The sequence below is a fragment of the Acinetobacter sp. PW68 genome (genome assembly GCF_020982655.1).
Taxonomy (GTDB): Bacteria; Pseudomonadota; Gammaproteobacteria; order Pseudomonadales; family Moraxellaceae; genus Acinetobacter; species Acinetobacter towneri_A.
This window is the reverse complement of sequence record NZ_JAHZSX010000003.1, coordinates 1-53,772: the sequence shown is the minus strand read 5'-3', so window position 1 is coordinate 53,772 and position 53,772 is coordinate 1. Positions and strand designations below refer to the sequence as shown.

At 37.7% G+C, this 53,772-nt stretch carries 44 protein-coding genes and 19 pseudogenes; 23 read left to right on the top strand and 40 right to left on the bottom strand.

What is annotated here, in order from left to right; all coding sequences use genetic code 11:
• Positions 1–567 (top strand): annotated as a pseudogene (locus K1T76_RS14440) (IS1-like element ISAba3 family transposase); the annotation flags it as partial.
• A gap of 161 nt (positions 568–728) precedes the next feature.
• Here K1T76_RS14440 and tet(39) read toward each other — a convergent pair.
• A complete protein-coding gene (gene tet(39) / locus K1T76_RS14435; protein ID WP_004856455.1) occupies positions 729–1,916 on the bottom strand; it encodes a tetracycline efflux MFS transporter Tet(39) in 1,188 nt (395 codons plus the stop codon).
• A gap of 65 nt (positions 1,917–1,981) precedes the next feature.
• Here tet(39) and K1T76_RS15005 point away from each other — a divergent pair, with 65 nt between their 5' ends.
• From K1T76_RS15005 to K1T76_RS14420, 4 genes are all read left to right on the top strand, one after another.
• On the top strand, positions 1,982–2,389 hold the full coding sequence (locus tag K1T76_RS15005; protein ID WP_268259954.1) for a TetR family transcriptional regulator: 408 nt from the start codon (positions 1,982–1,984) through the stop codon (positions 2,387–2,389).
• Between the two features lie 16 nt (positions 2,390–2,405).
• Positions 2,406–2,624: a TetR/AcrR family transcriptional regulator C-terminal domain-containing protein gene (locus K1T76_RS15000; RefSeq protein ID WP_042753958.1), complete on the top strand. Its 219-nt coding sequence runs from the start codon at positions 2,406–2,408 to the stop codon at positions 2,622–2,624.
• A 291-nt stretch (positions 2,625–2,915) separates the two neighbouring features.
• Positions 2,916–3,203, top strand: a complete 288-nt coding sequence (locus K1T76_RS14425) for a BrnT family toxin (RefSeq protein ID WP_017393771.1) — start codon at positions 2,916–2,918, stop codon at positions 3,201–3,203.
• Positions 3,190–3,504, top strand: a complete 315-nt coding sequence (locus K1T76_RS14420; RefSeq protein ID WP_019838431.1) for a BrnA antitoxin family protein — start codon at positions 3,190–3,192, stop codon at positions 3,502–3,504. Before K1T76_RS14425 ends, K1T76_RS14420 begins: the two co-directional genes overlap by 14 nt.
• Before the next feature lie 92 nt (positions 3,505–3,596).
• On the opposite strand, the gene K1T76_RS14415 is transcribed toward K1T76_RS14420, so the two are convergent.
• Entirely contained in the window at positions 3,597–3,932 is a 336-nt protein-coding gene (locus tag K1T76_RS14415; RefSeq protein ID WP_094069402.1) for a hypothetical protein, read from the bottom strand.
• A gap of 160 nt (positions 3,933–4,092) precedes the next feature.
• Here K1T76_RS14415 and K1T76_RS14410 point away from each other — a divergent pair, with 160 nt between their 5' ends.
• Positions 4,093–4,971, top strand: a complete 879-nt coding sequence (locus K1T76_RS14410) for an S-4TM family putative pore-forming effector (protein WP_005006303.1) — start codon at positions 4,093–4,095, stop codon at positions 4,969–4,971.
• 20 nt (positions 4,972–4,991) lie between these two features.
• The gene (locus tag K1T76_RS14405; protein WP_019838338.1) at positions 4,992–6,002 is read left to right on the top strand and encodes a hypothetical protein; all 1,011 of its coding nucleotides are present in this window, start codon (positions 4,992–4,994) and stop codon (positions 6,000–6,002) included.
• Positions 6,003–6,058: 56 nt separating this feature from the next.
• On the opposite strand, the pseudogene K1T76_RS14400 reads toward K1T76_RS14405, so the two are convergent.
• The 4 genes and pseudogenes from K1T76_RS14400 to K1T76_RS14385 form a co-directional block, all read right to left on the bottom strand.
• Positions 6,059–7,257 (bottom strand): annotated as a pseudogene (locus K1T76_RS14400) (ISL3 family transposase).
• Positions 7,250–8,514: pseudogene (gene cml / locus K1T76_RS14395) on the bottom strand (CmlA/FloR family chloramphenicol efflux MFS transporter). The pseudogenes K1T76_RS14400 and cml overlap by 8 nt, the downstream one beginning before the upstream one ends.
• 682 nt (positions 8,515–9,196) lie before the next feature.
• Positions 9,197–9,643: a ribbon-helix-helix domain-containing protein gene (locus tag K1T76_RS14390; protein WP_171191668.1), complete on the bottom strand. Its 447-nt coding sequence runs from the start codon at positions 9,641–9,643 to the stop codon at positions 9,197–9,199.
• A gap of 173 nt (positions 9,644–9,816) precedes the next feature.
• On the bottom strand, positions 9,817–10,419 hold the full coding sequence (locus K1T76_RS14385; RefSeq protein WP_019838175.1) for a GNAT family N-acetyltransferase: 603 nt from the start codon (positions 10,417–10,419) through the stop codon (positions 9,817–9,819).
• A gap of 236 nt (positions 10,420–10,655) precedes the next feature.
• Here K1T76_RS14385 and K1T76_RS14380 point away from each other — a divergent pair.
• Positions 10,656–11,266, top strand: a pseudogene (locus K1T76_RS14380) (recombinase family protein).
• Between the two features lie 188 nt (positions 11,267–11,454).
• Here K1T76_RS14380 and K1T76_RS14375 read toward each other — a convergent pair.
• The 5 genes and pseudogenes from K1T76_RS14375 to K1T76_RS14360 all read right to left on the bottom strand — a co-directional run.
• Positions 11,455–12,337: pseudogene (locus K1T76_RS14375) on the bottom strand (Mph(E) family macrolide 2'-phosphotransferase).
• Between the two features lie 2 nt (positions 12,338–12,339).
• A pseudogene (gene msr(E) / locus K1T76_RS14370) lies at positions 12,340–13,865 on the bottom strand (ABC-F type ribosomal protection protein Msr(E)).
• A gap of 614 nt (positions 13,866–14,479) precedes the next feature.
• A pseudogene (locus tag K1T76_RS14365) lies at positions 14,480–15,041 on the bottom strand (recombinase family protein); the annotation flags it as partial.
• 371 nt (positions 15,042–15,412) lie between these two features.
• On the bottom strand, positions 15,413–15,592 hold the full coding sequence (locus K1T76_RS15175) for a hypothetical protein (RefSeq protein WP_070155382.1): 180 nt from the start codon (positions 15,590–15,592) through the stop codon (positions 15,413–15,415).
• 124 nt (positions 15,593–15,716) lie between these two features.
• Positions 15,717–15,824: pseudogene (locus tag K1T76_RS14360) on the bottom strand (IS3 family transposase); the annotation flags it as partial.
• Positions 15,825–15,988: 164 nt separating this feature from the next.
• On the opposite strand from K1T76_RS14360, the gene K1T76_RS14355 reads away from it, so the two are divergent.
• Positions 15,989–16,237, top strand: coding sequence for a type II toxin-antitoxin system Phd/YefM family antitoxin (locus tag K1T76_RS14355; RefSeq protein ID WP_000192612.1), 249 nt, complete (start codon positions 15,989–15,991; stop codon positions 16,235–16,237).
• Positions 16,227–16,513 (top strand): annotated as a pseudogene (locus K1T76_RS14350) (type II toxin-antitoxin system RelE family toxin). The gene K1T76_RS14355 and the pseudogene K1T76_RS14350 overlap by 11 nt, the downstream one beginning before the upstream one ends.
• A 164-nt stretch (positions 16,514–16,677) precedes the next feature.
• On the opposite strand, the gene K1T76_RS14345 reads toward K1T76_RS14350, so the two are convergent.
• The 8 genes from K1T76_RS14345 to K1T76_RS14310 all read right to left on the bottom strand — a co-directional run bounded on the left by K1T76_RS14345 (position 16,678) and on the right by K1T76_RS14310 (position 26,407).
• Complete coding sequence (locus K1T76_RS14345; RefSeq protein ID WP_230245719.1) at positions 16,678–17,982, bottom strand: Y-family DNA polymerase; 1,305 nt, start codon at positions 17,980–17,982, stop codon at positions 16,678–16,680.
• 15 nt (positions 17,983–17,997) lie between these two features.
• A complete protein-coding gene (locus K1T76_RS14340; protein WP_070155386.1) occupies positions 17,998–18,576 on the bottom strand; it encodes a LexA family protein in 579 nt (192 codons plus the stop codon).
• Positions 18,577–20,130: 1,554 nt separating this feature from the next.
• A complete protein-coding gene (gene nadS / locus K1T76_RS14335) occupies positions 20,131–20,403 on the bottom strand; it encodes a NadS family protein (protein ID WP_000369782.1) in 273 nt (90 codons plus the stop codon).
• Positions 20,396–20,716: a type II toxin-antitoxin system RelE/ParE family toxin gene (locus K1T76_RS14330; RefSeq protein WP_004977497.1), complete on the bottom strand. Its 321-nt coding sequence runs from the start codon at positions 20,714–20,716 to the stop codon at positions 20,396–20,398. Before K1T76_RS14330 ends, nadS begins: the two co-directional genes overlap by 8 nt.
• 158 nt (positions 20,717–20,874) lie before the next feature.
• Positions 20,875–23,406: a relaxase/mobilization nuclease domain-containing protein gene (locus K1T76_RS14325; protein ID WP_230245718.1), complete on the bottom strand. Its 2,532-nt coding sequence runs from the start codon at positions 23,404–23,406 to the stop codon at positions 20,875–20,877.
• A complete protein-coding gene (mobC, locus tag K1T76_RS14320) occupies positions 23,390–23,932 on the bottom strand; it encodes a plasmid mobilization relaxosome protein MobC (protein WP_004977505.1) in 543 nt (180 codons plus the stop codon). Before mobC ends, K1T76_RS14325 begins: the two co-directional genes overlap by 17 nt.
• A gap of 841 nt (positions 23,933–24,773) precedes the next feature.
• On the bottom strand, positions 24,774–25,520 hold the full coding sequence (locus tag K1T76_RS14315; protein ID WP_230245717.1) for an ATP-binding protein: 747 nt from the start codon (positions 25,518–25,520) through the stop codon (positions 24,774–24,776).
• Positions 25,517–26,407: a YdaU family protein gene (locus tag K1T76_RS14310; RefSeq protein WP_104853311.1), complete on the bottom strand. Its 891-nt coding sequence runs from the start codon at positions 26,405–26,407 to the stop codon at positions 25,517–25,519. Before K1T76_RS14310 ends, K1T76_RS14315 begins: the two co-directional genes overlap by 4 nt.
• A gap of 360 nt (positions 26,408–26,767) precedes the next feature.
• Here K1T76_RS14310 and K1T76_RS14305 point away from each other — a divergent pair.
• Positions 26,768–27,130 (top strand): annotated as a pseudogene (locus K1T76_RS14305) (type I restriction enzyme endonuclease domain-containing protein); the annotation flags it as partial.
• A gap of 115 nt (positions 27,131–27,245) precedes the next feature.
• Here K1T76_RS14305 and K1T76_RS14300 read toward each other — a convergent pair.
• Both K1T76_RS14300 and K1T76_RS14295 read right to left on the bottom strand, forming a co-directional pair.
• Positions 27,246–27,545: a hypothetical protein gene (locus K1T76_RS14300; RefSeq protein ID WP_104853313.1), complete on the bottom strand. Its 300-nt coding sequence runs from the start codon at positions 27,543–27,545 to the stop codon at positions 27,246–27,248.
• A gap of 2 nt (positions 27,546–27,547) precedes the next feature.
• The gene (locus K1T76_RS14295) at positions 27,548–28,186 is read right to left on the bottom strand and encodes an AAA family ATPase (RefSeq protein WP_104853314.1); all 639 of its coding nucleotides are present in this window, start codon (positions 28,184–28,186) and stop codon (positions 27,548–27,550) included.
• Positions 28,187–28,579: 393 nt separating this feature from the next.
• Between K1T76_RS14295 and repM the strand changes: the two are divergent.
• Positions 28,580–29,528, top strand: a pseudogene (gene repM, locus K1T76_RS14290) (replication initiation protein RepM).
• Between the two features lie 328 nt (positions 29,529–29,856).
• Here the strand turns inward: repM and K1T76_RS14285 are convergent.
• Both K1T76_RS14285 and K1T76_RS14280 read right to left on the bottom strand, forming a co-directional pair.
• Positions 29,857–30,054 (bottom strand): annotated as a pseudogene (locus K1T76_RS14285) (transposase); the annotation flags it as partial.
• A 1,062-nt stretch (positions 30,055–31,116) separates the two neighbouring features.
• Complete coding sequence (locus tag K1T76_RS14280; protein ID WP_004967812.1) at positions 31,117–31,440, bottom strand: hypothetical protein; 324 nt, start codon at positions 31,438–31,440, stop codon at positions 31,117–31,119.
• Positions 31,441–31,749: 309 nt separating this feature from the next.
• Here K1T76_RS14280 and K1T76_RS14275 point away from each other — a divergent pair, with 309 nt between their 5' ends.
• On the top strand, positions 31,750–32,073 hold the full coding sequence (locus K1T76_RS14275) for a helix-turn-helix domain-containing protein (RefSeq protein ID WP_026438500.1): 324 nt from the start codon (positions 31,750–31,752) through the stop codon (positions 32,071–32,073).
• 85 nt (positions 32,074–32,158) lie between these two features.
• Here K1T76_RS14275 and K1T76_RS14270 read toward each other — a convergent pair whose 3' ends face one another.
• The 5 genes and pseudogenes from K1T76_RS14270 to K1T76_RS14255 form a co-directional block, all read right to left on the bottom strand.
• On the bottom strand, positions 32,159–35,044 hold the full coding sequence (locus K1T76_RS14270; RefSeq protein WP_230245715.1) for a type I restriction endonuclease subunit R: 2,886 nt from the start codon (positions 35,042–35,044) through the stop codon (positions 32,159–32,161).
• Between the two features lie 129 nt (positions 35,045–35,173).
• Positions 35,174–35,869, bottom strand: a pseudogene (locus K1T76_RS15170) (restriction endonuclease subunit S); the annotation flags it as partial.
• A pseudogene (locus K1T76_RS15165) lies at positions 35,858–36,337 on the bottom strand (restriction endonuclease subunit S); the annotation flags it as partial. The pseudogenes K1T76_RS15170 and K1T76_RS15165, both read right to left, overlap by 12 nt.
• Positions 36,337–37,911: a type I restriction-modification system subunit M gene (locus K1T76_RS14260; RefSeq protein ID WP_230245713.1), complete on the bottom strand. Its 1,575-nt coding sequence runs from the start codon at positions 37,909–37,911 to the stop codon at positions 36,337–36,339. The pseudogene K1T76_RS15165 and the gene K1T76_RS14260, both read right to left, overlap by 1 nt.
• A gap of 112 nt (positions 37,912–38,023) precedes the next feature.
• Positions 38,024–38,992 (bottom strand): ADP-ribosylglycohydrolase family protein, encoded by a 969-nt coding sequence (locus tag K1T76_RS14255; RefSeq protein WP_268259953.1) that lies wholly within the window; start codon positions 38,990–38,992, stop codon positions 38,024–38,026.
• Between the two features lie 115 nt (positions 38,993–39,107).
• On the opposite strand from K1T76_RS14255, the gene K1T76_RS14250 reads away from it, so the two are divergent.
• Both K1T76_RS14250 and K1T76_RS14245 read left to right on the top strand, forming a co-directional pair.
• The gene (locus tag K1T76_RS14250; protein ID WP_230245712.1) at positions 39,108–39,578 is read left to right on the top strand and encodes an ADP-ribosyltransferase domain-containing protein; all 471 of its coding nucleotides are present in this window, start codon (positions 39,108–39,110) and stop codon (positions 39,576–39,578) included.
• Between the two features lie 12 nt (positions 39,579–39,590).
• Entirely contained in the window at positions 39,591–39,761 is a 171-nt protein-coding gene (locus tag K1T76_RS14245) for a hypothetical protein (RefSeq protein ID WP_161788380.1), read from the top strand.
• A gap of 605 nt (positions 39,762–40,366) precedes the next feature.
• Here K1T76_RS14245 and K1T76_RS14240 read toward each other — a convergent pair.
• The 6 genes from K1T76_RS14240 to K1T76_RS14215 form a co-directional block, all read right to left on the bottom strand.
• The gene (locus tag K1T76_RS14240) at positions 40,367–40,702 is read right to left on the bottom strand and encodes a DUF6527 family protein (RefSeq protein WP_034584436.1); all 336 of its coding nucleotides are present in this window, start codon (positions 40,700–40,702) and stop codon (positions 40,367–40,369) included.
• Entirely contained in the window at positions 40,699–42,069 is a 1,371-nt protein-coding gene (locus K1T76_RS14235) for a ThiF family adenylyltransferase (RefSeq protein ID WP_230245711.1), read from the bottom strand. The genes K1T76_RS14240 and K1T76_RS14235 overlap by 4 nt, the downstream gene beginning before the upstream one ends.
• Positions 42,066–43,127, bottom strand: a complete 1,062-nt coding sequence (locus K1T76_RS14230; RefSeq protein WP_230245710.1) for an E2/UBC family protein — start codon at positions 43,125–43,127, stop codon at positions 42,066–42,068. Before K1T76_RS14230 ends, K1T76_RS14235 begins: the two co-directional genes overlap by 4 nt.
• A 247-nt stretch (positions 43,128–43,374) precedes the next feature.
• A complete protein-coding gene (locus K1T76_RS14225; RefSeq protein WP_230245709.1) occupies positions 43,375–43,785 on the bottom strand; it encodes a DNA-binding protein in 411 nt (136 codons plus the stop codon).
• A 42-nt stretch (positions 43,786–43,827) separates the two neighbouring features.
• Complete coding sequence (locus tag K1T76_RS14220; protein ID WP_230245708.1) at positions 43,828–44,058, bottom strand: hypothetical protein; 231 nt, start codon at positions 44,056–44,058, stop codon at positions 43,828–43,830.
• A 97-nt stretch (positions 44,059–44,155) separates the two neighbouring features.
• Positions 44,156–45,010, bottom strand: a complete 855-nt coding sequence (locus K1T76_RS14215; RefSeq protein WP_230245707.1) for an ATP-binding protein — start codon at positions 45,008–45,010, stop codon at positions 44,156–44,158.
• Positions 45,011–45,321: 311 nt separating this feature from the next.
• Here K1T76_RS14215 and K1T76_RS14210 point away from each other — a divergent pair.
• A pseudogene (locus tag K1T76_RS14210) lies at positions 45,322–45,876 on the top strand (recombinase family protein); the annotation flags it as partial.
• Between the two features lie 313 nt (positions 45,877–46,189).
• On the opposite strand, the gene K1T76_RS14205 reads toward K1T76_RS14210, so the two are convergent.
• The gene (locus tag K1T76_RS14205) at positions 46,190–46,426 is read right to left on the bottom strand and encodes a hypothetical protein (protein ID WP_230245706.1); all 237 of its coding nucleotides are present in this window, start codon (positions 46,424–46,426) and stop codon (positions 46,190–46,192) included.
• A 182-nt stretch (positions 46,427–46,608) separates the two neighbouring features.
• Here K1T76_RS14205 and K1T76_RS14200 point away from each other — a divergent pair, with 182 nt between their 5' ends.
• Entirely contained in the window at positions 46,609–46,905 is a 297-nt protein-coding gene (locus K1T76_RS14200) for a type II toxin-antitoxin system RelE/ParE family toxin (protein WP_005175534.1), read from the top strand.
• A gap of 1 nt (position 46,906) precedes the next feature.
• Positions 46,907–47,197, top strand: coding sequence for an addiction module antidote protein (locus K1T76_RS14195; RefSeq protein ID WP_004969304.1), 291 nt, complete (start codon positions 46,907–46,909; stop codon positions 47,195–47,197).
• Between the two features lie 76 nt (positions 47,198–47,273).
• Here the strand turns inward: K1T76_RS14195 and K1T76_RS14190 are convergent, their stop codons facing one another.
• Positions 47,274–47,597 carry a hypothetical protein gene (locus K1T76_RS14190; RefSeq protein ID WP_004676058.1) on the bottom strand — a complete coding sequence of 108 codons (324 nt, stop codon included), beginning with the start codon at positions 47,595–47,597 and terminating at the stop codon, positions 47,274–47,276.
• 519 nt (positions 47,598–48,116) lie between these two features.
• Here K1T76_RS14190 and K1T76_RS14185 point away from each other — a divergent pair.
• From K1T76_RS14185 to K1T76_RS14175, 3 genes and pseudogenes are all read left to right on the top strand, one after another.
• Positions 48,117–48,443 carry a hypothetical protein gene (locus tag K1T76_RS14185; protein ID WP_004676063.1) on the top strand — a complete coding sequence of 109 codons (327 nt, stop codon included), beginning with the start codon at positions 48,117–48,119 and terminating at the stop codon, positions 48,441–48,443.
• A 169-nt stretch (positions 48,444–48,612) separates the two neighbouring features.
• Positions 48,613–48,859, top strand: a pseudogene (locus K1T76_RS14180) (type II toxin-antitoxin system RelB/DinJ family antitoxin).
• Positions 48,849–49,142 carry a type II toxin-antitoxin system RelE family toxin gene (locus K1T76_RS14175; protein ID WP_004733298.1) on the top strand — a complete coding sequence of 98 codons (294 nt, stop codon included), beginning with the start codon at positions 48,849–48,851 and terminating at the stop codon, positions 49,140–49,142. The pseudogene K1T76_RS14180 and the gene K1T76_RS14175 overlap by 11 nt, the downstream one beginning before the upstream one ends.
• A 227-nt stretch (positions 49,143–49,369) precedes the next feature.
• On the opposite strand, the pseudogene tnpC reads toward K1T76_RS14175, so the two are convergent.
• The 4 genes and pseudogenes from tnpC to K1T76_RS14150 all read right to left on the bottom strand — a co-directional run.
• A pseudogene (tnpC, locus tag K1T76_RS14165) lies at positions 49,370–50,993 on the bottom strand (IS66 family transposase).
• 74 nt (positions 50,994–51,067) lie between these two features.
• Positions 51,068–51,403: an IS66 family insertion sequence element accessory protein TnpB gene (gene tnpB, locus K1T76_RS14160; RefSeq protein ID WP_000618090.1), complete on the bottom strand. Its 336-nt coding sequence runs from the start codon at positions 51,401–51,403 to the stop codon at positions 51,068–51,070.
• On the bottom strand, positions 51,400–51,828 hold the full coding sequence (gene tnpA, locus K1T76_RS14155; RefSeq protein WP_230245705.1) for an IS66-like element accessory protein TnpA: 429 nt from the start codon (positions 51,826–51,828) through the stop codon (positions 51,400–51,402). Before tnpA ends, tnpB begins: the two co-directional genes overlap by 4 nt.
• Positions 51,829–52,250: 422 nt before the next feature.
• A pseudogene (locus tag K1T76_RS14150) lies at positions 52,251–52,619 on the bottom strand (IS1-like element ISAba3 family transposase); the annotation flags it as partial.
• Between the two features lie 81 nt (positions 52,620–52,700).
• Here K1T76_RS14150 and blaOXA point away from each other — a divergent pair.
• Together blaOXA and K1T76_RS14140 are read left to right on the top strand one after the other, a co-directional pair.
• Positions 52,701–53,542, top strand: a pseudogene (blaOXA, locus tag K1T76_RS14145) (OXA-58 family carbapenem-hydrolyzing class D beta-lactamase).
• A 90-nt stretch (positions 53,543–53,632) separates the two neighbouring features.
• On the top strand, positions 53,633–53,772 hold a 140-nt coding region (locus tag K1T76_RS14140), incomplete at its 3' end, for a transposase-like zinc-binding domain-containing protein (RefSeq protein ID WP_326845745.1).

Below are 53,772 nucleotides of genomic sequence, written 5' to 3'. Positions count from 1 at the left end.
TCTAGGATGTAAGTCAGGTATTACTCGTAAAATATTACAGTTGATGGTCAGAGGCAGCGGTATACGAGATATTGCTGAAGTTGAGCGCATCAGTATCGGTAAAGTTTTACGTACTTTAACTGAATCAACCTATGAAATTCAGCCTCAGCAAAGTCATTATGAATCTCTCGAAGTAGATGAGTTCTGGAATTTTGTTGGAAATAAAAAGAATAAACAATGGCTTATTTACGCCTATCATCGAGAAACAGGTGAAATTGTTGCTTATGTTTGGGGTAAACGAGATTTAGCTACAGTCTAACAATTGAAGACAAAGCTTAAACAATTAGATATTCACTACACCCGAATTGCAAGTGATCATTGGGACAGTTTCATCACTGCTTTTAAAAATGGTAAGCAAAGTATTGGTAAATTTTTTACTGTAGGTATTGAAGGCAATAATTGCAAAATAAGGCATAGAATTAGGCGTAGCTTCAGAAGAAGCTGTAATTTTTCAAAAAAGCTTGAAAACCATTTTAAAGCTTTTGATTTAGCCTTCTTTTCTTTTACATCAATAATGGCTTCATTTAAAGGCAGCATACTTTTTGAAGCACCACCAAAATTTTATGTTAAGTAGAGACTAAAAATGCCCTTGATTAAGGGCTTACAAGGGCATTTTGTATAAGGTGTATTATGTTAATTTTAGATAAACTATAGAATCCATTAGTTTTTAAACCAATAAATTAAATATTTTATGGAACTCCAGAATATTTATTCAGGCGATACTTAAGCAATAAGGGTAGGGTGATTACATAAAGTATTGCAGCTAATGCCCATACCATTCCAGGAGCTGATGCCTGAGTCATAAAATAGAGGCTAGTAACTAATACAGGACCAATTATAGCCCCCAGACTATTAAAACTGCTTAATAGCCCTTGTAATTCACCTTGTCTTTCATCACTAATACCTCTGGACATCATTGCTTGCAAAGCAGGAACGGCTACTCCACCAAGGGCAAACAATGGTAACAACGCAAAAGGCACCCATTCTTCAACAGCAATAGATAAAAGAAGTAAACCAATTGCATCGCAAGCTATTCCACATAACAACGTATTTTTCTCTCCAAACCTCTTTACCATAGGGGCGATAGCAAAAGCCTGTGCAATAGAATGGCATATTCCATAACTAGCAAGGGAAACACCTGCAATAAATATACTCCAGCCATAACGATCCTGCCCATAGATAACCCATAAAGTTGCGGGGACTTGTGAAACCAATGTGATAATTAAAAAGATACCAAGCAATGGAGCCATATTAGGTTGAGTGATCAAATAGGATAATTTCTTTAATATTGATTGCTCCTGAACCTTCTCAGTCATTTTATTGCTGTGTTTTGATTCTTTTAATAAGACTGCTGTCATTATTAAATTAATCCCATTCATAAAAGCAGCAGCAAAGAACGGTGCATGTAAGTTCCATTCACCCAAAACTCCACCTATTACCGGACCCGCTATAAACCCAATACCAAAGACAGCTCCAAGGAGACCAAACCTTTTTGCACGCTCATGGGCTGGAGTAATATCTGAAACATAAGCTGTTGCAACAGCCATGTTGGCACCTGTAATTCCCGCAAAAATACGACCAATATATAGCCACAATAGAGAAGGAGCAGCAGCCATTAGGAGATAATCAGCCGTTGCACCAGCAATTGAAATAATTAATACAGGTCGACGTCCAAATCGGTCACTCAACGCTCCAAGGATAGGTGCAAAAATGAACTGCATCAGAGCATACACAGCTAATAAAGCACCATAGTGAACACCGCCTGCTTCAGCTCCAGCCAATGACCGTAATAATTCAGGCAAGATCGGCATAATTAAACCAATCCCAACAGCATCCAGAAATATAGTGATTAAAATCACGCTCAATGATTTCTTCACAAATGCCTTCTCTAGCAATGATAGAATTAATATTCTCTCACACACTCCCTATCAGTGATAGATTTATGAGTAAAAAAGATATTGCACCTCAACGTCTGACACGTGAAATAGTCCTGCGTACCGCATTGGATATGTTGAATGAAGAAGGCATAGATTCAATAACCACACGCAAGCTAGCTCAACGATTGGGTATTAAATCTCCAACTCTATATTGGCATTTCAAGAATAAATCCTTGTTAATGGAAGCAATGGCGGAAACCATTATAAATGAACACCATTTAGTTTCTTTACCCATCGATGGGATGACATGGCAAGATTGGTTGCTCGCTAATTCTGTAAGCTTTCGTCGAGCACTACTAGCTTACCGTGATGGTGCTCGTCTACATGCAAGAACTAGCCCCAGTCAAGGACATTTCAACACGATTGATAATTTAAGTTGCGCTGTTATCTCATGCTGGGTTTTCTCCTGTTGAAGCAGTTGCATTACTTATGACATTAGGAAGGTTTATTGTTGGGTGGGTCCTTGAGGAGCAGCAAGAAGAAATAAGATCAGACCCACCATTCGAAGCCGATCCAACTATATATCCACTCATGCTCCAAGGAGTGAATACCTTACAAAATATGAATGCGGATGACATTTTTGAAAATGGGATTCGTATGGTGATTATCGGTGCTGAAAGACAACTTGATATTAAAATGCAAACTTAACTCTATACTGCTTTAAGCAACTGTTCTATTTAGTAATAAAGCTTTTATCCTTAATTATTTAACATAATGGTGGTTATACGCAATACACTTGTATATTAATTTAAATATCAACCACTTAATAAAACAAGAAAAATCCAAAAATGCCCAAAAAGCCGATTTTGAAACAAGTCGGCTTTTTTATGTGCGATTCTGTAATATTTTGCCAATAAATTTGACTAAAAATTACGCTTCTCAACTTGAGTGATACAATTTTATGATACATTATTGTATATACAAATTTGAATGTTTTTTATGAAACAGTATTTCGAATGGGATGAGGCAAAGAATCGAAAGAATCAGAAAAAACACGATGTCTCTTTCGAAACGGCAAGCCTTGTTTTTGAAGATCCATTAAGGATCTCAATTCAGGACAGACATACCGATGGTGAAGAACGTTGGCAGACCATTGGGAAAGTAAAAGGCGTACTAATGCTGTTAGTAGCTCACACCATCTTTGATGAAGATGACTGTGAAATCATACGAATCATTAGTGCAAGACAAGTCACCAAGGCGGAGCGAGATAGATATGAGCATGGTTAAATACTCACGCAAAGAACTGAATGAAAAATTCAGCGACAAGCAAGATGCTGAAATTCAACGCTTGCTTGCTAAGGGAACGATTCCTGACGATCAGCTAGATCTCTCAGATATGCCTGAAATTACCGACTGGAGTAATGCTGTACGCCACAATCAATTCTATCGTCCAGTAAAGCAACAAACTTCAATTCGGTTAGATGCTGATGTGCTTGCTTGGTTCAAAGCACAGGGAAAAGGTTATCAAACACGAATGAATGAAATTTTACGGGATGCCATGCTAAAAGAATTAAAAAATCATCAATAAAAAAGGGAGCCTAAGCTTCCTTTTTTGACTTCGCATAACGTGTATTATGTTAGTTTGAGGTAAATTAAATTATTCAGCTCTAATTACTAATTCTATTTTTCTTTATTACGATTGTATCTACTAGTAGGACATAGAATACTATTTTCTTTAGTGTGAACAACATTAATTAGCTTAGCTAGTTCGTCTGCTTTTTTTTCAAAAGTTTCTTTCCTTTCGAATTTTTGTCTTAATGTTAATGGAAATAGTCCCATTTTTATTAACCGTATTTCATTCTCTAAAGACCCCCAACTTGAGGAAACACTCCACGGATCATTAATATCAATAAATATTTTTTTTCCTTCAATATCATCAATTGCATACAGTTCATGACCATATTTTTCTGAATACTCTTCCTGTAGACGATCAAAGTACTGTTTATCACTATTCATTTCTTATTCCGCAATGCTAAGAATTTCATAAGTAACTAAAGATTACACCAGTAGTTTGAGTTATATAAAGAGAATCATTTTAGGATCTTGTTAATTATTTAAAACTTCATACTCGTTATTCTGTATAATATTATTAAAAATTAGAAACTTAGAGGTTAACTTGATTTCAAAGAAGCAAAATGATCTAGCCAATTTAGAATTACAAGCAGCTGTAAATACTTTATACAGTGACAGTAAATTTCTAATGACAATAAATTTTATCATTAGTGTATGTATGCCATTTACTCTTGGATTAATTGGTATTGTTAAGGATTATTCTATATTCATTTACTTAGCTATTTTTTGTAGCCTCAGTAGTATAGCTTTATCATGTTGGATAAAAAATATAAGAAGCTCAGCAGTACAGATGCAAGAACTATATGATCGCTCTATCTTTAACTTAAAGTGGAACAAACTTTATTTAGGAGAAAAACCCAACAACCGTCAAGTAACGTTATTATCTGAAAAATATAAGAAAAAGTATGGAGATTTTTCAGAATTTTTAAATTGGTATACATCCCCCGCAGCTACTTATCAATACCCTATGGCAATTATCCTATGCCAAAGCCAAAATTTATCTTGGGACATTCCCAACAGAGAAAGATATTACAAGACCGTATTAGCTTTTATTGTTTTACTGATTTTCGTATTTTTTGCGGTAAGTATCTATTATTTTGAAAATATTTCATTATTTATCAAAACACTAAGTGCCTCTATACCTATAGTAATATTTCTATTCTTTCTAGTCCTAGAACATAAAGAAACTGTTAAAGAAGGAAATCGTTTGAATAGTGAAATAGAAGATGCCTTAAACCAACTATCAAATAATAGTGCTACTGATCAAGATGTTATATCTCTTGCTGAAGAGGTACAAAATGCGGTTTATTCATATCGTAAATCTGCTAGACCTATTCCAAATAAATTACATAAATACTTTAAAAATCAAAATGAAACCTTATCTATAAGGAATATTCAAAGATACATAGACAACTATCTTTAATTAACTTTATTGAGATTTATATGGCAACAACAGTTATAAGTGCTTTTAATGACTTCCAGAAAAATATTGTAAATTTAGATTCAGCTACATCATCAACGGCTCGAAATAGTCGAAATTGGTTATTAGATCAAATTTCAAACTTTCCAGAAAATAATGATAACTTTCCTAACTTATATCCAGAAATCGATATCGGCTTTGGTTCTTTTGCTCGAAAGACTAAAACTAGACCATTAGATGATATTGATCTAATGGTTGGTATCAAAGCCGATGGATGTACATATTATGAAAGATCTTGGGACGATATTGAGTTGAAATTTCCAGAAAACTACTCTGGAAAGTTAAAAAAATATGCGAAAACTCTTGATAGTTCAGGCTTAAGTTCAACACGTATTACCAATGCATTTAAATCAGAATTAAGTAAGGTCAGTCAATATTCATCAGCTGAAATCAAAAGGGATGGAGAAGCAGCAACTCTGAAGTTGAAAAGCTATACATGGAATTTCGATATTGTTCCTTGCTTTTTGACATCACCAGATAGCGATGGAAACTCTTATTATTTAATCCCAAATAGATCTGGAAGTTGGAAAAAAACGAATCCTAAGACTGATAGAGATAGATTATCAGCCGTCAATCAAAATCAATCTGGTAATGTTTTAAATGTAATTCGCATATTGAAGTACTGGAAACAAGAAAAAAGAGTGAACATCGGATCTTATTTATTAGAAGCTATGATCCTGTACTACTATGAAAGTAAACCGAATAATACATGTTCAGAGTATGTTGATTTGGAATTAGAGAACGTTTTTAACTACTTAGCGAATAGTATTATCAATACTGTGGCTGATCCTAAAAATATTCAAAGTAACATCAATGATATAGACTATTATAGTAGATACTCATTGAGCGAGAAATTTAAAACATTCGCCCAACTTTCAAGAGATGCTAGACAACTTGAAAATGAAGGAAAAGATAAAGAATCAATAAATACTTGGAAAAAAGTTTTTGGGTATAACTTCCCTGACTACGGTTAGGATTAATAACATGTGAACTAAAAAATCCTGACAGTGCGTTAGGATTTTTTTTAAGTTCATCGCACTTTGCCGGGAAATGCAGCACGGATCTTGAGGAAGAAGTAGTCCGTGTCGCGGTATCCATAGGCCATCCGCTTAATGACTTTGATCCGGTTGTTCATGCCCTCCAGCACGCTGGTGTTCAGCCGGTGGAGGGCACTGGAAACGATACCCTCCATATATGGCTCCAGCTTCTTGGCAAATCGTACCAAAGCATCAATTCCGCTACCGAGGCTATGCCGGCCATTCCCGCCAGGCGCTTCTGGTAGTCGTCTCGCTTTCCGCAAACCATAGCGTCTTAAGTTGGTCCTTGAGCACGTACACCGTAGTCAAGAACGCATTGGCGGTAAGGAGTTCGTCCAGCTTGACCGCCTGCTCGGGCTCAAGGTTGTCAGCATTGCGTAACAGTATCCAACGGCTGCTTTTGATCACCTTGCGGGCGACCTTGTCATCTCGCAGTTGATTGTACTGATCAACTCGCACTCTATCCATCACTTCGCGGTATACTTAGCCACCACATGGAACAGGTCGTAGACCACCACCGCGTTGGGGCACTGGTACACTTCAAGATCGAAGGCTGAGTTCATGTCCATACCACTGCCTCGATCTGGTTCCGGGCATCGCCTAACCACTCGAAGAACAGTAGGATCGCCTCACGCGAGCGGGCCTCGCCAATCCACACCACTTGCTGGGTGTCGGCACAGGCGACCACCGTGGCGTAGCGATGACCCTTGTGCAAGGCGAATTCGTCCATCATCAGGCGGCGCAATCGACTTCGATCTGGCTCGTGCAAATCACGTTTGAGCCGCTCCATGTCAATAGTCTTGACTGTATGCCAATGCAAGCCCAAAAGATTGGCAACATGACTGACGGGCAGCATCTGTACTAATTTCTCAATCCAGTTGCGCAATGATTGCGTAATACGGGAGCGCGGTGGTAGCCAATCGATCCGCTCTCTGGTTGGACCGCATTGTGGACAACGCAGCCGCCGCACAGGTACATCCAACTCGACGCGATACTGCATAATTGGTGACTCGCGAACTCGGCGCCAATTGATGTCATGTACCAGGAAACAAGGGCAATCGCATCGGCTACAAATTGGCGTATGCTCCTCGTCGTGTGTAAGACGGATCAGCAAAGTCTGTTCATCTAGAAGCCCATGAGACGCTGGCGAAAAGCCCTTCCAGAACAGGCTCCAAACATCAGCGCTAGTCATGATCATGGACCGATTGCGCGCTATCGGTGCCTTGTAGCGCCAAGGCATCATGTTCTTCTTGGCTGAGATGGCGTCTGTTGGGATTGATGCAGGACAGACAAAGCACTGCTGTTGCGAGGATGAGGCAATAAGCGATGATCGGTAGGTGGTACCAGTCGATAAAAGCGTAATAATGAGTGTCCCGATAATCCCTAACAGTAGTCCACCCAAACAGAAGTAGACTGCTGTAGCGGTCCCAGCGATATGATCGAAACCTCGAAGAGCGGCATTGGGTGCCACCGATACCGCAGTGGCGATACCAACACCCACGAGCCACATCGGGGCGATGAAGCCAAGCACCGAGACCGGTGCCAATGTCTCGCCAACAGCGAGCAACAGCGCTCCCGCCATCAGACACCCCATTCCCACTCGTAAGGTCTTCAGGCTTCCCCACCGGGGAATCAGTCGTCCCATGATTCGCGCTGTAGCCATCATAGCGATGTGCCACTGTAGCAAATAGCAAGCTGAAGCTAAGTTGCGATAACCCTTGCCTCCCCATCATTAGCCAGGGGGCGGTCGAGAAAAAGACGAAAAAGCTGCCCATCCCCGCGCTGTAACAGAGCGTGTACAGCCAGAAGTTCAGGTGTTTCACAGGAGTCAATAGCTGCGACCACTGTAGGTCTGCCGTCCGGTGCCGCCGAGTCTCTGGTAGAGTCGCCAGGCTGCGATAACAGCGCCTATCATTGCCATCCCTAGCAAGCCGAAGATTGCGCGCCATCCGAGCCACGCGTCGACCAGCGCTCCTAGCAGTGGGCACTTATCGCAGGAACCATCGCAAGCATAGAGCCGAGCAAGCCATAGATGACGTTGCTTTCCTCACGCCCCGAATAGATGTCGCGTACCGTCGCGAAAGTGGAAACGAGACATGCCGAAGCGCCGCGAAATGGAAGAACGCGGAAGCTCAGAAAAGTTCTGGCGATGAAACTACGGTGAGGTAGAATGAAGCCGCAATATAGGCAATCCCGCCACCAAGTAAAACGGGGCGGCGACCCAGCCGATCCGACAGTGGTAGAAGAGAAGCTGTCCGGCTCCAAGCAAAACCAGGTATGCCGTCAACGTCAGCTGGATCGTCCCTGCACCGGACCCAAGTGCATCCGCCATGAAAGGCACCACGGGCAGGTACATATCCATGCCCAGTGACGCCAGCAAATCGAATGGTGATAACAGCAATAGCGTGGCGGGAAGAGAATACCGCCAAGAAAAATCTTTTGAGCGCACGAAGCCATCTCCTTAAGTTAAGAATTTGGCGGCGCTCTTGCAGAGCAACTAGGTTCTTGAGAACGCCGCAACAACCGAAAACGAAGGTTGCTGCGGCTTACTTGTCTGCTTTCTTGGTAGCGCTCATGTGCGGGTTATCTCATGGATGAGTCCATATCGTAACAATCTTCACGCTAAAGTGCAAAGAACCTTTTTTATTTGTATTTAACATAAAATCTCTTATGCGAAATGGGTTTGTAACTCCAAAATATAAATATCAAAAACTTAACAAACTAAGATGAATGCAAAAATGCAAAAAAAGCCGATTTTGAAACAAGTTGGCTTTTTTATGAGCAGTTTTTATAGTTTTTGCCAATAATTTCGTTTAAAAAGTAGTCGATTTTGCGATTTTCCCTGATAACTCAATACCTGAACTTCGCAAATTATTCGCAATTTCTGCGGATAAACCTTGGGGTAAGTTTTGAGCAATGTTGTAAGCTCAGGCTGACATGAATTAGGGAGCATTGCGTCTATGTCACCGCAGGGATTTTTCATATGATGGGGACATAGAGAACAGGATGTTCCAACACATAAAACAATAATGATAAGTGCAACACCAGGACGTGAGGTACGACAGGAGTTATACCTAAACACCCAATACGAAAAAGCCCGACAGGATGTCGGGCTTTTTTATATTTAGTATTTAAAGAAAGCCTTTTTCCTTTAAATAGGATACTGCTGCAAGAATATATGATGAATTGAATGTTACATCTGTATAAGTTGATGGGGAATGACTCCCAGTTTCCCTAAAAATTTTATAAAAATTATCAACTTCATCGAAACTTATCGGTCGAATATTATCTTTATTGTTATGAACAAATAATTTTCCATCTTCACTAAATATGCAAAATTTTGACTTTCTTGACTCAGTCTCTAAATTAACAGGTGTAGAAAAATTTCTAACTAAAATTTCATATAAATTAATGTTCATATCATTTATCTCATTGTTTTGATGGTTATATTTTTTTTCTAACGTATCCAGACTCAATAAAATTGCTTCTCTAGCTAAAAATGATTTAGTTCGCTGAGTTTTTTCTGCTACTTCATCTAATCGCTTTTCTAATTCTACTGGTAATCTGAGCATTAGCATTTCAATAACCTTTATCTAATTGTATATCAATTAGAGTACATCATTAGGATTGACTTTGCAATTCCTGTTTTTTAGATAGTTATTCAATAAAAACTCCTATTTAGGAGTCTTTCATATAAGAGATTTTATGTTAAATCATAATCCTCATGTATTATTGTAATAAAATCTTGTAGTTAATAATTATCTAATAAATCAATTAGATGTGCTTTTATGTTAGTCCATTCACTTTTAATAATACTGTACATTACGGTATCTCGAGTTGTACCATCTTTACGTAAAGCATGCCCTCTAATTATCCCATCCTTTTTTGCACCCAATCTTTCAATTGCTCGCTGACTTTTAATATTAAAAATATCAGTGCGAAGTCCAACCGTCTCAGTGTTTAACTGTTCAAAAGCAAATTGTAGTAATAGCAACTTACATGTCGTATTAACATGCGTACGCTGCACTGATTTTGCATACCAGGTATAACCTATTTCTAAGCGTTTCACGTTCAAAAGAACATCATGATAACTAGTTGTACCTAGAATTTTCCCAGAGCTTTCTTCGATGACAACAAATGGATAACGTGTACCTTCCTGTTTTTGTATTAGAGCTGTTTCAATATAGTGATGAACCTCAGAATAATGCGGTGTTGATGTAACTCTTAATTTCCACAGTTGACCATCTTTACATGCTTCCATAAGCCCACTTTCATGTTCAAAAGATAAGGGAATTAAACGGATATTATTTTTATTCAAAAAAACATGATCAAATAATTTTAATTCTTTCAGCATACTTTCCCTTTACTATCTTTGAGCTGGATACAAGTGATTCTATTAATTTAATAATTTCTAAAATTAACATAATACACGTTATACGAATTCCCAAGGCATGGCTTTTAGTCATGCTTTTTTTATCAAAAGAGTATACCTGAATGATAGCGAGCCAAATCGCATACAATATCTATCATTAGACTTAATGCAATAATTAAATGATAGTATTATCATTAATCTAATAGAATTAAGATTAAATGATAGAAATGAATACACGTATTTATCTACGAGCTTCAACTAAAGATCAAGATGCAGAAAGGGCTTTGCAGATTCTTCAGGATCTAAACCAAAACTTGAATTTGGGTGAAACCATTGTGTACGTGGAAAACTATAGTGGTACGAAGTTAGACCGACCTGAATTGAATAAGCTACTGTCAGAAGCAAATCAAGGTGACACATTGTTAGTTGAAAGTATTGACCGCTTATCACGCCTAACCCAACGAGATTTTCAAGAGCTGAAGCGCAGGATCCAGGAGAAGGGACTTCGTTTAGTCGTAGCAGATCTTCCTACTACCTACCAAATGATTCAAACCAGTGACAGCATTACTCATTCAATCTTGGAACTCATCAACAATATGTTGATTGATCTTCTGGCAACAATGGCCCGCCTAGACAATGAGAAACGTATAGAACGTATTAAGCAGGTATGGCACGTTCGGGTTACAAACCAACAGGCAAGAAGGCAAATGAGGCTAAACATAAACGAATAAAAGAATTGCTAGTAGTTGGCAATATGACTAAGGAAGAAATTGCCAAAGCAGTGAATTGTGGAGTTGCAACTGTCTATCGAGTTGCTAAAGTTATCTAAAAGAGGCTTATCTCAACGCGCCCCAATGGGGCACCGCTGCATTCAGGTTACTTCACATAAGAAATTTTATGTTAAATGATTGTTAGAAATGCCCCTTGATCGAGGCATTTTCTATAAAGAATACTAAAAACTAATTAAAGCCAACCAAGTTTCAAAACAAGGCAGTTCTCAGCAATCATATTTTTAAATTATATAACTCCCAACTGAGCTTTTGCTCCAACGATAAGGCTTTCATTTTGAGTTTCTAAGGCAAATAAACCATACATCAAAGGAGAGTAGCTGCTCTTTCTAAAGTCTGTTCATATAGTTTATTCCAAACTTTACCCCTAGTTTTTCATACTCGATGATTAGAGTTTTGAGGCTTTCTTCTCCAAACAAAGTTACATGCCCAGCAAAATCAATCGCTGGGTCATCTATATGGGCTGTTGACCAATCAATAACGCCTGAAACAGCTCCATCCTTTGAAGCTAGTACATGCCCAGCATATAAATCGCCATGTATAAATTGGGTGAAATCTGCCCATAGAACATCATTATCCAACCATTTTCTGTAGCGGGTTTCCAATTGCTCACTTATACCAATTTCAGATTTTACTAACTGCAAATTGTTTGCTATTTCAGGTCTTAAATCTGAAGGTTTCATAATTTTCAAATCATTTTCCCGAACTTCTTTTTCAGGAATACTATGGATTTCAAATAAGGTTTTTGCCAAAGATGTTATGTATTTCGGGCTATCTTTGTCCATATTCCAAATTATTTCATAGGTTTCAGCATCCAAATTTAAAACAGGATTATCTTTAAGTATGGGATAAGCCACTAATTCTGTAGATGAAATTCTCCAATCAGGAACCTCTACAGAAAGATGTTTTTTTACCAATTCTAAAATGCGTTTTTCTTTCTTGATTTGTTCCCTCATGCCATCACGACGAGGAATACGCAGCAACCATTGTTGCCCCTTTGTATCAAGAGCAAAAACGACCTTAAAATCAATGCCCATTTCATTGAAATTCATTTTGTCCGTAAGCAACAAGCCGTGTGCTTCAGCAAGTGATTGAATATCTTGAATTGTCATTTTTAATTTCCTTTAAAGAGTTCAATAATTAATGTTCGGATTAGATTGGCTATCATTAACAATCTCTCAAAAGTCTTGATGATTTTGTGGTCTTTGATCTCGTAGATAATGTCAGCAATATTATCGACCAATTGCTTGTCATGAGATACGAAGATAATAGTTCCTGCATAGGACTTCATCATTGTTTCTAATGCGGCAATACTTTTTAGGTCAAGATAGTTTCCTGGTTCATCCATAAGCAAAATATTATATTTTCCTAAAAGCATTTTGGATAAAAGCAGTTTGATGATTTCACCTCCCGATAAGTCGGATAAGTTTTTTGAATATCATTCGCTCCGATCCCCATTGAAGCCAATACTGCACGAATTTCCGCAACTGTGTACTCGCACTCTTCCTGCATAAAGGAGAGCACAGATTTATGCGTGTTAAATTTATATCCTGTTTGTGTAAAGTAGCCAATTTCAGCTTTTGGAGATATGGTTAATCCATCAGCACGTTCTGATATCATTTTTAACAAGGACGTTTTCCCTGTTCCATTCGATCCAGTTATAGCGACTTTAGCGCCAAGCGGTATTATAAAGTTAGCGTCATCAAAGATAGTACGGCTACCAAATTTTAAGCTCAGACCATCTGCCGTAATCGGGAACTTATTGTGCAGTTCTAGGGCTGAACTTTGACGAAAACGAATAGAACGCAAATGCTCTGGTGCTTGAATATCTTCTAATGCAGCCAAACGCTTTTCCATACTCTTAGCTGCCTGATACAGTTTTCTTTGCTTGGTGCCAGTCATTTTTGCATGCCCAAGTCGTCCAGCACTTTCGGTAGAGTTTTTGGATTTTTCTCCTTTTTTCTTATTGTCTAATCGATTAGCTTGCTGGCGTTTTTCTTGCACAGCAGATTCTAATCGCTCCCGTTCCTTCATCATCAGCTCATATTCTACGGCTTGGTGTTGTCGCTCTTCTTCTTTTTGACGCAAGTAATCCGAGTAACCACCCCAATATTCCGTAATTTTACCGTCTTTTAACTCCCATATCTTGTCTACAACCATATCAAGAAAATATCGGTCATGACTGATAACAAGTAATGCTCCATCAAATGCTTTAAGTTGACCAATAAGTAGATCTATTCCATTGAGATCAAGGTGGCTGGTTGGTTCATCCGCTAGAATGCCATGTACTTGTTGGGAAAATGCGGCAGCAATTTTTGCACGAGTTTCCTCTCCGCCACTCATTGTGTCGTTTTGTACATTGGAAACACCAAGGCGAGATAACATTGCCCGGTCTTCGACCGTTTCTATTTCGATTCCGCCCAGTTGGCTGATATGTGCAAAATCACCAAAACGCTGTAATGTCGCTTCGGCTAAAACAATTTCGCCATTAAGTACTTTGAGTAAACTACTCTTTCCTGCTCCGTTATCACCCACAAGACCAATACGGTCATAAGAGTGAATTTCCAATTCATCAATATCCAAAACATCACGCCCAGCATAATCCAAGCGTATGTTTCTCGCTTTAATAATTAAACTCATTTTTATTTACTCCTGTTTAGCTCTTGAAATTTTTTATGCAGCAAACAGGATTTAGGTGAAAACAAAAGCTAGCATCACAGTGTCCTCCCAAAAAAAAGCTATTCATCCACAGGGTGGACAAATAGCTAGTCAATTAAGTTATAACTGGAAACTATGCACTAAAAGCATACTTATAAATTAAGCATACTTTTACTTTATATATCCGCATATATTCTTAAAGACACAACAAAAGCCCACCATTATAAAATAGTGTCACTATGCAAATAGTTGTGTCTTAACGAATGCGGATAGAATGCATAAACTTACCTAAAAAATAAAATTCAGTTTTATGATAACTTTACTGTTAAAAGAAGTCTAGACAACCTTGTTTTATGCTTGGATATAAGGCTTATTTTAAAATAATAGTAGTGAAGATTTTCTAAAATTAACATAATACACCTTATACGTAATGTGTTATAATTCCACTTAGAAATCAATGCTGTAGTTTCTAGTTGATAGCCCACCTTCCCCAAGGTGGGCTTTTTTTGTGATTTTTCACGTTCCACGCTTAAAATTCGAACAGTGTTTCATGATTTTTATAAGTTAAACTAAATTTAGTTGCTAATCCCAATAAGCTATTCACTAACTTGTAAATATCGGTATACCGCCTGACGACTAATCCCAAAAGCTTTCCCTAATGCCTAGAATGATTTTCGATGGATACTTCCCCTCCTTCCATGCTTGTCGTAAAGCTTCAGCTTGGTCAGGCTTTAGTTTATGCACCCGACCTTTGTACTTCCCCTGAGCAGAGGCGAGTTTTATTCCTTCCTTTTGCCGCTCTAAAATGATCTCACGTTCGAACTGTGCAAAAGCACCCATCATTTGAAGCATCAAATTATCCATCGGGGTGGATTCGGCTGTAAAAGTAATATTTTCTTTTACAAACTGGATGGCGATCCCTCGTTTGACCAGTTTATCTACTTCAGTGACCAAATCTTTTAGGCTTCGCGCAAAACGATCCATTGAATGTACAATCACCCTGTCCCCTTCCCGGACATAGTTCAACATTTCCTGAAATTTAGGTCGGTCAGTATTTTTACCTGAAGCACGGTCAACAAAAATCCGGTCGACCTCAATTCCTTCAAGTTGACGTCCAGTGTTTTGCTCGACAGAACTTACCCGGACATACCCTACTTTTTACTTTTTCACTTTTTCACGCCCCAATTGGATAAAAATGAACAATTTCGTAAATTATAATTCTTTAACACTAAAGTTACATGTTACTTATGATTAAAAATCATTTAAATGATACATAATTTCATGAACTTTCAGATTGTAACTTTAGGGTGTACTCTAAATTCACATAAAATTTCTTATAAGAATTTCTTTGTAAGTTTCGAGTAAAGTTCTATAAAATCACCTAAATTTTTAATTCATGATTCAAGTTATTGAATATATTTAATTTTAGTTCATTAAATTTTTTTTGATTTTTTGCATAAAAAACTGTAAATTATTAATTAATCACAGCATATATTCTTAATATTGTTGTGAGTCACCGCGAATGCGGTTTATAGATGAAAGAAAGCCTGGGCTTTTTCACTTGCCATGTGAGTCACCGCGAATGCGGTTTGTAGAATACCCATGCCCAACACAATGCTTGCAGCAGTGTGAGTCACCGCGAATGCGGTTTTTGAGTTATCGTATAGGCGATTTTTAGATCCTTTCAAGCCACTGAAAGTTATACTCATTTGTAAGTTATCGCATATGCGATTTTCAGAAAGCCCATTTTAAAAATGGGCTTTTTTGATGGTGAGTTATCGCATGATTTTGAAATTAGTTATTTAAGATTCTCTATAAACATGTCACCTTTCGCTCCAACTCATCAACTGATTTAAATTCCTCACCATAGCAACACTCTGATTTTAGTATTCCAAAGAAGCTCTCCATTGCAGCATTATCTAGGCAGTTGCCTTTAGCCGAATCAACTACACATTCAAAGATTTATTGCTCTTTTAGTATTCATTTATGTTTCTTGTAAGAGTTTTTAAAAGTACATTTAATCATGCTTTTAAGTGTGCTATTGTTCCTGCATTACTTGTAGTAATTCACCCAGACGCCAAACACTATTCTATAGAGACTTAACCATGACTCAATTAATCCATGCGCGAATGACTGCAAGTATTACTGAACTCAAAAAGAGTCCGATGGATACAGTGCTCGCAGGAAAAGGTGAACCTGTAGCAATCCTCAATCGTAATACACCAGCGTTTTACTGTGTTCCTGCTGATCTATATGAAACGATGATGGAGCAACTAGAAGACCTAGAACTGAATAAGATTGCAGATGCTCGTGCGAATCAGAAACGCATTCGAGTAAATATTGATGACCTATAAGTTAGACTTTTAGAAGAAGCATTAGCAGAATGGAATAAGCTAAATCCAAGTATTAAGCAGCCATTGAAGAAGCAGTTGATCAAGGTTTTGTAGAATCCTCGCATTCCCAAAAACAAGTTGTCAGGACATCCTAACCGCTACAAGATTAAACTTCGTAGTATTGGTTATCGTCTGGTTTATGAAGTCGTTGATGATGAGGTAGTTGTCATCGTGATTGCTGTAGGCAGACGTGAAATCAATGCCGTCTATGATGATGCCAACTCTCGTCATTCATAAATGATGTAATGCCTATAAGCAGATAGTTTCTATGAAAACACTCATGTTTATGGGCATTTTTGATGTAGATAATCTTCGATTAGGTAGTAGTAAATTACAACTATTTTGAAATCAATAAACAACTATTATGAAACCAAAACGAAATCAATTTATAGGCAGGACATTTACTTCACACAAAGCAGTTGATCCCATTTAAAGTAGTTCTGTGTTAGCCGATTTCGTGACATATTCCATGTTCTGTTCGGCATTAAACTTGCGCCCAAGGCAATCTTGGTTTTGCCATACTTAAGATGAATCGCTTCAAGGGAATCCATCAAAGCATCACTGACTTCGATGTGCTTCATGTCGGTAAACATGTCATATACATGGCTTGCCTTTGGTTCGAGACACGTCAGAATCACGCCACATTTCTTGAATGCTATATCCTTTGCATACAGGCCATCAATCATCGCTGTAGCGAGTTTAGATAGCAGCAATAAGTTGTCGGTAGGTTCTGGTAAAGCCAAGGATAAAGACTTGTTGTAGAAGGGCTTTGAGCTATCAAATGGGTTTGATTGTACGAAACCAATCAGACAACCACACAACAGATTATCATCTCTCAGTCTGCTAACCGCATCCATGACATATAGCGACATAGCCTCCTTGAGATCATCAATATGGTAGATGCGTTGACCAAAAGAGCGACTCGCAATAATTTGCTTCTTGGCTGGTGGCGTATGTTCCAGTTCAATGCAAGCAATTCCATGGAGTTCCAATAAGGTTCTGTGCATCACTACAGAAAATTGGTCCCTGATCATCAGAGGGGAAGCCAAGACAAAATCCATAACTGAATGAATCCCCAAGCTGTTGAGCTTCTTGGAATGCTTTCGGCCTACGCCCCAGATTTCACCAACATCTATGGCTTGATGCAGAGTTTCAGCAGAGCATGGATCCATTGAAACCAAGTTGCAAACACCATTGAAGTAAGCGTTCTTCTTGGCAATATGGTTCGCTAGTTTCGCTTCAGTCTTTGAGCGTCCAATGCCAATACATACAGGTAAACCAAGCCAAGAAAACACACGCTGACGAATCTGATGGGCATATTCAGTCAAGTCGTAATTCCCTGAATGAGCTGTCAGATCCAGAAAGCACTCATCAATTGAGTAAATCTCCTGCTCTTTGGGAGATACGAAATCGGACAGTATTTTCATGAATCTGCGAGACATCTCTGCATACAGTGCATAGTTGCTCGATAGCACCTGCACCTGATGCTGCTCTACGATGTCCTTGATCTGAAAGAGAGGAACACCCATCTTAATGCCCAAGTCCTTGGCTTCCTGAGATCGAGCTACAGCACAGCCATCATTGTTGGATAGCACAATGACAGGCTTGTTGTTAAGGCTAGGGTTGAAGACACGTTCACAACTGACATAGCAATTATTGATGTCTACAAGTGCATAGATCTTCTGGTGAGCTACTTGCATGAGCATGAAACCAATCAAGTATTAACGCTTTCTGAATGGCTTGATGACAAAAGTCACTACACCCCAAATTAGCATTTCCTGCCCATCTTGCAGATGAATGTCGGAATACTCAGGGTTCTCTGCTTTAAGCCAACGATTATCATCACCTTCGATCATGAGGCGTTTTACAGTGAACTCGTTGTCTATTAGTGCAATTACGATGTCTTCATGCTTGGCTTCAATGCTGCGGTCTACAATCAGTTCATCATCAATCTCAATACCTGCATCCCTCATCGAAAGCGATGCGACCTTCACAATGAAGGTTGCAGCCTCGTTTTTGATGAGGTGTTCATTCATATCCAAGGTTTTGTCTATGTAATCCTGAGCAGGAGAAGGGAAGCCAGCCGCAACCTTTTCTGAAGCCAAGGGAATGTGCATCGAGATAGACGGATCTACAAGTGTAATTGAGGCTATATCATTGAACCTGGCTTCCTTGGATTTAACCAGGTAATTCTTGATCTCGATGACACGAGATTCCGGTACACGAATTACCTTTGTAGGTTCATCATAATTTGCCTTACGACCAGCACCTTCCCGAAATCCCCCATGATTACTCTTCATCTGATGCCCCCCATTATTTGATTAAGTTACAAAATCAAATATATTATTGGATGTATTACAGATTCAAGACTATTTCGATAAGTGGTGAGACGTTAATGACAGCTTTTTTAATATATCTATTTCTTCAGTGACCTTTTATCATTCACGGATTCAAATAACTACTGCTCAATTTCTATAAAAGTGTACAGAGTAATAATATTTGATGCTCTCAATCTGCACTAGTCCCCCCACCATGCTTCGCTTTTGGCTCATCATGGGTGGTGAGCTAGAGCAGATTTTCGGTAATATTCACCCTACCTTCGCTAATTTTAAAGTTAGCTCAGGTATTTGAATATCACCCTTTAAAAACATCACAGTATGGAGCCGCTGTCGCTTTCAAATCGGTACAAAGTGAGATGCGCCCAGATCACTTCGCAAGAGAGTATTTATAGGGCTGAATCCCTATCCCGCACACGCCTTTCTCTCTACACATGCCCGAACTTGTGGAGGTTATCCCTGCCGATCATTCTACGGTTACATGTGCTATTCCCGGCGTCCCCTCAATAGTGCAATACATCAGATTTGAGGGCGGTTATAAACCTTTAGTTGCTATGCCTGCCGTCACTTGTCCACCTGCACACAGCAACCACGAAAGACTAAGCCGACTATGAAAGTCGCACTTACTAACTTAATCTTTTGTACAGACGTAGTGAACGAACCGAAGGGTTTAAATGGTATTAAGAAGAGCATTTAACGAATTTTTTATATTTCAGGCATTGTATCCGAAGCAGTTCCTTAAAAATTAGACTGTGTACAAAAGAATTTACATATAAAAACTTGTACAAAAGAATAATTTCCTTAAAATATGAGGAACTGGCAGTTACAAGCCTTGGGTGATTGTCGTATAGAGTTGCAACCTCTACACGATATTTCGTTAAAAGATACTAGTACTATCATTTAGCTGTAACGCCAACTAATTTAAGTTAAAGGCCCTTGTGAAAACAAGAGTATTTTACATTTCAGTTACACAAAAAATGAAATTAGCTATGTTAACGGGCTGTTATGTGATTTATACAGCACTTTTACCTAAACCGTGCCGGGTTTTTCAGAAACTTTTTGTTTTTCTTATTACTTAAAAAATTAAAAGGCAGAAGTTCGAGCTTCTGCCTTTTACTAAAACGACTATTGATATAACCATGGTACGGTTAGTTGTTCTAGTCATCGTATTATACAAAAAATCATGCTGTTGCACACAATTTTCGAGTAACTGAACCCTCGACAGTCCCCATCCCAGCTTTTTCAGGGCACAAATTATCCCCAATTTCTGCAGATACACCTAGGGCAGTTTTTAATCATCTTTGTATGTATTTACTTACGTCAATTCCGGTACTTTGCTGCTATTCGGAACATTGGAATTTTCATATGATAGATTCATCGGGAACAGGAAGCTCCACACAATAATAAGAATATAGATACGCACAAGGACAGTAAGGTACGACAGGAGTTATACCGAGCGACCCCATACGAAAAACCCTGGCAGGATGCCAGGGTTTTTTCATTTCTCGTATATTTAACTTAAATCAGACCCGGGTGAGCATCCAGAATACGGATTAATGTCGCTGCAGGGCCAGTTGGATAGCGACGGCCTTGTTCCCAGTTTTGCAGGGTTCTCGCGCTGATATGCAAACGTGCAGCAAATTCAGCCTGGGTTAAGCCTGTTTTTTCACGTACTTCTTTAATATCTGGCAGTTCAAGCTCTGTGACTCGACTTGCCTTTATCTCATTACGTTTGATGGCCCCAGCTTCTTTGATTGAAGCAACCAGATCATCAAATAAGTTGTTATCCATGAAATTGCTCCTTTACTAATTGACGCAGGATCGAGGTTTCTTTGTCTGTCAGATTATCTTTCACAGACTTTGGATAAGCCACCAGAAAAAAGATCTGATCATCTTCTGTGACCCAATAATAGATCACGCGGATACCACCACTTTTTCCTTTATTGCCTTGAGCACAACGTACTTTACGAATTCCTCCACCATTTTTGATTAAGTCACCCTTATCAGGCTGTATCAGGAGATCTTGCTGGAGCTGACGATATTCTTCATCAGTGACAAGCTCTCTGATTTGCTTGGTAAAGATACTGGTTTCAATGAATAACATAGATTTATATACGTCAATGGCGTATATAAATTTTAGCAGTTTTAGATTAAAAAAACGAGAGCTAGAGACTCTATGTAAACCCCAAATAGAAATGTCCGCTTTCAAATCCACACTTTTGCGATTATCGAAGCGGACGGTTTATATCATCAATGCTGAAATTAAAAATCTAGATCATAATCACGATTTGGCTGCTTTTCAGGTTCATAAGTTTGCTCTAAGACATCGCTTTGAGGAATCGGCTTAGGCTTTTTCACCTCGTGGATATGGCTCTTTATGTTCTCAAAACTCTCTAAACACGATTGATATGACGCTCTTTGATGTTTCAAATGATCGTTTTGAGGCTCTAAAATAATTTCACATTTCAAATAGTTAAGCATGCATCGGTCGTTTTTGATGATCTCCTCGATTTTGTCATAGTCCCATGTATTGATCATTCTGCTTGCTTGGCTGATGTATTTCTCCAAGTTTTGAGCTTTTTTCTGCACACAATCAATCAATTGCAATAGATTATTATCGTTGTATGCTTGCTGTTGTTGGGCTGAAAGTTGTTTGTGATCAGCAACGTAACCGGGGTAATAAGCGTCAATTCGCAAGTCACGGAAATCTGTAGCCGGCTTTGGTTTGGGTCGAATTTTAGCGACTATGGGTTCTAGTTGTTCAAGTTGTTGATTAAGGTCATTAATCGTTCTACAGTTTCCCCAAGCGTATTGATCTGCTTGCTTTGCATCTCCAAGTCTGTGTAAAAGTCGGTTGGTACCTGCAATTGCAAGATGATTGAGAGTGCTGCCTCCAGGTCTGTCTGCTGTGTGCGTATCGTCTGTTGAATGGGTTGTAATTCGATCTTCACTAAGTCTCTGACAGTAGCTTTTAAATTCAGTTGATTTAATGCTGTCGTCAATTGCCTTTGCAATTGGATTCTCAAGTTTTCTTGAAATGCTTGCTGTAATTGCTCCGAAAATTCGCCCTGCTCGAGCTTTGAAAGTTCTACTTTCATAGCCAAAATTAATGCTTGTTGAGCTTCTTTCTCTGAGTTCAAGTTGTTGATTTTGTCCTTTAAACTCTGCTCTACTTCGCTGTAAGTGGTCAAAATATTCTTTAATGAACTGACCTGTTGACTCAAGACTTCGTTTTGTTCTGCTAACAAGCTGTTTTGTTGACTCAACAAGGCGTTTTGCTCTGTCAAAAATTGGTCGATTTCGGTCTGCATGACTTACCTCCGTAGGGTGTTCAAATAATTGATTTGGGCCGTGATTGCTTCTGAGTTCTGTTGAATGATTTGTCGTTGCGCTTGGATGGTCTTTAAGTTTGTACTGGACTGATAAATCGTATAAAAACTGATTAAAATCATCAGCACCCCAAACAAGATCATCCCGCATGAAATGTATTTTGCTTTTTGCGTATTCAGTTTTTCCGTGATCAGCGTTTGTATTTCGCTCTCGATTTGCCCACTTTGATTGACTATCGCTTGCTGCACTTGGGCCTGGACTTGGGCTTGGATGCTCTTCTGATCTATCGAGATGTTCTGCAACTGGTTGTTGATTTTGCTCTGTAGAGCCTGAGTTGATATTGAAAACGAATCTATGCTCGATTTCACTTTTGATATTTCCGTAATATCTATACTCGCGAGTTTTGCCTGGAGTTCCTCGATTTGCACGGTATAGCTGGCTGTCAGCGTTTTTATTGCTTGGGGGGATAAATTCCCTATCTCGGTCAAAATCGAGTTGAGGTGTAATTCCAGGGCTGTTGTCTTCTCCTGTACTTTGTGCAAAAGCGTAGTGCCGTTGATGATAGGCTGCTCGCTTTGCTCGATAAGTTTCTCGAAGTTGATCAGCCTGTCGGAGAGCTGTTGCAAGCTCATCTGCAGTTGCTCGGCTTTCTGTTGCTGCTCGTAGACGCTTTGAATAAAGTCCAATTTCGAATTGTTCATGATAATAATCTCCTCTGAGTCTGTGTGTTTTGCCGTTGCTTAATACGACACTTAAAAATTCTTTACTTTGCTTAACTGATTTAACGCCTTGGAGTTGCTCGATACATTTGACAATATCCGCCCTGTTTTTTACTGTTTGCGTCTTTAAAAGCGTTTTGACGAGATTATCAACAGTCTTGCAAAACTGCTTTTTTCTAAGTGTCTTCAACTCTTCGCTTGCAAGGATTTTTTTGGCTTGTGCATTAAGTTTTGCAACGTGATTCGGCTCTTGCGTTGTTTGTGTCCAAGTGATGTCATCAGGGCGCGACCACTCGTATTTTGTGTTGAAGTAATCTCGTAATGCGTCGAAATGTTTTTCGTGTCCTGGCGGGGCAATATTCAGTGATTTACCACTTTGAATATCGAGCCGTGGCGTTAAAACATGAATATGTTTTGAGCCGTCATCATCAGTGTGCAGAACAGCAAAAAGGTGGTATTGAGACTGATCAAGTCCTGCAAAAGCGTGTTTTTCAAAGTCATTTAAAACTTCCAGGATCTGCTCGTCAGTCGGATCATCGTCTTTTGACCATGCGACTACTCCACTGGTGTACTTCCACAGGTGAGGGCTTGCATTACAAATGGCATTGAACGTGGTCGCATCACCTCGTAAAACATGAACGCCAGCACGCAGATTTCCTTGATGATCGAACTGATCTAAAACATACGCTGAAGCGTGTGCAGCCGACCCTTTTCCGTGATCCAGAAATTTAATATGCACTTTCATCCTGCTCCGCTAAAACAATCGAAGGTAGTGCCTGGTCAACATTTAAGTCTTCCAGTTGCTTTTGAAGCCGGTCAGGGCTTTGTCTGCCGATTTTAGGCAGTGCGGGAAATACTTGTTCTAACTCAGTTTGGATACCTCTTAAAACAAGCAATACGCTGAAAATATCAAGCTTCTGCTGTTCTTGGGGATTCGCATTTTTGATGATATTTAAAGCACGGGCCATCTGATTCAGGTTGTTACCAATACGACCCAACTCCAACAGTAATTTGGGATCGGCCTTAGGAGCAGGTCGCTGCAGGATTTTTTCTGGACGACGGTGGCGCTTTTTGATCTCAGGTTCAGGCTGGGCAATGCCTTCCGTTTCTTTTGGCACGGTGTGCTGAGTTTTCATAAAAGCCTGTCCAATCAGCCAATGTACAAAATCCGTAAAATTCATGCTGTTTGCAATTAGCAGCTGATCCAACTGCTGTTCTTGCAGCGCTAAAAAGCGTAAGCGCTTTGTAATGGTTCGTTTACCAGTTTTCATTTTTATCCCGTCATCAAATTTGTGAAGTTTGGGGTCTTAGGGGGTCGCCCCTAACAAGCCCTGTTGCGTACCAGAAAAGTGCACGTAGTGCAGTTTTCTGTAGCTACAGGTAGGCTTGCTTATCAACAGCGGTCTGTAAAACACACAAGACAATGCTGTAAATGTGACAATAGCAAAGATGAAAAAATTGAGTTTCCGAAAGTGTGGATTTGAGAAAAATATTTAATTTAGACTATTAAATAAATAAAAAAGTAAATATTTATCAAGTATTTAAAAAAATTATTGACTTTAATAAACTCAAAAAAACAAGCGAAAAGCTTTACGATTGTTGAATTATTTTTTTAGATACATTGCTTAAACAGCCACTCTCTGAGTGCGCCTGGATACTTTTGATTTTTACTGGATAATGTTTGGTAGAAAATGCAAAAAAGAGTATGTATTGAAAATAATTAAGGTATGTATTGAACGACTAAAAAAGCAATTTCAGCATGTATTGAAATAATTTGGGTATGTATTGAACGATGAAAAACGTAATTTCAGCATGTATTGAAAAATTTTTGGCTGTGTAACGGTAGATTTGATGTTTTTTTAATCAATAGTTCATAAAATGAGTTTTATGCCATTGATATTAAAGTGTCATTAGTGTTAGCACTAATAATTCCAAAGCTTTCAAAATTCTGTGTCAGCCAAATTGGCTAGAGCCCGCGCAAAAGGGTTACTCGATTTCCGGGATAATCTGCCAGCTTCTGTTCATGATGTTGCAAAAAGCTGGAAGCACAATTCCAGAAGAACCTGAATTTTTTAAGATTGATCCGATCCATGAAATGCCGGGACTAAACACCTAGTAGCAGCCAATACGTTTATCACCCCAATTACATTCCACAGCTGTCAAACCACCATGCTGGAAACGAGACCACAATCGGTCTCCTAAATCTTCTTGCAGTTTGGCCAAGGTTAAATTCGAAATCAGCATGGTTGGCTTCATCTCATCATAGCGAGCGTATAAAACCTTGTGCACCAGTTCCAAACGTTTTTCACGGTCATGCAATCCATATTCGTCTAGGATCAGCAAGTCATACTCACTATAGCGATAGATCGTGTTTTTCTCTGTATCATCAGCTCGTTCCCATGACCCCATGATATCCTGAGCTAATTCTGCACTGGTGATATAACGCACATACATACCCTTTTTGAGTAACGTACGAGCAGTAGCACAGGACAAATGAGTTTTTCCGGTACCAGTTTTACCTGACATCACTAGATTTGATTTCTTGCCATCGAGCATGGCTTCGGTAAATTGCAAACAGCTGTTTCGAGCATAGGCCTGTCCTAGATTATCAATATTCACGATGTAATTTTTAAAACCTGAATTAGCGTGACGCTCTGGGATCATGGCACCTGCAAGGTGTTTTTCCAGAACCATCTGCTGAACCAGCTTGTGATGTTCTCTATTTTGGTTGTTCACAAACTCCACAGCACATTTCGGACAAATCTGGTGAGTGCCTGCTTGGATTTTACGAACCTGATGTTTTTGGCAAACACTGTGAGCTATTGGCATAGCCTTTGAAATCATGATCATCTCGTTCATAGGAAGTCCTCCGGAACCTCCATGAGTGCAACCGTGCCTTTGAATACGGGTTGGTCTTCCCATGCATCGTTCACGTTTCGGGATACTGGCTGTGATTTTGGATATCTGGGTTTTGAGTATTCGGATATTTTCGGAGAATAACGGTCTTGTTTGCGTTCGAGTTTTTCAAACTCCTGAATTAACCAAACTGCAAATTTTCTCGTACGTTGTTTTTCAGTGAGATCGATTTTGTTTTCCCAGTGAGCATTGAAATTACCAAGATGGAATTTGAAATCAGGCATTGCCAAGATTGATTCAGATTTCGACCCTTGGCATTCACGAATTACGTTCTGAAGATGTTCAGTGTTTGGTGACCATGACTGTGGTTCTGAATTTTCCTCGCGCGTTACTGTGTGTGTATGAATATTGGTTAATGGTTTATGGTTTTTGGTTAAGGTTTTCTGTGGGTTCCCAGAATTAACCGACTGGGTTTCTTTTGGGATTTCTGAATTATCCGATTCGTTTTCTTGTGGCGTATTCTGTTGGTTTGCGCTTTGATTTTCATTTTCTTGCTGTTTGGTTTCTGTTTTCGGTCGTCCACCTTTTGCGCCATTCTTGCGATTGCTTTCTGCTTTTGCTTGATACGTTTTAAGTTCGCTTTCGCATCGGTTATGAATCCAACCGTTCTCGGTATTTTCAAAGAACTCATCCAGTACATCACGAACTGCCTGTTTTTCATCTTCAGTGCGTGCCAAAACCGTGCGGAATAATTCACGCTCATTCTTAGGCAATGGCTTTTCATTCAGGTAGTAGGTATCCAACAGCCAGTTATAAACGCCATGCTCTAGCAGAGTTAAATGTGCTGTTGCTGAACGGTAATCGCCAATGTTCTTTTTGTAGTAATACATTGCGCTGCAGCTCCTTTCCCTCACTATACTAAAATACGTGTAATCAGCTTTGGGGTTAATATGACCTGAGTAGATACCTTTTCACTCAAATCAGTTAAATTTTGTATGAACCTGTAAGTTGGAAAACAAAGCATATTTAATTCCAATAATTAGCTAATGAATATAAAAAGGACATCGTCCAACATTTGGATCTTTCCTAACGATTTTTTATTCTTCCACAAATTTTTTTTTGATGTCCCGTTTCTTGTAAAAAATGAAAAAAATGTCAAATTTTTTATATTGTGGGGTAATCCCCCCAAAAAAACGAAATTGATCTGATAATAGACTTGTTCAAGATTTACACTGCCTATTCGTTTATATGCTAAAAAGATTGATGAACTGATCAAGCTGGCGAAAACCATTCAGGAGTCAGACAAGCTGGTTGCAGAACTCAACCTGACCGAATACGAATATGCCCTCTACTCTTCTGTCGCAGAAAATGAAAGTGCACGAGAGCTGATGAAAAAAGAGGTGCTGATGGAACTTTCAGTAGTACTGACCGAATCCATCCGAAAGAATATGACGTTGGATTGGACCATCAAAGAGGCAGCGAGAGTCAAGCTCAGAGTGATTGTGAAACGTCTATTGAAGAAGTATAGCTACCCGCCAGATATGGCTTTACGGGCAAGAGTGACGGTACTGGAACAGGCTGAGCAGTTAGCGGATGAATTAACAGCGGCATAAATCTAAAAATTAAATTTTAATATTTTATGAAGTTATGAAGTTATGAAGTTATGAAGTTATGAAGTTATGAAGTTAGGGTATTTAATCTTATAGATTAAATAACCCGTTCTGAATTTTATCTAAAACTTCTATCAACGAGCTGCTTAAAATCTTCTAAATTCTGCTCTGCCAGTGACTCTAAGGCTATTCTTACAATACTTGATCTGTTAACACGAGCATTATTACTTTTGATAATTAGCTCATCAATTAATTCACTTAATTCTTGGTTTAAAGAAAAGGTACAACGAACGAATTTCTTTTGTGAAACTTCTAGATCCTTAACTCTTTTATCAGCTCCAGAGATGAAATTTTCAACCAGTTTGTCCTGATCTGAAAGCTCGTCAGTTTTCTTTTTTAAACCGCTAAGACCTGCCATAGTTATACTCCTAAAAACTCTTGAGCTATCCCTTCAATTTCTGCTTTTGCCTTAGGATCACTTGTTACTTCAAAAACAGATAAGCCATTTTCATCTGCATCATCATAAACGTTTCGATTTGTCGTGATGTGGTCCAAGGCTTTTATTCCAAACGATACACAGGCTTCTTTAGCATCTAAAATTCGTTGTACTTGTGATGGTAATGTTGGGCATTGTGTAATGATTGCTCTGGCATTCAAATCTGGATTCACTGCTCGTGCCAGTTTCAATACTTGCTCCATATGATCCAAAGTCTTTAGATCTCTACGTTTAGGCCTAAAAGGCAATAGCATATGTGTTGCTATAGTCATAGCAGAGCGCAATGCTTCTGAATCTTGTCCACCAGCATCAATGATAATATCTTCATATCTTTTTGATAAATCTTTTAAAACTTGACGAATATTGCCTGAAGCTTGTACAGATGGGATATTTTTTAAATCCTCATTCTCATCACGTTCTTTAATCCAGTCAGTTGTTGTACCTTGAGGATCTGCATCTAGAAGTAGAACATCTCTATTCTTGGTTTGTAAATAAACCGCTAAGTTCTGTGCAAGGCAGCTCTTACCAGCTCCGCCTTTTTCACCACCTACTAAAATAATCATAAGTTATGTAAGTTACGTAATTTTGTTGGAAACAATGTATAAGTTTTAATCTCCTGAATCAACTATTGTGAAAAATAAAGTTAAAAATAAAGTTATCCACAAGTAAGGCACTTTTTTAAATTTATATATATTTTTAAATTTATATTTTATAGGTCTCTTGTATCTCTTGTAGTGTATAGCTTTGAGAGGATTTAAATGGACGTTTTCCTGACAATAAGTGGACGTTTTCCTGACAATAAGTGGACGTTTTCCTGACAATAAGTGGACGTTTTCCTGACAATAAGTGGACGTTTTCCTGACATAAATGGACGTTTTCCTGACATAGATAGATCTTCCATTAGTGGACATTAAGTGTTAATGTCCACTAATAATATTTGTTTCTCTGATCACAACATGGCAAATGTAATTTATAAAGATAATAACTTGATTGAAGCATCTTATGCGTTGACTCTGTCAGAACAACGCTTAATTTTAGTTGCAATTATTGCAGCCAGGGAAATTGAAAAAGAGCTTACATCGGATACATTGCTAACAATACACGCATCTGAATACATGAAGCACTTTAATTTGGGTCGTCAAGCGGCCTATGAGGCTCTTCAAGGAGCATGTGATAACTTATTTGAACGTAGACTCACCTATAAGGCCATAGATCCTGTTACAGGTAAACCTGCAGTCTACAAAAGCCGTTGGGTGTCAAAAGTTGGCTATGTTAAAGAAGCTGCATGCGCTCAACTAATTTTTGCTCCTGATATTTTACAGCTTTTTGTAAAACTTGAAGAAAAGTTTACTCGTTATGAATTAAAGCAAATTTCTCAATTATCTAGTGTATACGCTATACGGCTGTATGAACTTTTGATTAGATGGCGTAGCAAAGGCAAGCTATATATTAGTATGGTTGAATTGCGTGATAAGTTAGGTCTACTTGAAAATGAATATAAAACCATGGGAGATTTCAAAAAGCGTGTATTGACGGTTGCCATAGATCAAATTAATAAACTTACTGATATCGACGTAAGTTATGAGCAGAAGAAAGAAGGAAGAACAATTACACATATCGAATTTTCTTTTAATCAAAAAGCTTCCTTAATTATTAGTGATAAGGTACTGGAACCGACATATCAGCTGACCCCAAAACAATCTATATTTTTCGCTCAAAAATTGTGTGACCTTATCAAATATCCCGAATTCGGGGGTAAATATGCCAATGTAGGCGAAGAGATCAGAAGCGTTTAAAGAAAGGATTTCACTTGAACTTCTCGACCCCGAAAAGGTAAAAAAGTATTATTCTGATTTGTTAAAAGTGGGCTATAAAGAAAAATATAAATCAGAAAAGTTATCGTAACCTGAATAATAGAAATTCTTATTTTGAACACTACCAACCTACAGGAAAAATTTAGTCTGCCCTGGTAATGAATAACGCTAAACTTGCAGACTGTAAGATTTGAAGTGAGGAACCGACCCAAGTTTCTCTGCTACTGATCATGAACTTCAAATTATGGGCTGTTTTTATTCTTGGGTGCTTTCAAATAAAGAGCATGGCATGTGCGATATGTATTTTGTGCCTGAGCAATTCCTGAGAACTTCTACGCTTTTTCATCCAAACCTTTACTGAAGCTGTTTGATATTTTTAACAGCGCATTATAGTCAATCACACTGAAGACCTACGCATTGGTTTCCACGGCAGTTACTCCACCATCCTGCATAAGTCTTTTCCATTTAAACAGCAAACGTGGTGAGATGCCATACTGTCTGGCAACAGAGGGAACGGATGAGCCTGGTTGCATGGTCATGGCAACAAATTGGGCTTTTTCCTGACCTGAATAACGTCGACGACGCTGCACCGATGTAATAACTTCAATACGTTCCATAGAACACTCCTTAACCCTAGTGCTATGACTAGGTCTTAATTGAGAAGTGTCCGTTTTAACTGGGGCTATTACATAAACCGCCAGGGATTGATCTGTAATGAACATAAAGCTATAAACTTACTTAACTTACTTAACTTACTTAACTTAATTAACTTACTTAACTTATATAACTTCCAAGAGAGTTATGGGATGGGAAACTACTTCCTGTCGTTCTTGTCAGGGATTTGTCCATATATGGAAGTGCATTGTTAAGAATTAAAGATCTCTCTGGCCAGAAGAACCGTTAATGGGCTGATCTGTCAGAGATATAAATTTATAAAGTTACATAACTTACGCAACTTATGATCTTATGTAATCCGAAATAGAGTTATGGGATGGGAAACTACTTCCTGTCGTTCTTGTCAGGGATTTGTCCATATATGGAAGTGCATTGTTAAGAATTAAAGATCTCTCTGGCCAGAAGAACCATTAATGGGCTGATCTGTCAGAGATATAAATTTATAAAGTTGCATAACTTACGCAACTTATGATCTTATGTAATCCGGAATAGAGTTATGGGATGGGAAACTACTTCCTGTCGTTCTTGTCAGGGATTTGTCCATATATGGAAGTGCATTGTTAAGAATTAAAGATCTCTCTGGCCAGAAGAACCGTTAATGGGCTGATCTGTCAGAGATATAAATTTATAAAGTTACATAACTTACGCAACTTATGATCTTATGTAATCCGGAATAGAGTTATGGGATGGGAAACTACTTCCTGTCGTTCTTGTCAGGGATTTGTCCATATATGGAAGTGCATTGTTAAGAATTAAAGATCTCTCTGGCCAGAAGAACCGTTAATGGGCTGATCTGTCAGAGATATAAATTTATAAAGTTACATAACTTACACAACTTATGATCTTATGTAATCCGGAATAGAGTTATGGGATGGGAAACTACTTCCTGTCGTTCTTGTCAGGGATTTGTCCATATATGGAAGTGCAGCGCTGAAAAATTAAAGCTCCATGAATTAAGTCCTCATTTCTTGTTACGTGAGGACTTAATTCATATCAAAACCTATTTATGACATAGGATAATAAATAGTATTCCTTAGATGCTCATAAAAATTAAGTAAAAGTTGATCATATATATCCTGTAGACGAATTAAAGATAATTGCTGAAAACCATATTCTTCAAAAAATTGATTATCAACAAAATATGTAACAGCTTCGTAGGTTGTGAGATGTTGTGCAACATTAAGAATCTTACAAAAGTTTGGTTCACGTTGTAATTGTAGTTCTGTGGTTGTGATAATTTTAGAAGCAATCATTTTTGAAATAGTACGCACATTAAGATTACGGATTTCAGGTTTAATAGAATTAAGAAAGTTAGGGGAGTTATTCATAATCGAGCCTTTAAGTGAATAGATGTTTTTCGTAAAAGAAAAAATTTACTTAAATTGTTGGTTATGAAAGAATGCAAAGGTAAAAAGTCGAAATTTTACAATCTTTCATTTCATTGATTTGGAATGAAAAGCATGAGTGTACTATTGTCAGATAGTGCACTCATGCACATACAATATTGATCATCTAATGTTCCTCCTTCGTTTGTATAAGATGTTTTTTGTCGAAATAGACAATAAAATACTATCAATATTTATACGAAAAATTGTCTATTTAGTCAAGTTTATATTGTCGATTTATGGTTGTTTGTTATGATGATTGAGATGAATTCTGATTTATTTTGTATAAGACTAAAAGAGATCAGAAAAATGAGAAAAATGACACAGCAAGAGTTGTCGGAGAAATCAGGTATTCCATCTACATCAATTGCACATATCGAAGCAGGTTCTCGTAAACCGTCATTAGAAAATTTTTATAAGCTAGTTGTTGTATTGAATGTATCTGCTGATTATTTATTAGGATGTATAGATCAACATACTCATCCAGGGAGTGATCCAATTACAAAATCTATTCAAGAATTACCTGAATCAGAAAGACAGATGATTGAGAAATTTATCTTATCTTTAAAAAATTAAATTTTTTTATTAGGGGAGATTACCTAAGCTGTTAGTGATGACGTAAAAAATGCCTGAAGTTCAGGCATTTTTTCGTTTTAGGTACTTATAAACCTCGATAGAACTTTTCAATAAAGTTTCGAGTTTTGAGAACCAGAGTGTTCATCAGGGTCTTACGTTCTGAGATCTTGGGACGCGCAATCGGTAAGTCTTTGACATCTTCACGGCTAGGTAAACGCTGGGTGTATTCATATTGGCTGAGCACCGTTTTGAAGACTTCAGGTTTGATGGCTTCTTTTTGACACAGCTCATTCAGCGCCTTTTCTTTTTCCACATCCCAAAACTGAGCAAAGGCTTGTTCAACGCTTTGACCATTGGCCATGCGCGGAATATTTTCATCCAGGAACTTTTGAATCAACTCTTGTTTGTCATACAGGTTGTGATTGGTCGAGATGATATCTTGCACCTGGGAACGATACTGCTGTTTCTTTTCAGGATCTTTATGATTGACCACCGATTGCAGTAGATTCAGGATATAACCGACATTCACGGTATCGCGGTGGATCAGTTCCAGTTGGAAGTTCACATCATTGAGGACCGATACTTTGTCTTTGGGCTGGATCACACGGACGTTGTTGTACAGATATTTGTACTGTGAGGTATGTTTCTGGAATTCTGCTTTGTTTAAATCGGTATCGTTCTGGTCATACTCGACAAAGTTTTCCAATTGGGCATTGATCCGCATCACCTCACGGAAGGCTTTCACGTACTCCAATTGCTGTTCTTCGGTTTCCAGCGTATGGGGGACTTGATCTGGATCTGGGGCAATACTGAGTAAATGGGTGACCGCAGCATTGTACTTTTCCTTGATGCTGTCGAAACTTGGAATCAGCACGATTCTTTGTGCTTCATCCTTATTTGAGAATAAGGTGAGGGCTTGGTCTGTAGCCTGTTTCAGGTTACGGAAGCACAGGATATTACCGAAAGGCTTGTCTGCGTTCAGAATACGGTTGGTGCGTGAAAAGGCCTGAATGAGGCCATGATATTTAAGGTTCTTGTCGACATACAGGGTGTTGAGTGGTTTTGAGTCAAAACCGGTCAGGAACATATTCACCACAAGCAAAATATCAATTTCTTTTTTACGGACTCGATTGGCAATATCACGATAATAAGCGTAGAACTCATCGCCTGAGTTGTAGTTCTGGCCAAATTTGGCATTGTATTCAGCAATGTATTGATCGAGCTTATCTCGATTGGATTGGCTGATCCTGGTCGGGAGATCCGCAGACTCTTCTTCAATTAAACCACTGTGATCTTCGACCTTGAGTTCTTCATTGGCTGCAAAGGAAAAAATCGTGGCAATGGTCAATGGCGTATAAATCCCACCCTGTTCTTCGGCTTGCTGCTGTTTTTCCTGCTGTACTTTTTTGAACAATTCGTAGTACTGGGTCAGGACTTCAACGGAACTGACACAGAACATCGCGGTGAAGGTTTTATTTTTGGTTTTGATGTGGTGATTATCCAGGATATAGCGGGTAATCATTTCGAGACGGGCAGGGTTATCAAACAGTTCTTTGGTATCAATCCCTTCTACATCTTCTTCATAGCTGTCGCTATTTTCGATGCCATTGCTGGTGTATTTGCCCAGGTAGGCAATCTGGAAGGGTAGGACGTTCCCATCACGAATGGCATCGGTAATCACGTACTTATGCAGGCATTCGTCAAACAGGGCATTGGTGGTGACTGCTTGTGAGTCAATTTTCAGTTGGCTGTTTTTCTCAAAAATAGGCGTTCCGGTAAAACCAAACATTTGCGCCTGATTAAAGAAGCGTTTGATATTGCGATGGGTATCGCCAAATTGGCTACGGTGACATTCATCAAAAATGATCACGACTTTTTTGTCTTTAAGATAGCGAATCTGATCGCTATAACGGTCAGAACTAATGGCAATATTGAGCTTTTGTAAGGTGGTGACAATCAGTTTGTCATGTTTCTGGCCCAATTGAGTGACCAGGGTGCCTGTATTCTTGGTGGTATCGACACTGTCTTTTTTGAAGGCATTGAACTCACGTACCGTTTGAGTATCAAGATCACTACGATCCACCACGAACAGGACCTTTTCCACTTCAGGCAAGCGCATGATGAGTTGGCTGGCTTTGAAAGAGGTGAGGGTTTTTCCTGAGCCTGTGGTGTGCCAGATATAGCCATTTTGCGCTGAATGTTGCACACGTTGAATGATTTGCTGTACCGCATAGATTTGGTAGGGACGCAGCACCATCAAACGCTTTTCAACTTCCAGGATCACCATGTATTCAGTCAGCATTTGGGTGATGTGCTGATGGTTTAAAAAGGCTTCGGCAAAGGTCTCGATTTTATGGATGTGCTTGTTGTCAAAATCTGCCCAGGGGAAGGTAAATTCGAAATTGCTGGTGCCTGTTGAATAGTAATGGGTGTGGTCACGATTACTGATCACGAACAGCTGGATGTAATTAAACAGGCCTGCTCCGCTACTGTAAGCGACTTTGGCATAGCGTTGGGTCTGGTTAAAGGCTTCAGGAAGCTCTACCCCGGCGCGTTTTAGCTCGATTTGTACCAAAGGTAGGCCATTGATCAACAAGGTGACATCAAAGCGACTGGTATGGCCATTACTGGCACTGTGATCGATGGCGATCTGATTGGTCACTTGATAGATGTTTTTCTGAGGATCGGCAAACAAAAAATCGATGTGGCGTGTAGAACCATCATCAAAGTTCACAGGAAAGCGATTACGCAGCACCTTGGCACAGTTAAAGCTGTTACCTGCTTTTAAGTGATTGAGGACTTGTGCCCATTCATTTGCAGAGAAAGATGCGATGTCATTGGCGCGTTCAACTTGAATTTTTAGATTGCTCAGCAGTTGAGTTTCATCTTTGAAATCAACTTGGTGATAGCCCAGGTTTTTGAGCTGTTCAATGAGTTCATTTTCAAGTTGAGCTTCGCTTTGTACGGACATCTCTTTCTCTAATTTTTTATTGAATTACGGTGATCTAAGTGAAATCCATCTGATTGAAGCTTGAAACATACTGTGATGTTTTACCCTCAAAATCTTCAGATCAGATGGATGAATTGACGTTTTCAGTATTTAAACAAACATTTGCTGTAAAAGCCCTTTTTTCCAAAGCTTGGCTTGTTCTAGCTGCTCTGACACAACATCAATTTTTTGGTCGATGCTTGATAAGAAGTCAGCAATTTTGGTTTGTTCTTCGAGGCAAGGAGCTGAAAAAGAAATTTCCTTCATAGCACCTGCATTTAATTTAGCTCGACCACCGCCTACTAGATATTTAGTAAAATCTATAGATTTAAGACGATATTTTAAAAATTTATTCTGTATTTTCTCATGATGACCACTTACTACGTGTGCATGGTTGTTTACCCAAATCTTTCCATTTACGTACTGAATTGGATAATTAATTAAATCATTTGCACCATCTTCTGCGATTAAAATAAACTCGCCATCATGTGTATATCCATCAATATAACTTTGTATACCATTCGCACCATAATATGGAGTGTTTCCTGCTATTCGCTCTGATGCACTTATTGGTTTTCTTAAATTATCAAAGACATTGATACATTCCCCAAACTTATTTTCTTTCCATTCCTCAAAATCACTACCATCATCCGCTTTAAAACGAATCTGTTGACTAAACAGCTTTTGCATCATGCCTTGTTTATATTGGCCCAGAAGGTGGAGTTTTTGTGAAAGCTGACTAATCTTTTCATCCACAGCTGAAAGAAAAGTAGTTATTTTTGTTTGTTCTGCTTTTGAAGGAGCAATTAATTGGAGCGGTTTTAAAACCTGCAAATTAATATTTTTTTGTGCATTTTGAGTAGCCTGAGAATCTAAATTTTCTTTTTGTAGGTCAATTAAGTTCTTTAAGAAAATTGTATTAGCTAAATCTTTCTTAGCTTGGATTGCTACCACACTATCAGGACAAGCAACAGCATATTGAGTAATTGTTGTATCACCAATATTTGCAGCAATTGTGATTAAAATAGTATCCGCGGGAAAAACCTTACTAACCTTAATACCGTCAGCGTTTAACGTTTGGCTATAGCCCTTTAAATACATATCAGAACCAGTAACATCACCAGTCTGAACAAATGGCATTTCTCCACCAAAATAACGTGGGTCATTTCGAGGACGAACCGAAAACTTACCTCGTTCAACTTCTGCCAAATTTTCTAATGTAGTTTCTTCCCAGTCATCGGTAAACTCAGCGAATCTCAATATCGGTGCTCTCATTACTTCACCTCCGCAAAAGGTGAATCAATGCCAAGCTCTTTACAAAATTCAGCAATCACTTTGTCTGTATTTTGGCTTTGTTGCTCAAGTTCTTTGAGTTGCTGTGCAATGGTATTCAGATCGATTTCATCTTCAGCTTCGAAGGTATCGACATAGCGAGGAATATTGAGGTTGTAATCGTTATCTTTGACTTCTTGCAACGTAGCAACCTTGGCATATTTTTCAATGTCTTGGCGATTTTCATAGGCCGCAATGATGTTTTCAATATGCTCAGGCAACAGCTTGTTTTGATTCTTTTGTTTTTCGAAGTCATTGCTGGCATCAATAAATAGAATATTGCCTGTATGCTCACGGTTTTTCTTCAGCACCAAAATACAGGTTGGAATAGACGTACCGTAGAAAATGTTGGCAGGTAAGCCAATCACAGCATCAATGACATTCAGTTTCTCAATCAGGTACTGACGAATCACACCTTCACTTGAACCACGGAACAACACACCATGCGGTAGAACAACCGCCATAGTGCCGTTGTGATCGAGTTGATGAAGCATGTGCTGAACAAAAGCCATATCTGCTTTTGAGCTTGGTGCAAGTTTACCAAAACGGCTAAAACGCTCGTCTTGTAAGAAGATTGGATCTGCTGACCATTTGGCTGAGAATGGAGGGTTGGCGACCACTGCTTCAAAACGTTGATCAATGTGCTGTGGGCGAGTGAGGGTATCTTCTTGCTTGATATCGAATTTAGCAAAGTGAACATCATGCAGAATCATGTTCATTCGTGCCAGGTTGTAGGTGGTACGGTTCATCTCTTGACCGTAAATCATATCGACATCTTGCACTTCACGTTTTACACGTAAAAGTAATGAGCCTGAACCACATGTCGGATCATAGACTGAACGTAGACGTTGTTTGCCTTGAGTCACGATCTTTGCAAGCAAAGTTGATACGGTTTGAGGTGTATAGAATTCACCTGCTTTTTTACCTGCACCAGATGCAAATTCACCAATCAGGTATTCGTAGGCATCACCCAATACATCTGATTCTGAGTTACTGAGATCAAAATCGATGTTGTCTAAATGTGTGAGTACTTTGCTGACCAATTCATTACGATCGTTGGCATTGTTGCCGAGTTTGGTTGAATTAAGGTCGAGATCCTCAAATAGATTGGCAAAATCATCTTCAGACTCAGCACCCAAGGTACTACGTTCGATTTCTCGTAAGGTATTTGATAATTCATCAAGAATGAATTCACCTTGACGACCACGCTCAGCAATTGTGTGGAACAGTTGCTTTGGTGCCAGGGCGTAACCGACTTCTTCGACTGAGTTTTCTTTAATGCCATCAATGAGTTCAGCATGTTCAGGGTTATTTTCATCAAGTTGATGGTATTTTTCTGCTAGGCCTTCATCTTGCAATAGTTCATTGGCAAAGCTAATCGCTTTTTCAGACAGGTATTTGTAGAAAATGAAGCCGAGAATGTAGTCACGGAACTCATCAGCCCCCATTTTTCCACGTAAATCGTTTGCAATATTCCAAAGATGTTTTTGTAGTTGTTGAAGTTGAACCTGAGTCATGAAGCAAGAATCTCTAGTAATACCTAAATTTGTTTAAGTATAGCGAGTATCTGCTTATAAAAATTAGGTTTTTGGGTTGCTAACTCTCGAATTGGGTATATGAGATTCTATGTTAAATAAATTTAATATTTGAATATCTAGTTTCTAGTAATCGTTTTAATAAAGGATAAACTATTTCCTTACCTCTTAATCCAGAGATCCATTGTTCAGGTATGTTATTAAAACCAAATCGAATTCCTGCAAGTCCTCCAGCGATACAAGCAGTAGTATCAGTATCATTGCCAAAGGATATGGCTTTTTTGATTACAGTGGAGTAACTTGGCTCTTTAATACATACTAAAGAACTCATAAGAGAATCAACAACATATGATCCACCATGACATTCATTTAAGTCGTAGGAAAGAATCTGGTTTTTTAATTCTTTTAGAGCATCAAAATAATTGTATTTAGTATAAATATTAATAAGCTCATGTTTTGAATTTTTTATTGCAATTTCGGGAGTAAATCCTAAAAGAAGGTTTTTAGCTATTAAACAATATAATGCACAACAAGCCTGAGATCTAATATGTGGGTGAGTTATTAAAGATTGTTTATGCGCCAAATCAATAAGTTCCTTACTAGATCCTTTATGCCAGAGAGCTAAAGGTAAACATCTCATTAAAGAACCATTTCCATTGTGATATTCATTTGGGGAATTGTCTATTTCAAACTTTTTCTGTTTTCTATATGCATTAATATATGCATAAGTTTGGATGCCAACATCAAAAGTGTAGTTATCTACAGACATATAACCATTCTCAAGCCACTTAACTAAACGGTTCAAAAGATCAGTTAGGTCTAATTTGTTATTATCTAATAGGCTTGAGAGCAAAATTAGGCTTTGTGCTCCATCATCAGACCATGTACCAAATCTTACATTAGGATAAGTTTTATTTTTAAGATCTTTAGGGTAGATATCTATATCTTTAATTTCATATTTTTCTTTAAATTCATATGGAACACCTATTGCATCCCCAATTAAAAGGCCAAATATCCCTCCATATATTTTATTTTCAATGTCATAATTGTTACTAATTTTCATATACAAGCCTCATAGCGGTCATGAATGACATAGATTTAATCAACAAATGGATTAAACAATCAGATTCTTTAGAAAATTACGAAGATTTTTTACACGCTATTCAAAAGATGGAAATATGTCCCATTTTAAGAGTAAGTATGGGTTATCTGATGCTGAGTCTGTTGCAATACAATTTTACACAGGTTATGGGTCTAAAGTCCTTAATCAAAATATAGGAAACCAGTTTTTTTCTGATATTAAACAACTCCTTTTAATAGCATTAGAAAAATTGCCTAATTTTCAGGGCATTGTCTGTAGAAATGATAAATATATAGATAATAAAGCATGGATAGATAGTCATATCAAAGGAAAAATAATCACATATCCATTCTTTATGAGCACTTCTAAGGATGAGGGATTCTATGAAGATTATGATGTAGAAATCTATTTTGAGACAAAAAAAGGTAAAGATATTAGTTGGTTAAGTTATGTTAATTACTATAATGAAGATGAGAGAGAAGTGCTAATTTGTCCTCCTTCTATGTTTGAAGTTCTTAATAAAACATGCGAAAATGGAAAAATAGTCATAGATCTATTTGAGCTATAAGTAGGTAAAATTATGAGTGATTCAGTTATATCAAAAGTATCAGAAAAACAGAGAAGCTTAGAAGCCTTAGTAGCTCATCGTACAAAGATTAAGGCTGCGCGTAAATTTCACCAACCTAGTAGTGTTTATTTAAAAAATAGAATATTGGCAGAATCTAAAATTAATTATATTTTGTCTAAATGATAAAAAATTCTAACATTTCGTTAGGATTTTTTATTATTTAATAATATCTATTATATTAAATTGAGATGGTAATCCCCCTAAAAAATAATAGGGTCTAAAAGTAGATCTTTTCTTACCCTATAATCTTTGCCGCAGGGTTAGCTAACTAAGACGATTAGTTGTTATGGTTGGAAATTCTAACGCTAATAACAAGTATCGGGTATTGAGCTAGAGAATTACCTTCATATTTATCGTACATTTCTTTTTATCTTAATTATATTTATTAAAAGTTTTAAAATATTCTTTACTTGAAGTAACTAATTTCCAGATAATAATGCATATAATCAGATAGTTATAACATTTAAGTAATCTATATGGTTCTAAGCCTTCTAACAAGGTACCCGCAACTTGGCTATGTAATTTCGTGAGTTGATAGTCCATTCCAATTTTAATGAGCAATGAAATCCCAACACCTGTAATAATAATCCAACATAGTTTTTATTAACTAAAAATGGAAAGAAAATTGTTGCTAATATATTCATTGTATTTTTCTTCTTAAGTTAACCTTCAATAATTAAGTTTTAAATCATTCCTATCAAATGAACATTTCAAATCAAAGTACAGATCTAGTTACACCATGTAATTTTTCCATTTTTGATCCAAAAGTGAGACTTACAACCTTTTTTCAGAAAAACTGAAGGAAATAAACTAATCTGATTCTGTGAGTTAATATTTATGTCCCAGCGAGGTTTTGCCTCTTTAATAATTGGTAACTCTATAGTGTAACCACAACCACATGGACACTTTAAACCTACACACCAGATTTCATCATCTTCAATAGCAACGACTATAGATCTAATTGGCATCTTGTCAGGTAAAGAGTCCCCATTTAGTTGAATTACCGAACGAGAAAAGACCATATCTAAAAATAGAGTTAGGTATTTGAAAAAAAATTGTTTCATTTCACTCCTCCAAGATTAGGCATTCCTAAGAGTGGAGTAGTGATACCTTTACCGACATTAGTCCTAGAAACTGAAGTAAAGTCATCTTCCTTAAAATACTCAGTTTCATTAGCACCTAGGCAAATGACAGTTCTTGCATAATTAGAATTATTTTCTTGTCGGAACAAAAACGTTCTAGCTATAAACTCGTTTATACAATAGCTTGCAGCGAGCATATTAAGCGAAATTACAGAGGGAGCCTCTTCATGAACACCCTTGAAATAGCCTTCTTGCAACTGTTTTTCATAGATATCAGGTGAAGTATCTTTCAAATATTCTGCTCTCAAAGAGTCTGGTGTATAAACTTCTCTATCTTTCAGGGAACTTCTATGAGGTTGGATATAATCTAGCCGGGCACACACTTCTGTAATAAAAGGTTTTCCATCTTTTGATCCTGTTGGGATTGTTACGCCGATATCAAAGATAGGTAAAAGAAAATGCTCACCAACTAAATCTACATACATCCTTGCCGAAACCGTATCAACACAGCTGAATAAAACATCACAAGTTGCTGCCTCGAAAATAGCCGGCTGAGTACCAATCTTGCTATCTAATATTGTTAAGACAACATCAGACCTATATTGGTTAATAGCATCAGCTAGAACTTTAACCTTCGATTTTTGATTCTCAGCATCCTGAATAGTTGAATTAAGAATTCTATTCAAATTCTTATGTTCAATAACATCATCATCGATCAAGACAAGATGGTAAACTCCTAATCTGGCAAGGTTTTCAATAACAATTGATCCTGTACCAGATGCCCCTATAACACCAACTTTAAAATTTTTTAGACTTTGGGTCATATCGGCTGAAAAAGGCATAACGTTGCTCGACGATTGTCGAGCAACTAATTCAATGTTTTGACCTACAATTAAGAACTTATCAATATATTGTGGGGATAAATTCTTATCATAGAAACGCCCCGTTAATTTTCCTTCAGGTGTCACTATTACTGAGCCATGTAATTGGTTATATGCTGCAAAAATACAAGGTATTACTTTCTGATCACTTTCATCATCAGCAATCGAAAACTGATTTAGATTTGATGGATGGGAATGAATTAAAAATAAACTGAGATTTTTTCCCTCTCCCTTTTCAATCGCTTCTTCTATATATTTTCCAGGCCAAGTTAAGTAATCAACTTTACGAATACATTCACTATGCGGCACTAACAAAATATCTTGAACCAAAAAAATAATTTGATCATTTATTTTGTTGCATGAAGCAAGTGCTATAGCACTGGCTTCTAACCCATCTCCCGGAAATAGATGACGTTTTAAGTCATCTAAATGGGTATCCGTGATTCTAAAATGAGTTTGTAAAATCATGGCTGCACCTCACGAAGTAATGATTCTTCAATAAGTGCAAAGTGTGTAATAACATTATCACATGCTGGATTCCAAGCAGAAAGAGGACTACGATGCCGAGACCATCGTTGATAAAGTTTACCTTCAATTGATTGATCTACTTCAGTACAAGATGGAATAGCACCAGTCGATAATTGAATTCGAGGATATGTATAAAACATATCAATTTCAGCTTGAGGATAGGCAATAGGGATTTCAATTGCGATGGAAATTACTTGATGGCTGTATCCTTCAGGTAATTGGTAGTTATCAACTATGAGCCACCGACGATTTTGCTCAATAATAGTTCGAAAATTTCCAAACACCTGGTTTAAATATTCATTGTCTTTTGGAAGAATCTGAAAACTATTTACAACTGCATCCCCATTATTTACTTCTCGTGGAATTAGTCGAAGTTTTTCAATACCAGGCTTTGCTAAATCTATTACCGAATTTGATGTGACTTCTTGTTTAGGCTCACCTTGAATCTTTAAAATAATTTGATAATTCTCAGCATCTTGAATACCTGCTAAAGATAATGCTTCAGAAACAATAATTTGAGATTTATCTACCTTAATGATTGTACCTTGAACATTGAGCTCATAAGTTTGCTTCGGCAATTGAGTATAGATATCTTCAATACCAGCTTCAGATAAGTTAATAACAGTTTGCTCACTGATCATTAAATCCGCTTCTTCCGATTTAGATAAAAAGAAGGATTTATTTTTCAGTCCTGTTAGAACTTTTAAATGCTTCAAGGTAATGTTGTTTTCAGGCCACTCATAGTTAAAGCCGTCAATTTTTAACTTAAAACTACGATCACCTTCAAGGATAAAAAACTTATCACCCTTCTCAAAATCTATACTCTCTTCAGGACTGATTTCCTCCATACCTGATTGATTAAGCACCTGGTACAAAAGAACATTGTCGTTTGAAGAGTATCCAAGTGATCTCAATAGCTGAGATCCGATAGGGGAATGATCCTCAATAGATCCATGTTTAAAGGTTAAATCGCTGAGAGAATAAGCAAATTGTTTCATGTATAGCTCCGAATTCTGATTAATCTGGTTAAATTAATTTCATTAACCAGGGTGTAAAAAAACTTGCTGGAATAAAGCTACACCAAAAATCTGCTTAAGTAAATATTTTTAAGCAGATTTTTCGATTTAACAGATACTTTGGTAAATGAACTCTATGCCGCCTGTTTCTGCTGTTTCTTCAAACCGCAGAATATACCCATCATCAACTAATTTTTTTAGTTTGCTACTAGCATTTGGAACAGATATATCAAACGCATTCGCAACTAAGGCTGTAGTAACTTTTTTTTTGCTCAAGAATCAATTCTAAAATTTCTAAATTTGCTTTGGTTAGCCTTGGACCTAAAATTTGAATACCCTGATCCAATTTTATAGCAATAGGTTGTTTCAAAACTTGAGCTATATAATCTATATTATCGATGATATCTTGATCTTCGATATAAGAAACATACAAACCTTTTTTCCCTTTATAAAGCTGAGCTAAAAGAATAATACTTTCTCTAGTAAAAGAAGAGTCAACAAACTCTATACCTTCAAAAGACAATTCAAAAATAGTACTAGATGCATGTTTTTCAATAAACTCTCTCATTAAAGAAAAAACTTCACGCCCTTTTTGCGTACCATAAGGCGAGCTCTCTTTAGTAAAATCTATTAGTTTCATAATTTTGGCTATCTGGTTCATGCTGTTCTTTTAATCAGATTATTATATTTTGTCAAGGATTATTGTTAGAACATAGTGAGTTCCTTGTAATATCGTTAACCCTGTTTTTTGTTTAGCTTCTTCAGAAATTAGAAGACCATCCCTATAAGGGAAAATGATTTCTTGATCTCTTTGTCTTATAGATAATGTAATTGATTTAAGATTACTAGACTCTAAACCATTATTTTTATTAGCGATCAGTTTTAATTTGCTGCTCCCTCGTTCTAAGCCCATACCTCGGCCATCCATTCCTGTTCTAGAAATACCGCCCTTGTTTAGAATGTAAGTTAGCAAGTCAATATCAGCAGAACTTTCATTAAAACCAAGTTTCTCAAAAAAGATTCTTATATTTCTCTAACTTAGATGCTTCATTTCTTAAAGTAGCTAACAATCCTGGACCACTATCAGATACAGAAACTACAATTTTTTTATACTTAGGTAAGTTATAAGTTTGGAGAGCTACATAACCATCTAATTCAGATTTACCATGATCTCTAATATTTGTAATTAATTCTGTTATTAGATGACTAAGTTTCCCCAGAATAACTTTATTTTCATCTTCAGATAGCTCACCACTTATACATTTTTTTAAACGCGGTAATTCTGAACCTTCATACACATCTTTGATTGGAAAAATTTCAACTAAGTTTTCGGAATTAGAGTTATATTTTTTAGCTGAAGACTCGTTTGGTCTATACGGTAAAATTATTACATTAGGCTGGATTTGATCAAAAAAACCACACCGGTCCAAGTAGCTAAAACCCTTTGAATTTCCTTCAAACATAAGGGTAACTTTCGAACCGCTCAATGCTAATTGGTTGGTTAAACTTAGAATTTTAAGTATACAATCTAAAAATATAGGTTTATTAGGAAAATGAAACTCAATTTCAGACTTCATATTCAATAAGTTTGGATACTTTTTTAATACTTGTTCAATATTTGAAGCACTTAACCAACTAGAAGAACTATCAAAAGATATTCTTTTAATATTAGGGGTTACATAACTCCATATATTTTGCTCGTTCTTAGTTAAACCTTCTAAATCTAAGGCTTTATATAGCTCAGAGTTAATAGTCGTATGAGTAATAGTAGTTCGAGTAGAATCCAAAAGTAATGCAATTTTTCTTGCTTTAAGAGGACCTTCTTTTTCTAAAACATCAAGAATATTTTTTAGTAAATTACTCATAAATAGAATTCAATATTATAAAAGCTTAAGAGCACTATTTATTAAGAAAATTTTGTACTCAGTTTACAAACTTATTCTATCTGATTTCACAATAAATCATTACTGGAACTTCTTAAACTATTCAATAAATAACTATAATCATTTTGTTTCTTTAAGGTACACCCTAAAGTTACAATCTGAAAGTTCATGAAATTATGTATCATTTAAATGATTTTTAATCATAAGTAACATGTAACTTTAGTGTTAAAGATTTATAATTTACGAAATTGTTCATTTTTATCCAATTGGGGCGTGAAAAAGTGAAAGAGTAAAAAGTAGGGTATGTCCGGGTAAGTTCTGTCGAGCAAAACACTGGACGTCAACTTGAGGGAATTGAAGTCGACCGGATTTTTGTTGACCGTGCTTCAGGTAAAAATACTGACCGACCTAAATTTCAGGAAATGTTGAACTATGTCCGGGAAGGGGACAGGGTGATTGTACATTCCATGGATCGTTTTGCGCGAAGCCTGAAAGATTTGGTCACTGAAGTCGATAAACTGGTCAAACGAGGGATTGCCATCCAGTTTGTAAAAGAAAATATTACTTTTACGGTAAGATCCACCCCGATGGATAATTTGATGCTTCAAATGATGGGTGCTTTTGCACAGTTCGAACGTGAGATCATTTTAGAGCGGCAAAAGGAAGGAATAAAACTCGCCTCTGCTCAGGGGAAGTACAAAGGTCGGGTGCATAAACTAAAGCCTGACCAAGCTGAAGCTTTACGACAAGCATGGAAGGAGGGGAAGTATCCATCGAAAATGGCATTAGGGAAAGCTTTTGGGATTAGTCGTCAGGCGGTATACCGATATTTACAAGTTAGTGAATAGCTTATTAGGATTAGCAACTAAATTTAGTTTAACTTATAAAAATCATGAAACACTGTTCGAATTTTAAGCGTGGAACATGAATAATCATAAAAAAAGCCCACCTTGGGGAAGATGGGCTATCAACTAGAAACTACAGCATTAATTTCTAAAGAGAATTATAACGCATTACGTATAAGGTGTATTATGTTAATTTTAGGAAAACTTAAGAGACTGTAAATAAAACTGTGTAAACGCTTAAACTATCGTTAAAAGTGTCATTCTAGGTATTCCATTAAATATGGTCATAGCTTATTTATGATTTCACAATCTTTATTTAATCGGCGAATTGATCTGATAAATTTTTCGGGTCATCAATGCACAGCGGTTGTTCCTGACCATCACGTAAAATTATATACTCGTCTAATTTTTCATAATGCACAGCGGCAACTGGTACGCCTTTATTTTTTTTGTTGAACTCATGATGATTGCCAGGTACTAGTTCCGCATAGGTAAAAATAATCTTATCCGCAATACGAATATAGCTGGCGCTTGTTTTTGACATTCTTGACATATAAAAACCTCCATAGGTGTGAAATTAATATACAACTATTTTACAACTAATTTACAACTATTTCAAGGCTTTTTTAATCACTTAACATAATGGCGATTATAAGAAATTAATGGATGTCCATATAGATTACTTGCATATTGTATTCGATCGAATACAATATGGTGAGAAAACAAGGAATCCTCATGATTGAAATTAAACGTCTGCCAGAGTTTGATGAATGGTTGGATGGCATTAAAGACAATATGACCCGTATTCGCCTGAATCGTAGATTGGATAAGGTTCAACGTGGAAATTGGGGAGACATTAAGCCTCTTCAAGATGGCGTTTGGGAAATGAGAGAGTTCTTCGGTGCTGGATGGAGAATGTATTACATCCAACATGGTGACGTAGTGATTGTAATGCTTGGTGGAGGAGATAAATCGACTCAACAACAAGATATCGATCGTGCAGTCAAATTATCGAAAACATTGGAGGATTAAAATGGTTAAAGTCGCTGATTTACCAAGTTTTGATATGGCTGAGTCGCTCAAAACTGAAGAAGACATTGTGATGTATCTCAATATGGTTCTTGAAGAGAATGATCCAGCTGAATTAGCCCATGCACTTGGCGTTATTGCTAAAGCTCGTGGCATGACTCAAATCGCTAAAGAAGCAGGGATTGGACGTGAGGCACTCTACAAAGCCCTACGTCAGGATTCAGCACCACGTTTTGATACGATTAATCGTGTTGTGAATGCTTTAGGCCTAAAACTCACAGTACAACATGCCTAAGACTTTAAAAAATATAGTAAAAATGGGAGCTAAAGGCTCCCGTTTTTAGATTCGTATAACGTGTATTATGTTAATTTTAGAAAATCTGTTTTAGTTTGTACCTTTTCAAAATTATGTAAAAAGCAAATAAAACACTTATCCAGAACAAATAATCAAAAATAAAATATAAGAAGATAAATTGATCTATTCCTATAATAATATTTAAAGGATCTAGCGCTATACTCCCACCTGGAGATACTTCACCATCTACTAAAAACTGTAAGGGAAATCCTCCTCCAATGACTTTAACTTTTCCAAGCTTGTCTACAACTATACGATCCACTAATGTATATTTCTGATAAAACAAAGATAAATAAGTAAAAATAAAAGATAAGCAATTGAAGTATAAAAATTTTTTCATAATTTCCTCTCATATATCTACTAATTTTAACAATTTTTAATCAGAGCCTTTTGGAATAATTTGCTTTAATTTCTCTATTACTCTCTCAAAAAATTCCTTTAATATGAAAAATTAGAATTTATTTTATTAAGTTTACTTGCAGCCTGCAGTCCAGTTACAGAAAAATTGAATCAAATATAGTTGTTCCACGTATTCAATATACGGGGGAGCAGATAATGCAAGTTATAGTGAGGCTAAGCTTATTAGGGAAGGTAAATGCCTATACCTAGAACATGCTGATGGCTCTAAAGTTCTGCCAATTTTTGCTACAAAAACTCTAGATTGGGATACGGAAACTAAGAGCCTAAAAGTAGATTCGGATACTTATTTTTTAGGTGATAAAGCAGCATATGGAGGCGGAGAATCCTATCCTCTAGAAAAAAATAATTATTCTTGGATAACTGAAGTAGATCATAGCTGTGATACCTCAAAAGTTATAGTTATTAATCGACTCATAAGACCAATTGAAGAACTACCAAAATGAAGAATAGCCTATTTTACTGTCTTACATTAGTTCTACTTATAGGATGCCAGCCATTTGAAAAGGATGGATATATTTTTATTAAAAATCAGACTGATTATCCAATTACAGACCTTAAAGTAACTTATATTAGTGCTCAAAAAACTTATAGCTTAGGTACTCTTTATCCTTATTCAGAATATAAATACGCCATCAATTACGAGCGGCACAATGAGGATTCAATAATCTTTTCATATTTAGATAAAAATCATAAAAAGATTAATCAAGAAGTAGCTACGTATGCAGCCAAATATGATAGGAAAAGTTATGAAATAGTTATTCAATAGAATATAAATTACAATTACTAATTGAACGAAAAAACTTCAATTTGAAATTTCAAAAACTTGATTTTCCCACTAAACAACTATCCATTTAACATAGTGGTTGTTATACGAACTATCTTTGTAATGCATATTGCATTACAATATTCTCATGCATTCAATAAATGGGAAAATGATGGCTACTGTTAATTTCAGGGTCGATGAAGCCCTTAAAGAAAAAGTCTTATTCCATCCTAAAAGAACAAGGAATTGCACCTACTGAGTTCTTTACTAATATTCTTGAATATATTGCTACGACTGGAAAGCTTCCAGTACAAAAAGCTTTACTCTCAGAGGAAGATGCTGATTTATTAGCTCTTGTTCGCAAACGTGTTAATGATCCTAAAGAGATGTTCGAGGAAGTCACATTAGATGACTTATAAGCTTTTACGTCATAAGGACTTCACTGCAGAATGGGAAAAGCTTCCTAGTGCTATACGAGATCAATTCAAGAAAAAATTAGCTAAGGTAATAGAGCAACCACATATTCCAAAGAATATGCTTAAAGGTGATCTTGCAGGCTGCTATAAAATAAAATTATTAAAAGCTGGTGTCCGTCTTGTTTACCAGGTCAAAGATGATCAGGTAGTTATTTTGCTAATTACCGTTGGAAAACGAGCTGATAGCATTGTTTATGATGAAGCAAAAAAGCGGATAAAAGACTAAAAATGGGAGCTGCATGCCCCCATTTTTGGCTTCGTATAACGTGTATTATGTTAATTTTAGGGAAACTTAATTCTATAGGTGATACCAATGGACAAAAAGATAGAAGAGAAAACTAAAGATATTAATGAAAAATTCAAAAATTGGATTTAGCTATCCAAGAACTAATAGAAACTACAGACAATTTTTTTATTAATGAGTAAGCATCCGCTGAACGCCATCGCCAAGTTTTAACGGGGTTCAGGTTTCCAGCGGTGAGGTAGTAATTCTTCTATTTGGGGCACTTTATGTGTTGGCAACCTTTTCAGCACATCACTTAAATAGGCATACGGATCCAAGCCATTCAGCTTTGCTGACTGGATTAAAGTCATGATATTGGCAGCTCGTTGACCACTGCGCAGCGAACCTGCAAATAGCCAGTTCTTACGCCCCAAGGCCCAGGGACGCATTTGGTTCTCTATCCAATTATTGTCAATGGGTAGATTGCCATCATCCAGATAGCGGCTTAAAGCAGTCCAACGTTTTAGGCTGTAATTGATCGCCCGGGCGGTTGGAGAACTCGATGGCACCGTCAGCTGATGTTGGTTGAGCCATTCATATAGTTGTTGCATGACCGGTTGACTATGCTGTTGTCGGTATTCGCAGCGGTCTTCCGCTGTACCATCCGTCTTTTTTCTTAATTCTGCTTCTATCGCATATAATTTCTGAATCAGCACTAATGCCTGTTCAGCGACCTGACTTTTCCCAGTTACATGCAGTTCATGGAATTTACGACGTGCATGGGCCATGCAGCCCACCTCTATGACCTGGCCTGATTTAAAGCGTGCTTTATAACCACTGTAATCATCACAGACTAGATAACCCTGCCAGCCTTTCAAGAACTCTGCAGCATGCTGGCCTGAACGACTATCCTGAAAGTCATAGATCACCGCCTGAACTGGATTGTACTGTGTAGTGGCATAGTACAGACATAACCTTTCTTCGGTTTTTTATCATTCTCACCCATCCGCATGATGGTGACCGGTGTTTCATCTGCATGCAGCACCTGCTGTTGTAGTACCACCTCTTTTAAGGCATTACCAGAGGTTCCAGTTCTACACCGCAGCGACCTATCCAGTCAGATAAAGTTGATCTAGAAAGTTCGATTCCCGCCCGCTGATAGATCAGACGTTGACGGTACAGCGGCAAATGATCGGCATATTTCGATACCAAAACATGGCTGAGCAGTTCAGGTGAAGCAATGCCTTTATCAATCACATAGGCGGGCATCGCTTGCTGAGTCAGGGTGTCACACTGATCACAGACCCATTTACCACGCACATGCTGTTCCTTATAGAACTGTGCCGGTCTGAAATGCAGTTTTTCACTGACATCTTCGCCGATACGCCGGAGTTGGCATCCACAAGCACATTGGGTTGATGCAGGTTCATGCTCAATACGGATGGTGTGTAGATGATCTGGCAGTGGTCGACGTTTAGGTTTATTGGTTTTGGCTTTGTGTGTCGCTGCATTGGTTTTATCTGCATTTAGCCGTTCCAGTTCTAGATCAACCGCGGCAATATCTTCTTCAACCGCTTCATCCCACAGATGGATTTGTTTTGCCGTTAAGTGTTCATTCTTTTGGGCGAATTTGTGCTTTTTAAACAGCGCCAGTTCATGCTCGTATTTTTGATTGAGAATAGAAAGATGTTGAACTTTAGAATCTAATTGCTGATTGGTGACTTCAAGATGTTGAACTCTGGCATCTAATTGCTGGTTTGATTGTGCTAGAGACTGATGCTGCATCGCCAACTGCCGGGTAAATTCCAGCAGTTGTTCATGGGTCAGTTGGCTTAAGTCAGGCAGCGTATTCATGACCGCAGTATGCCTGAGGTCATGATGCAGAGGAAATAGAACGTTTGGAGAATAGCAGAATGGATGAGCCTGGTTTAGAGCATTGTTACCACTTGCTGCAGTCCGATTCTTTGCCAGGGCAAACCCTGGATCAGTGCCTGTAACTGCTCCGGGCTGATCGCCATACTTTCACCCTGGTGAACTTTAGCCCAGTGGAATTTCCCCTGTTCCAGCCGCCGGGCACACAGCCAGATACCCAGTCCATCATGCACCAGCACTTTCATACGATGGCCACGCTTATTACAGAACAGGTAAGCGCAATGCGGTTTGATGTAGCCAAAGGCTCTCAGCACCTGAGCCATGGCTGTATCCATCCCTGCACGCATGTCCATCGGCTGGGTAGACAACCAGATCTCATCAATACGAATCATTGAGTCAAACCCTGGATCAGCAACAGTAATTCAGTTACTGACTCCACCGGCCAGTCGATCTCGATCATCTGATCCCTTGCGGAACTTGGTGCCTCATGTAATGGAATCCTGATATGAGCGACAGCTTTCTTCTCTGGCACAGGTGGTAGAGGTGCTTCTTGTTTGACTGGAGTCGGGTGAAGAATGACCGGAAGAAAGTCAGTCTGTGGAATGGATGGGGTTTTTAATGCAGGGGGCATTGATCTGGACTGACGAATCCATTTATGTAGCAGATTGGCATTGATCTGATGTTGCATTGCTACCTTTACCACTGATGTATCTGGCTGCTGGCATTGCTGAATAAGTTGATGTTTAAATTCAGCTGTGAAGGTTCGACGGGGCTTTTTTAGCGTTGGTGCACTGTCTATAACTGTCTTTAAATCCATAAATAGGTGTCCACTTAAATTTAAGTGGACACTATCGCGGTATTAATGAGTTAGAAAAAGTGGGGTTCAGCGGACGCTTACATTAATGATAAGTACTATGGAATTGAATGTGCTTTTATTTTAGACCATGCACTAAATATTAAAATGCACTTTTTCAACAAGTATCCAGCATTTGCACCACCTCACTTACGAGGAGTAGAAAATTATGATCGAATTATACATATTAGAGAAAATAATCCTGAAGATAAGCTAGAACAAATTTCTCCTCTTAAAGACTAAATTTTCTAATCGCGTACTTAGAAGCCCCTATTATTTAACATAATGGCTGTTATACGAAACGAGTGTTAGAACCCATTTAAAGTGTCTATATTCTCACCAATAAAAATGTCCGGTTTCTCCGAGGTAAAATATGACTTTTGAACAAAAATAAGCCATTGTTTATTCTTTTTATTTCCAACAAAATTCCAGAACTCATCTACTTCGAGAGATTCATAATGACTTTGCTGAGGCTGAATTTCATAGGTTGATTCAGTTAAAGTACGTAAAACTTTACCGATACTGATGCGCTCAACTTCAGCAATATCTCGTATACCGCTGCCTCTGACCATCAACTGTAATATTTTACGAGTAATACCTGACTTACATCCTAGATAGCTCAGTGCATGATCACCAATAAACTGACGTTTACAGTCTTTGCACTGATAGTTTTGTTTCCCATCTACTTTGATACCATTTTTCTTTATACTATCACTGAGGCAGGTTGGACATTTGATTGCTAGAGTTATTTGCATTTCTCTATTTTATCAAAATCCAATCGGCTTTTTTCTTCAGCATACTTTTTGAAACACTACCAAATTTTAAAGTTGTATATCATGAAATTATTAAAAATATTGAGTTTAGTTTGCTTAAGCATAAGTATTGGGGCTTGTGCTGAGCATAGTATGAGTCGAGCAAAAACAAGTACAATTCCACAAGTGAATAACTCAATCATCGATCAGAATGTTCAAGCGCTTTTTAATGAAATCTCAGCTGATGCTGTGTTTGTCACATATGATGGTCAAAATATTAAAAAATATGGCACGCATTTAGACCGAGCAAAAACAGCTTATATTCCTGCATCTACATTTAAAATTGCCAATGCACTAATTGGTTTAGAAAATCATAAAGCAACATCTACAGAAATATTTAAGTGGGATGGAAAGCCACGTTTTTTTAAAGCATGGGACAAAGATTTTACTTTGGGCGAAGCCATGCAAGCATCTACAGTGCCTGTATATCAAGAATTGGCACGTCGTATTGGTCCAAGCTTAATGCAAAGTGAATTGCAACGTATTGGTTATGGCAATATGCAAATAGGCACGGAAGTTGATCAATTTTGGTTGAAAGGGCCTTTGACAATTACACCTATACAAGAAGTAAAGTTTGTGTATGATTTAGCCCAAGGGCAATTGCCTTTAAACCTGAAGTTCAGCAACAAGTGAAAGAGATGTTGTATGTAGAGCGCAGAGGGGAGAATCGTCTATATGCTAAAAGTGGCTGGGGAATGGCTGTAGACCCGCAAGTGGGTTGGTATGTGGGTTTTGTTGAAAAGGCAGATGGGCAAGTGGTGGCATTTGCTTTAAATATGCAAATGAAAGCTGGTGATGATATTGCTCTACGTAAACAATTGTCTTTAGATGTGCTAGATAAGTTGGGTGTTTTTCATTATTTATAAGAATTAGAAGTTTGAGGTTAATCTATTTTTGGTAGTGTTTCAAAAAGTATGCTGAAGAAAAAGCCGATTGGATTTTGATAAAATAGAGAAATGCAAATAACTCTAGCAATCAAATGTCCAACCTGCCTCAGTGATAGTATAAAGAAAAATGGTATCAAAGTAGATGGGAAACAAAACTATCAGTGCAAAGACTGTAAACGTCAGTTTATTGGTGATCATGCACTGAGCTA

Bases quoted from the DNA above. Each gene is read 5' to 3' on its own strand.
- K1T76_RS14260 (WP_230245713.1), bottom strand. From the start codon at position 37,911: ATGACTCAGGTTCAACTTCAACAACTACAAAAACATCTTTGGAATATT.
- K1T76_RS14345 (WP_230245719.1), bottom strand. From the start codon at position 17,982: ATGCTCATGCAAGTAGCTCACCAGAAGATCTATGCACTTGTAGACATC.
- K1T76_RS14190 (WP_004676058.1), bottom strand. From the start codon at position 47,597: ATGAAAAAATTTTTATACTTCAATTGCTTATCTTTTATTTTTACTTAT.
- K1T76_RS14240 (WP_034584436.1), bottom strand. From the start codon at position 40,702: ATGAAACAATTTTTTTTCAAATACCTAACTCTATTTTTAGATATGGTC.
- tnpA (WP_230245705.1), bottom strand. From the start codon at position 51,828: ATGGATTTAAAGACAGTTATAGACAGTGCACCAACGCTAAAAAAGCCC.
- K1T76_RS14280 (WP_004967812.1), bottom strand. From the start codon at position 31,440: ATGAATAACTCCCCTAACTTTCTTAATTCTATTAAACCTGAAATCCGT.
- K1T76_RS14425 (WP_017393771.1), top strand. From the start codon at position 2,916: ATGAAACAGTATTTCGAATGGGATGAGGCAAAGAATCGAAAGAATCAG.
- K1T76_RS14185 (WP_004676063.1), top strand. From the start codon at position 48,117: ATGAAGAATAGCCTATTTTACTGTCTTACATTAGTTCTACTTATAGGA.
- K1T76_RS14340 (WP_070155386.1), bottom strand. From the start codon at position 18,576: ATGAAGAGTAATCATGGGGGATTTCGGGAAGGTGCTGGTCGTAAGGCA.
- K1T76_RS14225 (WP_230245709.1), bottom strand. From the start codon at position 43,785: ATGAAACTAATAGATTTTACTAAAGAGAGCTCGCCTTATGGTACGCAA.
- K1T76_RS14205 (WP_230245706.1), bottom strand. From the start codon at position 46,426: ATGTCAAGAATGTCAAAAACAAGCGCCAGCTATATTCGTATTGCGGAT.
- K1T76_RS14235 (WP_230245711.1), bottom strand. From the start codon at position 42,069: ATGATTTTACAAACTCATTTTAGAATCACGGATACCCATTTAGATGAC.
- mobC (WP_004977505.1), bottom strand. From the start codon at position 23,932: ATGAAAACTGGTAAACGAACCATTACAAAGCGCTTACGCTTTTTAGCG.
- K1T76_RS14215 (WP_230245707.1), bottom strand. From the start codon at position 45,010: ATGAGTAATTTACTAAAAAATATTCTTGATGTTTTAGAAAAAGAAGGT.
- tnpB (WP_000618090.1), bottom strand. From the start codon at position 51,403: ATGATTCGTATTGATGAGATCTGGTTGTCTACCCAGCCGATGGACATG.
- K1T76_RS14200 (WP_005175534.1), top strand. From the start codon at position 46,609: ATGATTGAAATTAAACGTCTGCCAGAGTTTGATGAATGGTTGGATGGC.
- K1T76_RS14195 (WP_004969304.1), top strand. From the start codon at position 46,907: ATGGTTAAAGTCGCTGATTTACCAAGTTTTGATATGGCTGAGTCGCTC.
- K1T76_RS14295 (WP_104853314.1), bottom strand. From the start codon at position 28,186: ATGATTATTTTAGTAGGTGGTGAAAAAGGCGGAGCTGGTAAGAGCTGC.
- K1T76_RS14270 (WP_230245715.1), bottom strand. From the start codon at position 35,044: ATGTCCGTACAAAGCGAAGCTCAACTTGAAAATGAACTCATTGAACAG.
- K1T76_RS14255 (WP_268259953.1), bottom strand. From the start codon at position 38,992: ATGAAAATTAGTAACAATTATGACATTGAAAATAAAATATATGGAGGG.
- K1T76_RS14310 (WP_104853311.1), bottom strand. From the start codon at position 26,407: ATGTATTACTACAAAAAGAACATTGGCGATTACCGTTCAGCAACAGCA.
- K1T76_RS14315 (WP_230245717.1), bottom strand. From the start codon at position 25,520: ATGAACGAGATGATCATGATTTCAAAGGCTATGCCAATAGCTCACAGT.
- K1T76_RS14300 (WP_104853313.1), bottom strand. From the start codon at position 27,545: ATGGCAGGTCTTAGCGGTTTAAAAAAGAAAACTGACGAGCTTTCAGAT.
- K1T76_RS14330 (WP_004977497.1), bottom strand. From the start codon at position 20,716: ATGTTATTCATTGAAACCAGTATCTTTACCAAGCAAATCAGAGAGCTT.
- K1T76_RS15005 (WP_268259954.1), top strand. From the start codon at position 1,982: ATGAGTAAAAAAGATATTGCACCTCAACGTCTGACACGTGAAATAGTC.
- K1T76_RS15175 (WP_070155382.1), bottom strand. From the start codon at position 15,592: ATGAGTATAACTTTCAGTGGCTTGAAAGGATCTAAAAATCGCCTATAC.
- K1T76_RS14245 (WP_161788380.1), top strand. From the start codon at position 39,591: ATGAGTGATTCAGTTATATCAAAAGTATCAGAAAAACAGAGAAGCTTA.
- K1T76_RS14230 (WP_230245710.1), bottom strand. From the start codon at position 43,127: ATGAAACAATTTGCTTATTCTCTCAGCGATTTAACCTTTAAACATGGA.
- K1T76_RS14420 (WP_019838431.1), top strand. From the start codon at position 3,190: ATGAGCATGGTTAAATACTCACGCAAAGAACTGAATGAAAAATTCAGC.
- K1T76_RS14390 (WP_171191668.1), bottom strand. From the start codon at position 9,643: ATGCTAATGCTCAGATTACCAGTAGAATTAGAAAAGCGATTAGATGAA.
- K1T76_RS14385 (WP_019838175.1), bottom strand. From the start codon at position 10,419: ATGCTGAAAGAATTAAAATTATTTGATCATGTTTTTTTGAATAAAAAT.
- K1T76_RS14250 (WP_230245712.1), top strand. From the start codon at position 39,108: ATGTCCCATTTTAAGAGTAAGTATGGGTTATCTGATGCTGAGTCTGTT.
- K1T76_RS14405 (WP_019838338.1), top strand. From the start codon at position 4,992: ATGGCAACAACAGTTATAAGTGCTTTTAATGACTTCCAGAAAAATATT.
- K1T76_RS15000 (WP_042753958.1), top strand. From the start codon at position 2,406: ATGACATTAGGAAGGTTTATTGTTGGGTGGGTCCTTGAGGAGCAGCAA.
- K1T76_RS14175 (WP_004733298.1), top strand. From the start codon at position 48,849: ATGACTTATAAGCTTTTACGTCATAAGGACTTCACTGCAGAATGGGAA.
- K1T76_RS14355 (WP_000192612.1), top strand. From the start codon at position 15,989: ATGACTCAATTAATCCATGCGCGAATGACTGCAAGTATTACTGAACTC.
- K1T76_RS14415 (WP_094069402.1), bottom strand. From the start codon at position 3,932: ATGAATAGTGATAAACAGTACTTTGATCGTCTACAGGAAGAGTATTCA.
- K1T76_RS14275 (WP_026438500.1), top strand. From the start codon at position 31,750: ATGATGATTGAGATGAATTCTGATTTATTTTGTATAAGACTAAAAGAG.
- K1T76_RS14220 (WP_230245708.1), bottom strand. From the start codon at position 44,058: ATGGGCTTAGAACGAGGGAGCAGCAAATTAAAACTGATCGCTAATAAA.
- K1T76_RS14325 (WP_230245718.1), bottom strand. From the start codon at position 23,406: ATGAAAGTGCATATTAAATTTCTGGATCACGGAAAAGGGTCGGCTGCA.
- nadS (WP_000369782.1), bottom strand. From the start codon at position 20,403: ATGGATAACAACTTATTTGATGATCTGGTTGCTTCAATCAAAGAAGCT.